Origin of the sequence: Erysipelothrix anatis (assembly GCF_009828745.1) — a bacterium.
GTDB classification, from domain to species: domain Bacteria; phylum Bacillota_I; class Bacilli_A; order Erysipelotrichales; family Erysipelotrichaceae; genus Erysipelothrix; species Erysipelothrix anatis.
The window spans coordinates 57,672-104,515 of sequence record NZ_WTSX01000008.1 but is presented as its reverse complement, the minus strand read 5'-3'; the positions used below and the strand labels follow the sequence as shown (position 1 = coordinate 104,515).

At 38.1% G+C, this 46,844-nt stretch carries 51 protein-coding genes and 1 rRNA gene (1 of these 52 only partly in view); 47 read left to right on the top strand and 5 right to left on the bottom strand.

The features are described 5' to 3' along the window. Positions 1-2: 2 nt before the first annotated feature. The 4 genes from rrf (at position 3) to rplA (ending at position 2,357) form a co-directional block, all read left to right on the top strand. Positions 3-116, top strand: a 5S ribosomal RNA gene (rrf, locus tag GVV19_RS07355). A gap of 75 nt (positions 117-191) precedes the next feature. Continuing rightward, positions 192-1,109, top strand: coding sequence for an aldo/keto reductase (locus tag GVV19_RS07350; protein ID WP_159639534.1), 918 nt, complete (start codon positions 192-194; stop codon positions 1,107-1,109). A gap of 136 nt (positions 1,110-1,245) precedes the next feature. Further along, the gene (rplK, locus tag GVV19_RS07345) at positions 1,246-1,668 is read left to right on the top strand and encodes a 50S ribosomal protein L11 (RefSeq protein WP_159639533.1); all 423 of its coding nucleotides are present in this window, start codon (positions 1,246-1,248) and stop codon (positions 1,666-1,668) included. Between the two features lie 5 nt (positions 1,669-1,673). Then, on the top strand, positions 1,674-2,357 hold the full coding sequence (rplA, locus tag GVV19_RS07340) for a 50S ribosomal protein L1 (RefSeq protein ID WP_159637785.1): 684 nt from the start codon (positions 1,674-1,676) through the stop codon (positions 2,355-2,357). Positions 2,358-2,587: 230 nt separating this feature from the next. Here the strand turns inward: rplA and GVV19_RS07335 are convergent, their stop codons facing one another. From GVV19_RS07335 to GVV19_RS07320, 4 genes are all read right to left on the bottom strand, one after another. Beyond that, positions 2,588-3,307, bottom strand: a complete 720-nt coding sequence (locus GVV19_RS07335; RefSeq protein ID WP_159639532.1) for a YaaA family protein — start codon at positions 3,305-3,307, stop codon at positions 2,588-2,590. Further along, complete coding sequence (locus tag GVV19_RS07330) at positions 3,304-3,663, bottom strand: arsenate reductase family protein (RefSeq protein WP_159646715.1); 360 nt, start codon at positions 3,661-3,663, stop codon at positions 3,304-3,306. The genes GVV19_RS07335 and GVV19_RS07330 overlap by 4 nt, the downstream gene beginning before the upstream one ends. A 24-nt stretch (positions 3,664-3,687) precedes the next feature. After that, entirely contained in the window at positions 3,688-4,206 is a 519-nt protein-coding gene (locus tag GVV19_RS07325; protein WP_159637779.1) for a hypothetical protein, read from the bottom strand. A 71-nt stretch (positions 4,207-4,277) separates the two neighbouring features. After that, positions 4,278-4,784 (bottom strand): transcription repressor NadR, encoded by a 507-nt coding sequence (locus tag GVV19_RS07320; protein ID WP_159639530.1) that lies wholly within the window; start codon positions 4,782-4,784, stop codon positions 4,278-4,280. Between the two features lie 139 nt (positions 4,785-4,923). Here GVV19_RS07320 and GVV19_RS07315 point away from each other — a divergent pair, with 139 nt between their 5' ends. The 15 genes from GVV19_RS07315 (at position 4,924) to GVV19_RS07245 (ending at position 19,025) form a co-directional block, all read left to right on the top strand. Then, positions 4,924-5,931: a glycosyltransferase family 4 protein gene (locus GVV19_RS07315; protein ID WP_159637775.1), complete on the top strand. Its 1,008-nt coding sequence runs from the start codon at positions 4,924-4,926 to the stop codon at positions 5,929-5,931. Next, complete coding sequence (locus GVV19_RS07310) at positions 5,931-6,323, top strand: arsenic metallochaperone ArsD family protein (protein WP_159646713.1); 393 nt, start codon at positions 5,931-5,933, stop codon at positions 6,321-6,323. Before GVV19_RS07315 ends, GVV19_RS07310 begins: the two co-directional genes overlap by 1 nt. Then, complete coding sequence (locus tag GVV19_RS07305; RefSeq protein ID WP_159646711.1) at positions 6,323-6,904, top strand: hypothetical protein; 582 nt, start codon at positions 6,323-6,325, stop codon at positions 6,902-6,904. Before GVV19_RS07310 ends, GVV19_RS07305 begins: the two co-directional genes overlap by 1 nt. A gap of 80 nt (positions 6,905-6,984) precedes the next feature. After that, positions 6,985-7,572 (top strand): 3'-5' exonuclease, encoded by a 588-nt coding sequence (locus GVV19_RS07300; protein ID WP_159639527.1) that lies wholly within the window; start codon positions 6,985-6,987, stop codon positions 7,570-7,572. Continuing rightward, positions 7,559-8,113 carry a haloacid dehalogenase-like hydrolase gene (locus tag GVV19_RS07295; RefSeq protein WP_159646709.1) on the top strand — a complete coding sequence of 185 codons (555 nt, stop codon included), beginning with the start codon at positions 7,559-7,561 and terminating at the stop codon, positions 8,111-8,113. The genes GVV19_RS07300 and GVV19_RS07295 overlap by 14 nt, the downstream gene beginning before the upstream one ends. Positions 8,114-8,255: 142 nt before the next feature. Next, a complete protein-coding gene (locus GVV19_RS07290) occupies positions 8,256-9,287 on the top strand; it encodes a helicase-related protein (protein WP_159646707.1) in 1,032 nt (343 codons plus the stop codon). A gap of 86 nt (positions 9,288-9,373) precedes the next feature. Continuing rightward, on the top strand, positions 9,374-9,838 hold the full coding sequence (locus GVV19_RS07285; protein WP_159646705.1) for a ComF family protein: 465 nt from the start codon (positions 9,374-9,376) through the stop codon (positions 9,836-9,838). A gap of 81 nt (positions 9,839-9,919) precedes the next feature. After that, positions 9,920-10,117 (top strand): cold-shock protein, encoded by a 198-nt coding sequence (locus tag GVV19_RS07280; protein WP_159637761.1) that lies wholly within the window; start codon positions 9,920-9,922, stop codon positions 10,115-10,117. 86 nt (positions 10,118-10,203) lie between these two features. Further along, a complete protein-coding gene (gene secA / locus GVV19_RS07275) occupies positions 10,204-12,546 on the top strand; it encodes a preprotein translocase subunit SecA (protein ID WP_159639523.1) in 2,343 nt (780 codons plus the stop codon). 29 nt (positions 12,547-12,575) lie between these two features. Then, positions 12,576-13,680, top strand: a protein-coding gene (prfB, locus tag GVV19_RS07270; RefSeq protein WP_201288200.1) for a peptide chain release factor 2 whose coding sequence is annotated in 2 segments (ribosomal slippage) — positions 12,576-12,647 and positions 12,649-13,680 — 1,104 coding nt in all. Because the reading frame shifts where the segments join, the coding sequence is not laid out codon by codon here. Next, positions 13,681-14,526, top strand: coding sequence for a YitT family protein (locus tag GVV19_RS07265; protein ID WP_159646703.1), 846 nt, complete (start codon positions 13,681-13,683; stop codon positions 14,524-14,526). Positions 14,527-14,588: 62 nt separating this feature from the next. Then, positions 14,589-15,278 (top strand): cell division ATP-binding protein FtsE, encoded by a 690-nt coding sequence (ftsE, locus tag GVV19_RS07260; protein ID WP_159639521.1) that lies wholly within the window; start codon positions 14,589-14,591, stop codon positions 15,276-15,278. Beyond that, on the top strand, positions 15,271-16,173 hold the full coding sequence (gene ftsX / locus GVV19_RS07255) for a permease-like cell division protein FtsX (RefSeq protein WP_159639520.1): 903 nt from the start codon (positions 15,271-15,273) through the stop codon (positions 16,171-16,173). The genes ftsE and ftsX overlap by 8 nt, the downstream gene beginning before the upstream one ends. Next, positions 16,170-17,639 carry a murein hydrolase activator EnvC family protein gene (locus tag GVV19_RS10855; RefSeq protein WP_159646700.1) on the top strand — a complete coding sequence of 490 codons (1,470 nt, stop codon included), beginning with the start codon at positions 16,170-16,172 and terminating at the stop codon, positions 17,637-17,639. Before ftsX ends, GVV19_RS10855 begins: the two co-directional genes overlap by 4 nt. An 18-nt stretch (positions 17,640-17,657) precedes the next feature. After that, positions 17,658-19,025 carry a murein hydrolase activator EnvC family protein gene (locus tag GVV19_RS07245; protein WP_159646698.1) on the top strand — a complete coding sequence of 456 codons (1,368 nt, stop codon included), beginning with the start codon at positions 17,658-17,660 and terminating at the stop codon, positions 19,023-19,025. Between the two features lie 24 nt (positions 19,026-19,049). Here GVV19_RS07245 and GVV19_RS07240 read toward each other — a convergent pair whose 3' ends face one another. After that, a complete protein-coding gene (locus GVV19_RS07240) occupies positions 19,050-19,598 on the bottom strand; it encodes an LOG family protein (protein WP_159637747.1) in 549 nt (182 codons plus the stop codon). 78 nt (positions 19,599-19,676) lie between these two features. On the opposite strand from GVV19_RS07240, the gene GVV19_RS07235 reads away from it, so the two are divergent. From GVV19_RS07235 to ung, 28 genes are all read left to right on the top strand, one after another. Further along, complete coding sequence (locus tag GVV19_RS07235; protein WP_159646696.1) at positions 19,677-20,243, top strand: NAD(P)H-dependent oxidoreductase; 567 nt, start codon at positions 19,677-19,679, stop codon at positions 20,241-20,243. A 60-nt stretch (positions 20,244-20,303) separates the two neighbouring features. After that, entirely contained in the window at positions 20,304-21,800 is a 1,497-nt protein-coding gene (locus tag GVV19_RS07230) for a S41 family peptidase (RefSeq protein ID WP_159646693.1), read from the top strand. Then, a complete protein-coding gene (gene uvrB / locus GVV19_RS07225) occupies positions 21,790-23,763 on the top strand; it encodes an excinuclease ABC subunit UvrB (RefSeq protein WP_159639516.1) in 1,974 nt (657 codons plus the stop codon). Before GVV19_RS07230 ends, uvrB begins: the two co-directional genes overlap by 11 nt. 121 nt (positions 23,764-23,884) lie before the next feature. Continuing rightward, on the top strand, positions 23,885-24,778 hold the full coding sequence (locus GVV19_RS07220; RefSeq protein ID WP_159646691.1) for an aminoglycoside 6-adenylyltransferase: 894 nt from the start codon (positions 23,885-23,887) through the stop codon (positions 24,776-24,778). Then, a complete protein-coding gene (gene uvrA, locus GVV19_RS07215; protein WP_159637736.1) occupies positions 24,775-27,600 on the top strand; it encodes an excinuclease ABC subunit UvrA in 2,826 nt (941 codons plus the stop codon). The genes GVV19_RS07220 and uvrA overlap by 4 nt, the downstream gene beginning before the upstream one ends. A gap of 2 nt (positions 27,601-27,602) precedes the next feature. Further along, positions 27,603-28,550 carry an HPr(Ser) kinase/phosphatase gene (gene hprK / locus GVV19_RS07210; protein WP_159637734.1) on the top strand — a complete coding sequence of 316 codons (948 nt, stop codon included), beginning with the start codon at positions 27,603-27,605 and terminating at the stop codon, positions 28,548-28,550. Continuing rightward, a complete protein-coding gene (gene lgt / locus GVV19_RS07205) occupies positions 28,550-30,007 on the top strand; it encodes a prolipoprotein diacylglyceryl transferase (RefSeq protein WP_159646689.1) in 1,458 nt (485 codons plus the stop codon). The genes hprK and lgt overlap by 1 nt, the downstream gene beginning before the upstream one ends. After that, positions 29,986-30,924: an NAD(P)/FAD-dependent oxidoreductase gene (locus GVV19_RS07200; protein WP_159639513.1), complete on the top strand. Its 939-nt coding sequence runs from the start codon at positions 29,986-29,988 to the stop codon at positions 30,922-30,924. The genes lgt and GVV19_RS07200 overlap by 22 nt, the downstream gene beginning before the upstream one ends. A gap of 39 nt (positions 30,925-30,963) precedes the next feature. Then, complete coding sequence (gene rapZ, locus GVV19_RS07195) at positions 30,964-31,836, top strand: RNase adapter RapZ (RefSeq protein ID WP_159637728.1); 873 nt, start codon at positions 30,964-30,966, stop codon at positions 31,834-31,836. Beyond that, positions 31,833-32,792 (top strand): gluconeogenesis factor YvcK family protein, encoded by a 960-nt coding sequence (locus GVV19_RS07190; protein ID WP_159639512.1) that lies wholly within the window; start codon positions 31,833-31,835, stop codon positions 32,790-32,792. The genes rapZ and GVV19_RS07190 overlap by 4 nt, the downstream gene beginning before the upstream one ends. Next, the gene (whiA, locus tag GVV19_RS07185) at positions 32,771-33,715 is read left to right on the top strand and encodes a DNA-binding protein WhiA (protein WP_159646687.1); all 945 of its coding nucleotides are present in this window, start codon (positions 32,771-32,773) and stop codon (positions 33,713-33,715) included. Before GVV19_RS07190 ends, whiA begins: the two co-directional genes overlap by 22 nt. 67 nt (positions 33,716-33,782) lie before the next feature. Continuing rightward, on the top strand, positions 33,783-34,298 hold the full coding sequence (locus GVV19_RS07180) for a GNAT family N-acetyltransferase (RefSeq protein ID WP_159637722.1): 516 nt from the start codon (positions 33,783-33,785) through the stop codon (positions 34,296-34,298). Between the two features lie 74 nt (positions 34,299-34,372). Beyond that, the gene (locus GVV19_RS07175) at positions 34,373-34,645 is read left to right on the top strand and encodes a DUF4834 family protein (RefSeq protein WP_159646685.1); all 273 of its coding nucleotides are present in this window, start codon (positions 34,373-34,375) and stop codon (positions 34,643-34,645) included. A gap of 18 nt (positions 34,646-34,663) precedes the next feature. Continuing rightward, entirely contained in the window at positions 34,664-35,542 is an 879-nt protein-coding gene (locus tag GVV19_RS07170) for a GNAT family N-acetyltransferase (RefSeq protein WP_159637718.1), read from the top strand. A 77-nt stretch (positions 35,543-35,619) separates the two neighbouring features. Next, complete coding sequence (gene gap, locus GVV19_RS07165; RefSeq protein WP_159637716.1) at positions 35,620-36,624, top strand: type I glyceraldehyde-3-phosphate dehydrogenase; 1,005 nt, start codon at positions 35,620-35,622, stop codon at positions 36,622-36,624. 158 nt (positions 36,625-36,782) lie between these two features. Further along, positions 36,783-38,120, top strand: coding sequence for a cysteine--tRNA ligase (cysS, locus tag GVV19_RS07160; RefSeq protein WP_159646683.1), 1,338 nt, complete (start codon positions 36,783-36,785; stop codon positions 38,118-38,120). After that, positions 38,120-38,497 (top strand): Mini-ribonuclease 3, encoded by a 378-nt coding sequence (locus tag GVV19_RS07155; RefSeq protein ID WP_159639510.1) that lies wholly within the window; start codon positions 38,120-38,122, stop codon positions 38,495-38,497. The genes cysS and GVV19_RS07155 overlap by 1 nt, the downstream gene beginning before the upstream one ends. Next, on the top strand, positions 38,497-39,216 hold the full coding sequence (gene rlmB / locus GVV19_RS07150) for a 23S rRNA (guanosine(2251)-2'-O)-methyltransferase RlmB (RefSeq protein WP_159637710.1): 720 nt from the start codon (positions 38,497-38,499) through the stop codon (positions 39,214-39,216). Before GVV19_RS07155 ends, rlmB begins: the two co-directional genes overlap by 1 nt. A gap of 14 nt (positions 39,217-39,230) precedes the next feature. After that, entirely contained in the window at positions 39,231-39,842 is a 612-nt protein-coding gene (locus GVV19_RS07145) for a sigma-70 family RNA polymerase sigma factor (RefSeq protein ID WP_159639509.1), read from the top strand. Positions 39,843-39,980: 138 nt separating this feature from the next. After that, positions 39,981-40,139: a 50S ribosomal protein L33 gene (gene rpmG, locus GVV19_RS07140; protein WP_159637706.1), complete on the top strand. Its 159-nt coding sequence runs from the start codon at positions 39,981-39,983 to the stop codon at positions 40,137-40,139. A gap of 12 nt (positions 40,140-40,151) precedes the next feature. Beyond that, the gene (gene secE, locus GVV19_RS07135; protein WP_159637704.1) at positions 40,152-40,334 is read left to right on the top strand and encodes a preprotein translocase subunit SecE; all 183 of its coding nucleotides are present in this window, start codon (positions 40,152-40,154) and stop codon (positions 40,332-40,334) included. Between the two features lie 6 nt (positions 40,335-40,340). Continuing rightward, a complete protein-coding gene (gene nusG, locus GVV19_RS07130; protein ID WP_159637702.1) occupies positions 40,341-40,877 on the top strand; it encodes a transcription termination/antitermination protein NusG in 537 nt (178 codons plus the stop codon). A 111-nt stretch (positions 40,878-40,988) separates the two neighbouring features. After that, complete coding sequence (gene mvk, locus GVV19_RS07125) at positions 40,989-41,927, top strand: mevalonate kinase (RefSeq protein ID WP_159639508.1); 939 nt, start codon at positions 40,989-40,991, stop codon at positions 41,925-41,927. A 1-nt stretch (position 41,928) separates the two neighbouring features. Beyond that, complete coding sequence (mvaD, locus tag GVV19_RS07120; protein WP_159646681.1) at positions 41,929-42,870, top strand: diphosphomevalonate decarboxylase; 942 nt, start codon at positions 41,929-41,931, stop codon at positions 42,868-42,870. Further along, complete coding sequence (locus GVV19_RS07115) at positions 42,867-43,883, top strand: phosphomevalonate kinase (RefSeq protein ID WP_268891706.1); 1,017 nt, start codon at positions 42,867-42,869, stop codon at positions 43,881-43,883. Before mvaD ends, GVV19_RS07115 begins: the two co-directional genes overlap by 4 nt. Continuing rightward, complete coding sequence (gene fni, locus GVV19_RS07110; RefSeq protein WP_207948894.1) at positions 43,876-44,895, top strand: type 2 isopentenyl-diphosphate Delta-isomerase; 1,020 nt, start codon at positions 43,876-43,878, stop codon at positions 44,893-44,895. The genes GVV19_RS07115 and fni overlap by 8 nt, the downstream gene beginning before the upstream one ends. Continuing rightward, entirely contained in the window at positions 44,882-46,456 is a 1,575-nt protein-coding gene (locus tag GVV19_RS07105; protein WP_159639505.1) for a type 2 periplasmic-binding domain-containing protein, read from the top strand. Before fni ends, GVV19_RS07105 begins: the two co-directional genes overlap by 14 nt. A 13-nt stretch (positions 46,457-46,469) precedes the next feature. Beyond that, positions 46,470-46,844: the 5' portion of a uracil-DNA glycosylase gene (gene ung, locus GVV19_RS07100; protein ID WP_328598621.1), read on the top strand. It continues 291 nt past the right edge of the window; 375 of the gene's 666 nt are visible here — the first part of the coding sequence; its start codon is at positions 46,470-46,472; the stop codon falls past the right edge of the window.

Below are 46,844 nucleotides of genomic sequence, written 5' to 3'. Positions count from 1 at the left end.
GATCTGGTGATTCTAGCAAAGTGGTCACACCTGTTCCCATCTCGAACACAGAAGTTAAGCACTTTAGCGGCGACAATATCTAGCCCAGCGTTAGTGAAGATAGCTCATTGCCAGGTAATTCGACATCTATTTGGATGTCTTTTTTTTATGTAATTTATGATATAGTTAGACTATAGAATTAGGAGGATACTATGAAGTATTTTAAACTTGGAAAAAGTAATCTTGAAGTATCAAATATTGGACTTGGATGTATGCGTATGGCTGGTAAATCATTGGATGAAGCAAAAGAAATCGTAAAAATGTCAATAGATTCTGGTATTAACTTTTTTGATCATGCTGATATCTATGGTAAAGGTGAATCGGAAGTAATTTTTGGCCAAGCAGTTAAGTCTTTAGATATAGATAGAGACTCAATTATAGTGCAATCAAAATGCGGTATTAGAGATGGTATGTTTGACTTCTCAAAGGAGCATATAATTAGTTCTGTTCATGAATCCTTAAAGCGTCTTCAGATGGATTACTTGGATGTATTAGTTCTTCATAGACCGGATACACTGTTTGATCCGCTTGAAGTTAATGAGGCTTTCAAACAATTGCATAGTGAGGGTATTGTTCGCAATTTTGGAGTTAGCAATCAAAATCCATATCAAATAGAATTGCTAAAGACCGAGTTGGAGTTTCCTATCTTAACTAACCAAGTACAGTTTTCGATTCGTCACACTCCGATGATAGACGCTGGTTTTAACGTTAACATGAAGACGGATGCTGCAGTAGGTTATGCAATGGGAATCCTTGAACATGCAAGAATGAATGGAATTACTTTACAAGCGTGGTCGCCATTTTATAGTGGACACTTTGAAGAGATTTTTTTAGATAATCCAAAATTCGAAGCACTGAATGAATTGCTAACCAATATTGGAGTTAAATATGGTGTTGCAAAAGATGCGATTGCAGTTAGTTGGATTTTAACACACCCAGCTCAAATGCAAGTTCTAATCGGAAGCATGACTCCTAGACGTATAGAGAGTATTGCAAAAGGTTCTGGAATAGTTCTGACAAGGTCAGAGTGGTATGAAATTTATAGAGCTGCAGGTAATATCTTACCTTAATTTTTAGGTACTATAATGTTGACTTAGTTGTATCAAAAGTATATAATAATTAAGCCTGTTTATAGGCATTTTCGTGTGGGAGAGTGTGCAACATTCGATAACCACACCACAGACAAAAATCAAGGAGGAATGTCGTGTGAGTAAAAAAATTGCAAAAATTGCCAAACTTCAATTCCCTGCTGGAGGAGCTAAACCAGGACCTGCATTAGCTGGTGTTGGAATTAACATGCCTCAATTCACAACTGCATTTAACGATGCAACACGTGATCGCGCAGGAGATATCGTACCTGTTGTTATTACAGTATTTGATGATAAATCATTTGATTTCGCTTTAAAAACAACACCTGCTTCAATCTTATTAAAACGTGCAGCTGGAATCAAAAGTGGTTCAGCAACACCAAGCAAAGCTATTGCTGGAACAATCACAGAAGCACAATTGCGTGAAATTGCAGAGTACAAATTACCTGACTTAAACGCAAATGACGTTGAAGGTGCTATGCGTATTGTTGCTGGTACAGCAAAAAATATGGGTATCGCAATTGAAGGAATGGAGGCATAATTCAAATGGCTAAAAAAACTAAAAACTACAAAAAAGTTGGAGAATTAGTCGATCGTTCAAAAGTTTATACAATCGAAGAAGCATTGAAAACTTTAAGAGAAGCTAACTTTGTTAAATTCGATCCAACAGTCGAAATTTCATATAACCTAAATGTTGATCCACGTCACGCTGATCAACAAATCCGTGGAGCAATGGTATTGCCACATGGTACAGGTCGTTCACAAAAAGTATTAGTTGTAACTCAAGGTGCTAAAGAGCAAGAAGCAAAAGATGCAGGAGCAGATTTTGTTGGTGGTAAAGAAATTCTTGAGGAAGTAAAAAATGGATGGTTTGACTTCGATGTTATCGTTGCTACACCAGACATGATGGGTGAATTAGGTAAACTAGGACGCGTTCTAGGACCTAAAGGATTAATGCCTAACCCTAAAACAGGAACTGTAACTATGGATGTTACAAAAGCTGTTGAAGAAATCAAAAAAGGTAAAATCGAATACCGTGTTGATAAAGAATCAAACATCAATACAATTATTGGTAAACTTTCATTTGATGATTCAGCAATCATTGAAAACTTTAAAGCACTTAACGACACAATCGTTAAAGCACGTCCTGCTGCTGTAAAAGGTACTTACATTAAGAACCTTGTAATTACTACAACAATGGGTCCTGGATTAAAAGTTGCAATTGACTAAAACTACTAAAGAAGCCTCGGCTTCTTTTTTTTATTTAATTTTGAGAAAATACATCATGTAAATATCAATAAATAGATGTAGTTATCGTCATTGAATGTCAATAGTTCCGTATATTTCCTGGACATCAATACAATTTTCATTCGCTAAGGTTGCTGCGTATGCATAAAAAAACCGTACCGTATTGGTGCGGTTTTACTATAAATTAATAGTTATACTGTCTAAATCTCTAGCTAGTTTGTTGAATGAATATATACAAACGTTGAATCATTTGAAAGATCGCGTTGAAATTTGTATCCGTTGACAGAGATTGATTTAAGAGCATTAACTGTGCTTACTTTATTCTTGACGATTTCTTGCACAAATGCACCTCTTGCAGATTTAACATAAGTTGATTTTGCTGTATATTTAACTCCATCAAATTCTCTAAACTCTATATTAATAACGGGACCATCGATTTTTGAAAAGTCTACGGAGTTTGAATACTCTTTTGAGGCTAAATTAACTACAGGCAATTGGAGTGAATTTATATACTCTGTCACATAATCTGTCCAATAGTTATATAAATCTATAGAAATAGCGCTTAGATAATCCAAACGATAAGGTGCAATAGTATCAAAAGGCTTATGTAAGCCAAAGAGTGAAGAAAGTATAATTAAGTGTGTATTAGCATATTCAAGATCAGTTTTTGACCATGAATCTACATTCATAGATTTAAATGAAGCACCTTTAAATGAAAATATTGCAGCACCACAAGGATGGTAGTTATTAATCATTTCTAGAGATTTATAGACAATTTTGTCGGAAGCCTTATAAACTTTTTTTGCTTGATTGAAATCAAGTTGATTGAGTTCATTAAATATCAAAAGAGATTCTTTGTTAAATATAGGTACTTGATGATAGTTCAATGGTGACTCAACCATCGTTTTCGTTGGGGAAATTAATGTAATCATTTTTCGAACAACTCTAAGTAATCACTTTCTTTAAATCCTACCAAGACTTTATTATCATGAATTAGAATTGGCCGCTTCACGAGTCGACCAGATGTTGCGAGTAAATCGATAGCTTCATCATCGGTTAAAGTTGGAAGTTTATCTTTCAAGTGTAGCTCTCGATACATAATACCTGACGTATTGAAAAAGGATTTTAGTGGAAGCCCACTTGTTTTTATCCATGAATGTAATTCTTCAGATGTTGGGTTTTCGTCCATTATTTCGCGTAGATCAAAGTCGACGTTAAGTAATCTGAGTAGCTTTTCTGCTTTCTTACAGGTTGAGCATTTCTTATAGCAAATAAATTGTGTTTTCATATCACTGCCTCCAAGCCAGTAACACTATCTTATCACAGTTTTTACTTTGCCGAAGACTGTTTGAGCAATGAAAAAATCAATTATACTGTGGATAAACCCGCCGATACCAACAAGAAGTATGATATTAACGATGTAACTACTATTCTGGGCTAGAGTTTTAGTGAAGTAAAATGGTGTGACTACCAGAACTTCTGAACTTGCGTGGATAATGGCAATGATAATATTGAAAATAAGTAACTGTTTTTTACTTTTGATAAGTGCAGGGTGCTTTTGCAAATATAGAGCACCGATCGTAGCGAAGATAACATGTGATAGAGCACGTGCAGCAATTTCCGGTGTAGTTGTCATAAGAAAGCCGAAGGCTGTCCCTAGAGCCACAGAAACCGCCGTTACGGGGGATATAAACATTGCAATGAAGATTGGCACGTGTGACGCTAGTGTATAGGATGCTGGGGGCAAAATGAACTTAGGCATAAAAGTGGGAATCGCAATTCCCATTGCAATTAAAATGGCACTCAAGGTAATATTCTTTGTTGTTTTCATAGTTTCTCCTAGGTGTCTTGACACCTAGGACTATAGTAAATAAATAAAAGCTAGGTGTCAAGACACCTAGCTTAGTTTGATTCATAAAGAAGATTATGTTTTCTCAGAAGTTTAAGAATACATTGATAGTGTGCATCATCATTGCATGCAATCGTGTGGATATGAATGCCATCTGTAAGTGAAGACAGTAGCGTTCCATTTTTATTAATGAATGCCTCAATATCTTCATGCGTATTGATATTGAGTTGACCAGTAATTTCACCATAAATCGGGTGTTCCACGGTCACATCAATCACAGAAACATCATTGTCGACCAGTAACGACAATTCTCTTCGTGTGTCTTCATTATGGTGTGCGACAGGAATAATATAGTGAGGGCGTTTATCGGTTTGATTGATAATATAGCCTCGCGGTGTTGCTTGGATTTTAACACCTTGCGCTCGCAAAAGTGCGATATCACCTACGATAATTTGTCGAGAAACCTTAAAGATACTGGCAATATACTGGGCACTAAGTGGGCTTTTTTGTTCTTGCATAAGTAATTCAACAATCGAAATCCTTCGTTTTTCTCCGGTCATTATACTCCCTCAATCTTTCTATATAGTTAATGAATTTATCTTCTAAATACAGTAGGATTTTTATCGCAGTTTGCGAATTGACAGTGAAAGTACATAGTGGTACTGTATTAGTAATAATGATACAGCAAAGGTGGTATTTATGAAAGTCTTATTATATCAACGAGGTGAAAAAGCCTTAAGTAAATCAGGAATTGGGAGAGCAATGAAGCATCAAGTCAGAGCATTGACAGAAGCGGGTGTTCCATTTACAACTGATGAAAATGATTCTTATGATATCGTACACATTAACACAGTCGATCTAGCGGCACGTGCTATGGCTAATAAAGCCCGTAAAGAGGGGAAAAAAGTCGTATACCATGCTCACTCAACAGAGGAAGATTTTAGAAATTCTTTCATATTCTCTAACCAACTATCACCACTTTTTAAAATGCATATTATTTCAAGTTATGAGTTAGGTGATTATATATTAACACCGACTCCATATGCTAAAGAAATTCTTGAATCGTATGGGATAGAGAAACCCATTCAAGCTGTTTCTAACGGTATAGACTTGGCTCGTTTTACACATGATGACTCGAAGGTAAAGGCATTTAGAGAATATTTCAACTTACCGGAAGATCGTAAAGTGATTATTTCAGTCGGATTATATTTTGAGCGTAAAGGACTCCCCGATTTTATGGAAGTCGCACGTGCATTGCCGGAGTACACATTTATTTGGTTTGGACACACGCCACTAGCAAGTGTCACATCTAAGGTTAGAGATGCAATTCGTGAGAAGCCGAATAATGTAATTTTGCCTGGATACATAAAGGGTGACATTATCGAAGGTGCTTATGCATCAGCAGATGTATTCTTTTTCCCATCGTATGAAGAAACTGAAGGAATCGTAGTCTTGGAGGCTTTAGCTTCCCGTTGTCAAACCATTGTTCGTGATATTGGTGTCTATGACCCATGGTTGGTTCATGAGGAAAGTTGTTATAAAGGAAATTCAATCCGTGACTTTGTCTACTTGATTCGAGCATATTTAAGGGATGAATTACCCTCGACAACTGAGGCTGCATATAAAGTTGCCGAAGAACGAAGTATAAAAGAAATTGGAATTCAATTGAAGGATGTTTATGAGCGAGTGTTAAAGGGGGAGTATTGATGGAATTAAAAATTTATGAATCGTCAGTAGATTTGGCAACCTCGTTATTAGGTATTAGTACAGATATTAGACGTGAAAATTTTGATAAATTAATTGATATGTTGCAAGATAGCGGAATTAATATTCAACGTATTGATGATAATCACGCATCAAACCAGTTTAATCTAATATTGCCTGTTCTTGTCTTGGATGGCGAGATTGTTCATTCGGGGGCATATCCTAAAGCTAAGGAATTGTCTGCCATTCTGAAGATAGATGAATCGATTTTTTCTGGAATTGTGGAAAAAAGTGAGTTATTTACTGCTGCAAATACTGGCAGAATCGGTTTGTGTTGTGGTGTAGGGACAGATGTCTATCTAGATCCGTATGACGACGACATGGAGGATTTTTAATGATAAAAAAAATTTCTATCGTTGGTGTTTTTTTAGTCTTATTGATAGGATGTGGCTCTAAAGACCCTGAAATAGTTAAGCCGGTAGAGCCGGAAATCGTTTTGGAAACGTCACTAAATTTGTCTCTAAAAGGCGTAAAGTACGTTCTACCGGCTCCGTATCAAGAGTTCGTTGCGAATGGGTGGGTTCCTGAACAGGATATTGATCAAGTAATGCCGCCAAAAACAAAAATGAGTAATATGTATTTAAGAAATAATGACAATATCATAAAAGTAACGTTTAGTAACGACAGTGACCAAGAAGTGATAATGTCAGATGCAAAAATTGCAGAGATATATGCTGAAAATAGAACTTTTGGCGGCGATGTATCCGTAGATATCGTAGTAAATGAGTTTTTGACATTTGAAACGCCTTTAAGTGATGTAGAAGCAAGGTTTGGCGTTTATGAGTTAAAGTCGAATGAGGTATTTGATGAATATACGTTTATACTGAGTCCTGTTGAAAAACTTGTAATAAGTTATCATAAGGATGGTAGTGACGGAAACCAAAGCCGTTGGATTGGTGTTGTGGATTACAAATAACCCTGCTGACAGGGTTATTTTTATGCTTAGTTTTAGTACAGGGATAGTTATGTTACAATATCTCTAGAACAGAGGTAGTTATGCGATATGTAGGCAAAAATTTGTTGCAATTTGTAACAAACTTTACAGTAATCGATTTAGAAACAACAGGTCGAAGTAATAAATTTCATGACATTACAGAGATTAGCGCAATTCGTTATCGAAATGGTGTTGTTGTGGATTCTTTTTCTACACTTGTTAAGGCAAGAAATAGTATCCTTCCTTTTGTGGTATCCTTAACGGGCATAACAGACGAGATGCTTGAGGACGCACCTTATATCGAAGAAGTGATAGAGGAAGTGGTTGCATTTATTGGTGATGATATTATTCTTGGTCATAATGTCCAATTTGATTACTTTTTGATTTATGACGCTTACAGTGTTTGTATGGATGGGATCATGCGTAATGACTATATTGATACACTCCGTATCTCGAGATTGTTAAATAAAGATATTAAAAACCACAAATTAGAAACTTTATGTGAGTATTTTGGCGTTGAACGAAAGATCGGTCATCGTGGATTTGATGACAGCCTTCAAACAGCGCAGGTTTTCCTTAAAATGAGAGAAAAATACTTAACGTTGCGTGAGCAAAAGCGTGAAAGAGAGGGTTATTATGAACGTATATGATTGGGATAAAACGATTTATGATGGAGATAGTTCAATTGACTTCTACAAGTTTAACTTGAGGAAAGATAAGAAGCTATCTAAGTTATGGTTGAAACAAACGAAAGCAGCTGCTGATTATAAACGCGGTAAAATCAGTAAAACTGAAATGAAAACTGTATTCTATGAGTATTTTAAAGAGATTGAGGATATTGATTTACGTGTTTTAGAGTTTTGGGCAGAGCATAAGCACAAAATTAAACAATGGTACTTTGATCAACGTCGTGAGGATGATTTGATTATCTCTGCTTCTCCTGAGTTTCTTTTGGAACCGATTGTTGTTGAAGAATTGGGATTAAGTTTAATTGCAAGTCGGGTGGATAAACGTACTGGTGCTCATGATGGTGAAAACTGTTATGCTGCTGAAAAAGTCCGTCGTATGCGAGAGTTGTATGATTTATCTGAAATGGAGTCATTTTATTCTGATTCTTATTCAGATGACCCATTAGCTCAGTATGCGAAAGAAAGCTATTTTGTTGTCGGAAATGATTTAAAACCATGGTAACAGTTTGAACTGTTACTTTTTTTTTAGGATTTCTATCATAGCTATCATATTTGATAGAGGTGATGTGATGAGAATGTGCTGGAAGTGTTTGGAGGATAACGAAAACTTGATTTCGGAGTCTTTTTGTAAGAGATGTTGCTTTATGCAATATTTTAATCTTGAAGATGAATCGAGTTTACCACATAAAAATGCAATAGAAAAGCGATCTTTAAAGCTTACAAATATACAGCAACGTGCGAGTAATCAGATTATCGATCGTATCTTGAAACAGTCAATCTTCGTTGATGCAGTTTGTGGAGCGGGTAAAACAGAAATCTGTATTCCTGTTTTACGATATCTCCTTGAAAAGGGATTAAATGTTGGGTGGGCAATTCCGAGACGAGAAGTCGTTATTGAACTAGCAGAACGAATTCAGTCGTATTTGGAAGACTATCATGTTACTGCAGTATTTGGTGGATGTGTTGATAAATTGGCGGGTGATTTGATTATTTGCACAACGCATCAACTTTTTCGTTATCCTCAGTATTTTGATGTCCTGATACTCGATGAGCCGGATGCATTTCCGTTTGTGAATGACGCCCTTCTTGTGCGTTTTGCAAAACTAGCTTGTCGAGGGACGTTTTTATATCTATCTGCCACATATGATATTGATCATGTACATCGTATTGTTGTTCCATTACGACCCAGCGGTAAACTTCTACCAGTTCCTACTGTCAAATGTCGATATTTTCCATTTATTACATTGCTTCAAGATCTTATAAATTTGAAAGGGGAAATGGTACTTATATTCGTTCCAACTATGAAAATAGGAAGGGGTATATCGCGACTCTTGCGGTGTGCGTTGATAACCTCGGAATGCGTTGACAAGGAAAGTATTTTATCAACATTCCGGGAAAAGCGAAATTGGATTGTTTGTACAACAATATTGGAGCGGGGGGTTACCTTCGAAAATTGTTATGTTTGTGTTTATGAAGCACATCACAGGGTTTTTAGTGAATCGTCACTTGTTCAAATTGCAGGGCGGGTAATGAGAGGAATGAAACCATTAAAAGGTACTGTTGTTTTCTACTGTCGCGAGTATTCAACTTCGTTACTATCGTGTGTCGATCGAATCAAAATTGCGAACGATGCTGCGCGGGGTGTTTTAAATCAGTCGATGCAGGAAAAGGCATAATTGACTATTTTTTTGATAATCCGCATTTGTGTGGATTGTGCCAGTTATCAACAAACGTATTGAAATTAAAAATTGGAGAATTTGAGGTGCTCAGTTTCTACAAATACGAAACTACGGTTCGGGTCTTGCTGTTGCGATATAAAGATGGCCGTGATCGTTCATTAGCGAAACCTATCATGTGGCGAGTTAAGAAAAAATTAAAGAAATACACACGTGATAAAATGGTTGTAGTTGTTCCGTCGCGTCGAGATTCTCAAATATCACGAAGTTTTCATCATGTCGAGTATCTTCTTGATTGTGCTGGAATTGTCTCGCACTCTATTTTTGAAAACAAAGCATTGCATGACCAAACTAACGTATCAGACCGAACCGACATTGCTAATAATATTATCCTAGTTGCGTACACAAAAATAAAAAACAAAGATGTAGTAGTTGTTGACGATATTATTAGTTCAGGATCGAGTTTAGAGGCTTGTATGAGACTTGTTAAGCCTTATGTTAAAAGTGTTAAGGGCATTTCAATTTCATATTCTAAGCGTTTCGAAAAATAAAAGTAAGCGATTTCACTTGTCTTTTAAGTGGCTCTGACGTATAATCAAACATGTCAGATGTAGAAAGGTATAGGATTTGAAATGCAAGGAAAAGTAAAAAAGTTCAATAAGAACAAAGGATTCGGATTTATCACAACAACAGAAGATAGTGATGTATTCTTTCACTATTCGCACCTTGTGATGGAGGGGTTCAAGACTATCGAAGAAGGAACTGATGTCGAGTTCGAATTAATGGATACCGAGCGAGGCTTACAGGCACATAACATCGTTAGAATCTAAAGAAAAGTTGGCATCTGCCAACTTTTTTAATGATTTCATATCAATAATGATTATGATACAATAAAAAATGAATGGAGGCATGAAATATGGCTGGATTTTTTAATAATTTATTTAGCGGAGACCGCAAAATTCTTAATGAAGTAGAAAAGACTGCTCATGCTATTGATGCGCTGAAAGATGAGATTCGCGCACTCTCAGACGAAGAGCTAAAAAACAAAACAGAAATCTTTAAACAACGCCTCAACAATGGTGAAACATTGGATGACTTATTGGTTGAATCCTTTGCAGTTGCACGTGAAGCCGCATACCGTGTAATTGGAGAATTTCCATATATTGTTCAATTAATGGGTGGAATCATTTTACATCGTGGCGATATCGCTGAAATGCGTACCGGTGAAGGGAAAACATTAACAGCAATATTACCAACATACTTAAACGCATTAGATGGCAAAGGGGTTCATGTCATTACAGTTAATGAATACCTTGCGTCCCGTGATGCGGAGTGGATGGGTGAGATTCACCGCTTCTTAGGACTGACTGTAGGTACAAACTTACGTCAATTATCTGCATCACAAAAACGTGAAGTATATGAAATGGATATTACGTATACGACGAACTCTGAAGTAGGATTTGATTATTTACGTGATAACATGGTCACTCGTATCGAGGATCGCGTATTACGTCCACTTAATTTTGCGTTAATCGATGAGGTTGACTCGATTCTTATTGATGAATCACGTACACCTTTAATTATTTCAGGTGGTGCTCGTGAAGGTGCTCGTTTGTATGAACAAGCAGATAAATTTGCTAAGAAACTTTCACAAGGTGCCGATTATGTAGTCGATGTTAAATCAAAAACTGTACAACTTACTGAGTCAGGTGTTGAAAAAGCAGAAAATACATTTAAAGTAAATAACCTTTATGATTTAGACAACACAGCATTACTTCACCATATCAACAATGCTTTGAAGGCAAACTACACAATGTTGAAAGATATTGAGTATGTTGTTCAGGACAACCAAATCGTAATCGTTGACCAATTTACAGGTCGTTTGATGGAGGGTCGTGAGTATTCGGATGGTTTACATCAAGCACTAAGTGCAAAAGAAAATGTCGCTATCAAGCAAGAAAGTGTCACACTTGCTACGATTACATACCAAAACTTCTTCCGTCTTTACAACAAATTATCTGGGATGACTGGTACAGCTAAAACTGAAGAAGAAGAATTCTTAGAAATCTATAATATGCGTGTCTTAGTCATTCCAACGAATCGACCAGTAGTACGTATGGATAAAGAAGACTTAATTTTTGGAACAAAGAAAGCTAAATTTGAAGCACTTATTCAACAAGTTAAAGAAATTCATGAGACAGGGCAACCTGTACTTGTGGGTACTGTTGCAGTTGAAACATCAGAGTATCTAAGTATGATGATGACACAACGCAAAATCAAACATGAAATTTTGAATGCTAAGAACCATGCTCGTGAAGCGCAAATTATTGAACGCGCAGGACGTAAAGGTTCAGTAACAATCGCTACCAACATGGCTGGTCGTGGAACTGATATCAAACTAGATGACGAATCACGTGCACTCGGTGGACTAGCGGTTATTGGTAGTGAACGTCACGAATCACGTCGTATTGATAACCAGCTACGTGGTCGTTCTGGACGTCAAGGAGATCCTGGAATGTCTCGTTTCTTCGTATCATTTGAAGACGATCTTATGATTCGTTATGGAAGTGAACGTTGGGAATCGGTCACATCGCGTCTTGGTGATGTTGCGGTTGAAAATAAAACTCTAACAAAACAAATTAGTGCAGCACAAAAGCGTGTTGAAGGAATAAACTTTGACATTCGTAAAACATTGCTTGATTACGATGATGTTTTACGTCAACAACGCGAAATTATGTATGAACAACGTAATTACATTCTTGAAAATGATGACGTTCATAGTATCATTTTAGAAATGTTCGAACGTGTTATCTCAAATACAATTGGCTCATTTAGAAATATGGAAAGTAAAGATCAGTCAGTCGATATCAATGGTTTAGTCGAAGCGCTTGAAAAACTGGGCCTTATTACTGATGCCGTTAACGAAGCATCTTTAAGTGCCATGAATGTGAATGAACTTCAAGCATTTATTGTTGGTGATGCATGGGGTCGCTACGAAGCAAAAATTGCGGAAGTATCTGACCAATTTACACGTGTCGAAAAAGATATGGCACTTCGTATGATTGACCGTTCTTGGATTGATCATATTGATGCAATGAGCAAGTTACGCGAAGGAATTCATTTACGTTCCTATGCTCAAGAAAAACCACTACAAGCATATGTAAACGAAGGTTTTGAAATGTTTGACGAGATGCTAGGTGCAATCGCTCAGGACATTGTAATGTTCTGCATCAATGTAAAAATTGAATACAGACAGTAGATTTAAAGAATAGATAAGGGTGATGAATTTTGGAATTATTTGAAATAGCTCAAATTTTGGAAGAATCATTAGATTCATTGAAAGCGCTCGGTGATTCACTTTGACTTGGCTCAAAAACAAAGCAAAGTCGAAGCATTAGAAGCAGAGATGGTGGTTGAAGGGTTTTGGGATGATCATAAAAGAAGTGCCCAACATATTCAGACACTAAACCAAATTAAAAAAATAGTTGAAACATATAATCAACTAATAAAAAGAATTGATGATGGCCTTGATACATTAGCATTGCTCAAGGAAGAATTCGATGAAGAGTTCAAAGTAATGCTTGAACTAGAAGTTAAAGATATTGAGAAGGAATTAGATTCGTTCTCAATAATGATTTTACTGAGCCATGATTATGATCAAAAAAATGCAATTGTAGAGATACATCCGGGTGCTGGTGGTACTGAAAGCCAGGACTTTGCGGAGATGTTGTATCGTATGTATACACGCTGGGCCCAAGACAAAAAATACAAAGTCTCGGTTCTTAACTATTTGGATGGTGATGAGGCAGGTCTAAAAGCAGTTTCTTTCTTAGTCAGTGGACCATTAGCTTATGGTTATTTAAAAGCTGAAAAAGGGGTACATCGTCTTGTACGAATAAGCCCGTTTGATTCATCGGGTAGACGCCATACATCGTTTGCATCGGTTGATGTCGCGCCAGAATTTGACAATAGTATAGAAATTGTCATCAATCCGGAAGACATTGACGTCGATACAATGCGCGCATCTGGAGCGGGTGGGCAGCACGTTAATAAAACCGATTCTGCAGTGCGTATTACGCATAAAGAATCGGGAATTGTCGTGACTTGTCAAACCGGTAGAAGTCAATTGCAAAACCGAGAAGAAGCGCTTATGATGCTTAAAAGTAAACTATACCAACGTGAAATTGAGCAACAACAAGCAAATCTAGCGGCAATTAAAGGGGAGCAAAAACTTATTGAGTGGGGATCACAGATTCGTTCATATGTTATGCACCCATATTCAATGGTAAAAGATCATCGTACAAAGCAGGAAACAAGTCAAGTTGACGATGTTTTAGACGGTGAAATTGATGACTTTATCGAAGCATTCTTGAAAATGAACGTAGGTGTATAGATGAAACAATACCAAGACAAAATAACAAATGCGCTCTTATTGGTGCTCGGAAATTTTGTGCTTGCGTGTGGTGTTACATTCTTTATTCTACCAAACAATATTTTATCGGGCGGTGTGGCAGGAGTTGCCGTCGCCCTTTATCCTATTCTAAGGGTGGAGCCAAGAATTATGATGAACATCATAATCGGGCTCGCTTTCTTAATGGGTCTAGTATTCTTGGGGAAAAAGTTTGCATTAAAAACACTAGCAAGTAGCATATTATATCCGCTTTTCGTTAATTTACTGAGTTTAATCCCGTTCAATGCAACACTTGATCCTCTAATCGCATCACTGTTCGGCGGTATTTTTATGGGGATTGGTCTCGGATTAACGTTTAAAACAGGTGCAAGTACAGGAGGGATGGACATACCACCTCTCATTTTATCGCGTTATACCGGAGTCCGTGTGTCGGTCTATATTTTTGCAGTAGATGCAGCAACGGTACTCTTGGGATTCCACAGCTACACATTGAATCAGGTTCTTATGGGATTCATATCCATTTATGCATCAACTAAAGCTATCGATAAAATATCTCTCATTGGTGGTATTGATGCGCGACAAGTTACGATTATTTCAGATGAGTATGAGTCGATTTTGGACTATCTTCATAACAATATTGATCGTGGTTCAACAATCATTACAGCACGTGGTGGTTATACACAAGATCGCAAAGAAATTGTCATGACCGTGATAAGTAAAAAACAATATAATGACCTTGAAAAGGCGGTTCTTTCGATAGACTCGGAAGCCTTCTTAGTTGTATCAAATGCAACGGAAGTCCATGGCAAGGGCTTCAGGACGGTCTAGTTTCACGCAAACTTCAAAAGGCGTATGCTATAATTTAAAATGAATAAAGGAGTGAGAGATAGATGCTAGTTCTAAAAGACGTATCAAAAAAATATAAAAATGGTGTCAATGCACTATATGACATCAATCTATCTGTAGACCAAGGTGAATTTGTCTACATAATTGGTCCTACTGGTAGTGGGAAATCCACACTAATTAAGCTCCTAGATGGTGAAGAAATTCCAACTTCAGGAAGTGTTAATGTAGGAGACTATAACGTTGGAAAGTTACGACATTCCAAAGTTCCTATTTATCGACGAAGAATTGGTGTCGTATTTCAAGATTTCAAACTCTTAGAACGTAAAACTGTTTTTGAGAATATTGCGTTTGCCCTCGAGGTAGTGAATACACCAAACGCCAAGATTCGATCACGTGTTCGTGAAGTCTTAAGATTGGTTGATCTGAGTGAAAAAGCGAATGCATTCCCTCAAGAGTTAAGTGGTGGACAACAACAAAGAGTTGCTATCGCAAGGGCAATTGCTAATAAACCTCAATTGCTTATTGCTGATGAACCAACAGGTAACTTAGACCCTGAAAAATCAAATGAGATTATTATGTTGTTAGAGCGTATAAATCGAGAAGAAGAAACAACTGTACTTATGGTTACGCATGATGTAGATATTGTAAATAATAACAAAAAACGTACGATTGCCTTAGATGCTGGACATATTGTTGCAGATTTAACATCTGGAGGATACATCAGTCATGAATAGAGTATTAAGACATATTAAAGAAGGATTCTTGGGAATGGTGCGTAACTTTGCGCTGTCATTGTCAAGTATTTCATCTGTTACTGTGACGCTATTAATTATGGCGCTTTTCTTATTGTTAAGTGCAAACCTAGGTGTAATCACGAAACAAATTGAAGAGAGTGTTCAAATCGCTGTTCACGTTAATAATAACTATGAGAGTCAAGAAAACATCGACCGAATCTCTAAAGCGATTGAGGTTATCCCCAATGTAAAATCTGTAGGTTTTTCATCGAAGGAAGAAGAGTTAGAGATGTTTATTAAAAACTCAGGTGAAGACGCAGAGTTACTCTTTGGATCATTCAGGGGTGAATCTAACCCAATGCCGCTTACATTTTTAGTTCAAGCTGAAAAGGGCGAGTATTTGAAACAAATTACCCAGGAAATACTAAAAATCGAAGGTATTGATGATGCGATTTATGGTGGCGATGCGACATCTACCTTTGTGCACGGTTTGGAACAAGTTCGTAATATTGGATTTGCAATTGTCATCGCATTGGGTGTAGTTGCAGTATTCTTAATTTCAAATACGATTCGTGTATCGATTCATTCACGTCGTCGTGAAATCGGTATTATGCGTACCGTAGGTGCTACTAACTGGTACATCAGATGGCCATTCATTATTGAAGGAATGTTGATTGGTTTGATTGGCTCATTTGTTCCAATTCTTATCACAATCTTCGGGTATCAATATTTATTTGAATCAGTCGGTGGATTCTTATTTTCGAAAATGTTTGTATTGGTATCACCAACACCGATGGTATACCAAATATCTATTGTATTGGCACTAATTGGTTCAACTGTTGGAGCAATTGGTAGTGTCTTTTCTGTCGGGAAGTTCTTAAGGTGGACGCGATGAAAAAAATATTTCGAAACACAATTCAAGTAGTGATAGTATTATCAATGATGATCTTAGTGTCAACATCTGTTTATGCTACGTCTGATGATGAATATGAAAATAACCTCACTTACTATCAAGAGCTGTGTCGCGGAATAGAAAGTGAAAGTGTTAAAGCAACTTGTGATGGTTACCGCTCATTTCTTGAACGTCGTGCTGGAAACAAAGAAGCAGAACGTGCTGAAATTGCAAACCGTCGTGAAAAAATAGATACAGATTTAAAGAGTAATTTATCGATTCTTGGTGAGTACGAAGGAAAGATAAAGGATCTTGAAACGCAAATTAAATCACTAGAGGCTCAAATTGTACAAAATGAGGCTCAAATTGCACTAATAGAAATTCAAATAGCGCAACGATTAGAAGACATTAAAGGTTTAGAGGAAGACATTAAAGCATACATGGTCAAGAGTCAATCAACCATGCGTGTAAATGGATACATCGAGTTCTTAATGGGAGCAACTGATTTCTCCGATATCATTCGACGCGTTGAGGGCTTGAATGCAATTAAAAGATCAAATGAGAAGATGATCGATGCTTTCAAAGAACAACAATTGAAACTGCAAGAAGATCGTGCATTAATCGAAAATGAGAAATTTGCGATTGAATTGAATAAAAAGGCAATTGAATCTGAACGTGAACTCGCAAAAGCATATGAAGCGGAAATTCAGTATGTCTATGCGAAATTATCTGAACAAAAAGACATTTTGGATGTAGCAGATGCCCAAGTTCAAAATGAAATTACAATAAGTAACGATCTAGCAAGTCAAATTGGTGATCTTGTCTTGGTTCCCAAACCAGAGCCTGAAAAACCAGATCCGGAGAAACCGGTTGATCCTGGAAACCCAGATCCTGAAAACCCTGACCCAGAGAACCCAGGTCCTGGAGAAGGATCTACTGATATATATCATCCTGTTCCGGGTACATCATTGACGGCTACTGTGTGGCAGTATCCGTGGGGTGGATGGCATCTCGGTAATGATTTAGGTGCAGATATAGGAACTCCATTAAGAGCAATTGGTAATGGTGTCATTGTGGTTGCGCAAGGTGGTTGTGGAAATAATGCTGACGGCTGTAACGGTGGACTCGGAAATCATATTTCAATGATTTTCCAAGATGGTGATCGTTCGTACGGCGCATTGTTCATGCACTTATCAAGCACCGCAGTGGGACAACTTGCTGTTGTTCCTGCTGGAACTGTGATTGGTTACACTGGAAACTCAGGAACATCGACAGGGCCACACGTCCATATTGAAATTTTCGATTTGGGGCCTGGTACTGTCGTTGATGGATTAAATCTATGGAATAATGGTCATCGAACTGCTCAATTTGGACTTGGTGGATCAAGTGGTGGAAATTCATCACTATGTGATTATCGTGGAAGTTATCCATGCCGAACAAATCCAGGTCGCTATGTATACAGCACATAATCAATAGATGAGGTGAACATGAAACGAATTTTAAAAAATACAATTATTATCTCAATTATTTTGATGATGCTACTTGGCGTACTTGCCCCGATATTCGCTAGTAATCGTGATGATTTCGAATCTAATCCAGGGAAGTATGACCAACTTTGTAGCTCATATTCCGAGTCGTCAGCGCAAGTTTGTCGTGAATACCGCGCTTACTTGTTAGAGCGTGCTCAAAACAATCAAGCAGCAAAAAATGAAATCTCAAATAAACTTAAAGATATTGAGACGAATTTGATGGAAAATCTTGGACTTATTCAAGAGTTTGAAAATCAAATTACTGCATTAGATGCGAATATAAAAACACTAGAACTTGAAATTGCGCAAAAGGAACAACATATTCAAGAACTTCAAGTTGAAATCCAAACTCGTGAAACTGAAATTGCAAAACTTGAGGAAGAAATTAAAACGTATATGGTTCAGAGTCAAATGAACATGCGTGTCAACGGATATATAGAATTCCTTATGGGCGCAACTGATTTCTCCGATATTATGCGTCGTGTTGTTGGAATGAACAGTATTCGTCGATATAATGAATCTCTGATTGATAACTTCAAGTCTCAAAAACAAGCGCTCGAAGAAACAAAAGCGGCGGTCGCAACTGAAATTGAGAATATCGAACTTAATAAAAGTTTAGTCGTTGTCGACAAAGAAAATATTGTATATCTTCAAGCCGGTGTACAAAAAATTTATGATGAATTAGTCATTCAAAAAGTTAACTTTGAAATGCAAGAAGCACAAGTTCAAGCAGCAATCGAACTTGACCAAGCAACTGCTGATGCAATCAATGCAATCCCTCCAACGAATGGCTTATCAAGTCCTGTACCAACTGGAAGAAAGACCGAATCAGTATGGGGATATAGCTGGGGTGGAACGCACCTTGGGGTAGACTTATCTGCTGGTTATTTTGAACCAATCTATGCTGTTGGTAATGGCGTAGTTGTGGTAACTCAAGGTGGATGTGATACGTATTCAAGTTTTGGTTGCAATAGTGGCCTTGGAAATCATCTCTCAATGATTTTCGAATCAAATGGCAAAGTCTATGGTGCGTTGATCATGCATATGGCAAATGGATCATTTAAAGTTGGTCCAGGTAGCGTTGTGAACCAAGGTCAACAAGTAGGCGGTGTCGGAAACTCAGGAAATTCTATCGGGTCACACGCCCATATCGAAATATTTGATTTAGGAGTCGGTTCGGTTTCAGAAGGGGTATCAATGTGGAATAGCACATGGCGTACTGCTCAATTTGGTTTGGGTGGTTCTGACCGTGGTCAAAGCAGTCGTTGTGAATATAAAGGATCAACACCGTGCCGTATTGACCCAGAAGTATTCTTAGGTGTTTAAAAAAAAGGTGTATCAATGAACAGTTTAGTTCAGAGATACACCTTTTACTATGGCGTCAACAATTGCTTCTGATGTTGCTTCAAATTGAATTGCTTCAAGATGTGATGGGTACATAAATGTGTTGGCCACGGATGTTTTTAAGAATTCATGAATTCCGTCATAATAACCATCAATGTTTGCAAAACCAACAGGTTTGTTGAAATATTCAATTTGATTTAATGTTATTACCTCAAAGATTTCATCCATTGTGCCGCAGCCTCCAGGAAATGCGACGAATGCGTCAGACATCTCATTCATCATCGTTTTACGAACACTCATGTCGTCAACAATTACAAGTTCTGTAAGTCCAGGATGCGCAATTTCTTTATCAACTAAAATCTTGGGCATGACCCCAATGACTTTACCATCCAAAGCGATCATCTCATCGGCGATGATCCCCATAATGCCTGAACGGGCCCCACCATACACCATCGTTATATCTTTAGATACCAATGTCTTTGCTAAAATCTTTGCTTCTTTCACAATGTTGTGGTTACTCGTATCGCGCGAACCACAGAAAACAGCTAACTTCATATAAACCCTCCGCTTTTAAGGTCATTATACCATGTGTGAATAAGCATGGTTGATAAAATAGACAATGGAGGATTTAAAATGAAAACAACAATCGTATATACACATCCATGGGATGGAAGTTTTAATCATCACGTTTTAGAAGTGACGAAAGCGCAATTGCTGTCGAAAGGTCACGAAGTGGATGTCATCGATCTCCATCAAGACGGGTTTGATCCAGCATTTCATGCTGAAGATTTGAAATTGTTTGGCAAAGGTGAGTACAATGATCCAAAAGCTGAAGATTACATGAAGCGCTTAAAAGCCAGTGATGAAGTCATCTTTGTATTTCCTGTTTGGTGGTATGGCGCACCGGCTATGCTCAAAGGTTTCTTTGACAAGGTATTCTTAAAAGGACATACTTACGACATGGATGAAAATCATAATTTAGTTGGAAAATTAGATATCAATAAAGCTGCAGTTTTTACAACTGGAAACATAAGTAAAGAAATTTTTGAACATATTGGCGATCCAATCAACAAAACAATGATCGAAGCGTTGTTTGGAACCGTGGGTATTAAGAATGTCACGTGGCTACATTGCAAGACAGTGCACATGGAAGAAACACGAAACCAGTTCCTGTTAGAAATTGAACAATACTTGAAATAAATCCCTTAACTGGGATTTTTATTATATGCTGTGATAAACTTAGTACATTGAGGTGGAATCGTGGATAAAGAAGAAAATAACAAACATCAAATTCGTCTAGAGCGTCATAAATGGCCTGACGAAATTAACCGAGAAAAAAAGAAAAAGAAAGTTATCATTGCGACTGCATCAGCGGTAGTTATTGCGTTCTTGCTAGGATGGCAAGGAAATAGGCTTCTTAATAGTATTATAGGTAACGGCAAGAACTCAGAAGCACTTGCTCTTTTTGAGCGTGTATATTCTGATGTTCGTTCAAGTTGGTTTTTTGTGAATGATATGGAAGATCCGGATAAGACGTTGGTTGAAAATGCCATTAAAGGCATGTTGCAGCGTAATGGTGACCAGCATACTGTGTATATGACGGATGAAGAAACAAAAAAATTGAATGATTCGATTAATATGTCTTTCGTTGGTATCGGGGTTACATATATGGAGGCGTCCGATACAAATATGGTAACAAACGTTATCAAAGGATCACCAGCTGAAGCGGGTGGAATCTTGGCGGGTGATGTTATTTCTAAAGTTGATGGTGTTTCTACTTTTTCAAGTGATATCCCAATAAAAGAAATGATTCAAGGGGAAGCTGGACAGCCAATTGAGATGGAAGTCTTAAGAACGGGCAAACCAGTTACTTTGGAGGTCATTCGTGGTCGTGTTGAGGCGTTAGCATTCGGCGAAGTTTTAGAACCAGGTGTTGGCTACATCGAAATGAAATCATTTGGTCGTGGTCTTGCCGATGTAACGGAGTCTATTTTAAAAGATTTTAAAGCCAAGGGTGTCAAGAATTTAGTTATCGATTTACGTGATAACGGTGGCGGATATTTAGATGCGATTCAGGATGTTGCGCGCCTATTCCTTGATGAAGGGGCAATCGTTTATCAAGAACATTTTACGAATGGTAAAACAGAAACTTATACGGTTAAAAATTCAGTCGCATCAAACTATAAGTTTGACGATATTACAATTTTGATTAATGAGGGGACTGCAAGTGCTTCAGAGGTCCTTACATTAGCCTTGACCGAAAATCTTGGAGCTAAAACAGTTGGTATGAAGAGTTATGGAAAAGGGACAGTCCAAACGCAACGAATCTATGGCGACAGTTCTAACTTGAAAATTACAATTGCGGAATGGCGCAGTCCCAGTGATATTAGTATCAATAATGTTGGTATTTTACCAGATCACGAAGTTAAGTTACCTGATGTATTCTACGCATCATATCCACTCATTGGGACTTCAGAATTTGCATATGATACAGTCAGTATCGCTGCATCCTATGCCCAACATGCACTCACTTATCTTGGATATCACAATGGTCGAACGGATGGTTACTATGATAGTGCCACACGTGACGCAATTTTAGCGTATGCAAATGCGGAAACAATAAATACTGATGGAACAATAAATCAAGCACTTCTACAACGGATGTATAGTTCTGTCTTATACAATTGGAATGGAAATCGTGCAGTTGATGACATTCAACTCATTAAAGCATTGGAGGTTGCGAAACATGGATCATAAATTTAAACTAGAATCTCGTTTTGAACCAAAAGGTGACCAAGTTAAAGCAATTAAGGAACTAACAGAAGGTATTCTTGCTGGTAAGAAGGATCAAGTACTGTTGGGAGCAACGGGTACTGGTAAAACGTTTACGATTTCACAGGTCATTCAGAAATTGAACCGTCCTACGCTTGTATTTGTTCATAATAAGACACTTGCGGGTCAGTTGTATTCTGAGTTTAAAGAGTTTTTCCCACATAATCGTGTTGAGTATTTTGTTTCGAACTTTGACTATTATCAACCAGAAGCATATTTACCTGGATCGGATACGTATATTGAGAAGAGTTCGATGATAAACCAAGAACTCGATATGCTGCGTCATGCAGCTCAAAACTCTGTCTTACAACGTCGCGATACAATCATTGTTGCTTCGGTTGCGAGTATTTATGCTACCGCTGATCCTGAGTACTATAAGGCAATGCTTTATGTAATGCGAGTTGGCCAGGAGATTTCGCGTGAAACACTATTGATGGACCTTGTTAAGCGACAATATGTTCGGAATGATATTGAACAATCACGGGGAACGTTTCGAGTTCGTGGTGATGTCGTAGAGATTGTGCGTGGGGATACGGATGATATCGTTGTTCGTGTCGAATTCTTTGGTGATGAAATTGATCGTATCGTTGAAGTGGATCGTATTACTGGTAATGTAAAGCAAGGATATAAGATTTATGATATATTTCCTGCAAACGAATATGCTCGCGATATGGATCAAATTAAAATTGCTGCAGATGCAATTGAAGAAGAGTTAAAAGAACGTCTGGAGTATTTTGAAAAGGAAAATAAACTTGTTGAGTATCAACGACTTGAGCAACGGACAAAGTATGATTTAGAGAATCTTCGTGAGTTTGGGATAACTTCGGGTATCGAAAACTACTCAATGCATATTGATGGGCGACCACCAGAGCAAAGACCGTACACGTTGTTTGATTATTTCCCAGATGATTATTTGTTTGTAGTGGATGAGTCGCACGTTTCCCTTCCACAGATTCGTGGGATGTATAATGGTGACCAATCAAGGAAACGAACATTGGTTGAATTTGGGTTCCGCTTGCCGAGCGCATTGAATAATAGACCGATGACTTTTGAAGAGTTTGAAACCGTCCAAAATCAAACAATTTATGTCTCTGCAACACCGGGTGACTATGAGATGGAAAAGGTTAATCATGAAATTGTCGAGCAAATTATTCGACCAACAGGATTGTTGGATCCGACTCTAGAAATTAAACCAAGTCGCGGTCAAGTTGATGATATTGTTGATCAAATTTTAGTGCGACGCGAGCGTAATGAACGTGTGTTGATTACGACACTTACTGTAAAAATGGCGGAAGATTTAACCAGTTACTTATTAGAAACTGGCATTAAAGTCGCATACATTCATCACGAGACTAAAACGTTAGAACGTATTGAAATCCTTCGTGATTTACGTTTGGGCAAATATGATGTCCTCGTTGGAATTAACTTACTTCGTGAAGGGCTTGACCTCCCTGAGGTAAGTTTAATCACAATTTTAGATGCAGATAAAGAAGGTTTCTTACGTTCATATCGATCGCTTGTCCAAATTGTAGGACGTGCAGCGCGTAATGCGAATGGTCATGTTATTATGTATGCTGATAAAATTACTGACTCAATGCAACGTACAATTGATGAGACGCAACGCCGTCGTGATATTCAAATTGCGTATAATGAGGAACACGGTATTACACCAACTACTATCATTAAACCAGTTCGTGATATTATTGCTGGAAAAGAAACTGCTGCTCTAACTGCCAAAGTCAGAAGTGGAAAACGTGATAAGAAAGCAATTGTTGAATTGATTGAACGTCTTGAGAAAGAAATGCGTGAAGCGGCAGCTATTCTCGATTTCGAGCGTGCAGCACAGCTTCGTGATGTTATCATGGAAATGAAATCAGAAAATCTATAGCAACCTTCGGGTTGCTTTTTTTGAGTGAAACATTCTTGAAACATGTAGTATTTATTGCAATTCGTTTTGCGAGCAACATGAATTGACCGTATAATGAAACAAATGGGAATGGAGAATCACTATGCACCAAAATGAACAATTGATGGATATCGTTAAAGATATTGCTGCACAAAGCCCGTACATCTATGTTGTAGCAATGAATGGCTCTCGCGTGAATACGAATGTAGGCGCTGATGCGTGGCAGGATTATGATGTGGTTTATATTGTTGAGGATGTTTCAATCTTTGTGAAAGATCGCAGTTGGTTGGATTTTTTTCCAAAACGTTTAATTATGCAAGTGCCAACGGACATGGGAAGTAATCAACCATGGCCTACTTTTTTGATGCAGTTTGAAAATGGTGATCGTGTTGATTTAATGTTCGTCCCAGTTACAGATTTAGCGACGTATTTGCAATCAGATTCGCTTGTGAAAATAATCATGGATAAAGAGGGTATGTTGGAGGGATATGACTTGCAGGAACCCGATGATTCTAAATACTGGATTCAAAAAGCAACACACTCAGACTATCAAGACAGTGTTAATGAATTCATGTGGCTCTCTCTCTATGTAACTAAAGGGTTGAAGCGGAAGGAACTTTTGTACGCCATTGATCACCTGTCAATCATGCGCGACGAGTTATTGAAGATGATGACATGGATGGTAGGCAATAAAACAAATCATAAAATCAGTCTTGGTAAGAATCATCGTTTGTTGAAAGTATTCATCGAAGAAGATATGTGGGCACGATTTATGACGACCTATAATTTATCAGATGCAGAATTGATTTGGGATGCGTTAGAAACGCTATTGTCACTCTATGAAATTGTTGCAGACCGCGTAGCGGATAACCAACATTTTACATACGATCGTGGCCAATATCACGCGATTCGAAATACAATTCTTGCGTTGCGCAAGGACACAAATCTCTACTCAATCCATGATATAATAAGAGATGCAAGTTTGGAGGTATTATGAACAACGATAAAATTGTAATTAAAGGTGCAAAAGAAAATAATTTAAAAAATGTAAGCTTGGAAATTCCACGTAATAAATTGGTAATCATGACAGGTCTATCCGGTTCCGGAAAGACCTCACTTGCTTTTGATACGATTTATGCCGAAGGGCAACGTCGCTATGTTGAATCACTTAGCTCATACGCACGTCAATTCCTGGGGAATATGGAAAAGCCTGATGTTGAGCTCATTGAAGGATTGTCGCCAGCAATTGCGATTGATCAAAAAACGACGAGTAATAACCCACGTTCAACAGTCGGAACTGTAACTGAAATCTATGACTACTTACGTCTTATGTATGCTCGTGTTGGTGTTCCATACTGCCCAATCCATGGGATTGAAATTACCTCGCAAACAATCAAACAAATGGTTGATCGCATTATGGATTTTGAAGATCAAGCACGCCTCGAAATCCTAGCACCAATTGTTAAGGATCAAAAGGGAGAGCATAAAGAGCTTCTTGAATCCATGCGCAAAGAGGGATTTGTCCGTGCATACATTAATGGTGAAATGGTTCAACTTGATGAACCTTATACAGTTGAAAAGAATAAGAAAAATTCAATCTCAATTGTTGTCGATCGTATTATTAAAAAAGAAGACAGTCGCTTCCGCTTGAGTGACTCGCTCGAAACAGCAATAAAAATTAGCGATGGAATCGTAAATGTTAAAGTCGGATCGGAAATTCATGTTTTTTCTAGTAAATTTGCATGTCCAGTCTGTGGCTTCAGTGTACCGTCGATTGAACCGCGCCTTTTCTCGTTTAACTCTCCGATGGGAGCGTGTCATACATGTAACGGATTAGGTATTACTCAATCTGTTGATGTTGATTATCTCATTCCTGATCCTACGTTAACGATTATGGAAGGTGGCATCCGCTACTACAAAAATATTGTTGGTAGTCAAAATATAGAGTGGCAAACATTCGAACAATTGATGAAATTTGCGAAGGTCAATGCGGACACACCAATCAATAAAATTCCGAAAGCAAAACTCGATATTTTACTGTATGGATCACAAGTTCCGGTGAAGTACATCATTGAATCCCGTTCGGGGAATGTGTTCCATAGAACAGAAGTAATTGAAGGTGTTGTGAATCTCATTGAACGTCGTTTCCAGGAAACAACCTCAACATCATCTCGTGAGTGGTATGGTTCATTCCATAGTGAATCAACATGTACAACGTGCCATGGTTCTCGTTTGAATGAAAGTGCACTGAGTGTCAAAGTTGATAACACAAATATTAGTGAATTTACCCATCAGTCCATTCGTGATGCACTTCATTTTATGGAGCATTTGGAACTTGAGCCGATGAAGGCAGAAATTGCAGAACTTGTAATTCAAGAAATCGTAGGGCGTTTGTCATTCCTAAAGGATGTTGGATTGGATTACTTAACATTAGACCGAATTGCAGGTAGCCTTTCAGGAGGTGAATCGCAGCGTATTCGACTTGCAACGCAAATTGGATCACGCCTTACAGGTGTTCTTTATGTTCTGGATGAGCCATCGATTGGACTTCATCAACGCGATAATGCCCGACTCATCGAAACCTTGAAAAATATGCGTGATCTAGGGAATACACTTTTAGTTGTTGAGCATGATGAAGAAACAATGGAAGAAAGTGACTGGATTGTTGATATTGGACCTGGTGCAGGAGCACTCGGTGGCGAAGTTATTGCGAATGGACCATTGTCAGAAATCATTGATAATGAAGCATCATTAACTGCTGCATATCTAAGTGGTCGTCGTAAAATCCCAACTCCGACGAAGCGTCGTAAAGGAAATAAACTTGCGATTGAAATTGTTGGAGCAAGTGAAAATAACTTAAAGAATCTAACGATAAAATTCCCGCTAGGTACACTCACAAGTGTGACTGGGGTCAGTGGAAGTGGTAAATCATCGCTAGTTAATGAAGTATTAAGCAAAGCAGTCTACCAATCATTAGGTCGTCAACGTATCAAACCCGGAAAACATAAACGTATTAAAGGACTTGAAAACATTGATAAGCTAATTACGATTGATCAAAACCCAATTGGTCGAACACCACGTTCGAATCCAGCAACGTATACAGGTGTCTTTGATGATATTCGTGATCTCTTTGCGAAGACTCAAGAAGCGAAGATGCGTGGTTATGATAAAGGCCGTTTCTCATTTAACGTAGCAGGGGGTCGTTGTGAAGTTTGTAAAGGTGATGGTGTCAAACGTATCTCTATGCACTTCCTACCAGATGTTTATGTTAAATGTACAGAATGTGATGGACGCCGTTATAACGAAGAAACTCTGCAAGTTCGATACAAAGATAAAACTATCTATGATGTCTTAGAAATGAGCATCGATGAAGGCGTTGTTTTCTTCGATGCAATTTCTAAAATTCGTAAAGGATTGCAAACGTTGAGTGATGTAGGGCTTGGCTATATTAAGTTAGGGCAATCAGCAACAACACTATCAGGTGGAGAAGCACAACGTGTAAAACTTGCAAGTGAGCTCCAACGTCCATCAACAGGAAAAACAATGTTTGTTCTTGATGAGCCAACAACAGGATTGCACAGTTATGATGTAGAAAAACTGATTGGTGTACTCCAACATATCGTTGATAATGGTGACACAGTCGTCGTTATTGAGCACAACCTTGATGTAATTAAGAATGCAGACTACGTTATTGATTTAGGACCTGAAGGTGGTGACGGCGGTGGAACACTTGTTGCCAAAGGAACACCAGAAGCTATTATTAAAGTGGCCGAAAGTCATACAGGACAGTATTTGAAAAAAGTATTAGATAAGGGGTAGTTATGGAAGAAAGAAAAACAACAACAGTACGTGTACTTGTTGAACATTTAAAGCTTACACAATTAACCGGAGATGATGCATCATTAAATCGTTTGGTCACAGTACCCAATACGAATCGTCCTGGACTTGAATTATCCGGATTCTTCGATTATGCGGAGAATAAACGGATCGTAATCATCGGTAAAAAGGAAACAGCATTTATTAAAGGTTTACCAGAATCTGAACAATTCAAACCATGGGATTTTCTGACATCTGAAGAAACACCGCTTATCTTAATTACAAGTAGTAATCCTTTACCGAAAGTCCTAGCTGAAATTGCGACTGAGAAAAATTTCCCAGTATTTCGTACGGAACGCGCAAGTTCAGATGTCATGGTCGATATGGTAACATTCTTAGATGAAGAACTTGCTCCGACAACAAATGTTCATGGAGGACTCATGAATGTCTACGGTCGTGGCGTACTTATTATTGGTGGCAGTGGAATGGGGAAATCGGAGCTAGCTCTTGAACTCATCAATCGAGGCCACTCATTGGTTGCTGATGATCGTGTTGATATTAGTCGTGTCAAAGATATGATTATTGGCTCAGCACCTGAACTTTTACGCGGAATGTTAGAGATTCGAGGAATTGGAATTATTGATATTACGAAAATGTTTGGGACTCATGCTTACCTCGAAGCGAAAGAAGTCGATTTCGTCGTCGAACTTGAAAAGTGGGACGATTCAAAAGAGTACCGACGCGTTGGCATTGAACAAGATGCTCATTATGATGCCTTTGGGTTACAAATTCCACACCTAGTGTTTCCCGTCCGAGAAGGTCGAAATATGGCCGTATTGGTAGAATCAGCAGTGCGTGATTTTATTTTGAAACAACGAGGCGTTGACACTGCTGCGGAATTTGATGCCCGCGTCATGAACTTTATTCAAAAACAAAATGAGGAGCATAAATAATGATTGAATTTTTTCCAAACACTAAAATATTTCTAGAAATAGGACCTGTATCCATTACGTGGTATGCAGTACTCATTATGACAGGAGCAATTATTGCTTTTGTTATTAGTAAACGAAATTTATTAAAAGTTGGTTATAAAGCGGACGATATCGATGATATCTTTATTGGATCGCTGTTAAGTGGATTTGCTGGAGCACGTATCTGGTATATCTTGTTCTTTGACTTTAAGCAATACCTCAAAGATCCAATGATGATTTTTAAAATTTGGGAAGGGGGACTCGCAATTCAAGGAGGCCTCATTGCCGGTGCAATTTTCTGCTATTTCTATATGAAACGTAAGCGTATTAATTTTGTTCAAGCCGCAGATCTAATTTTACCTAATGTTTTGATTGCACAAGCAATTGGTCGTTGGGGAAACTTCATGAACCAAGAAGCATTTGGTGGTGTCGTTTCAGAATCATTCTTTAATGGATTTCCAACATTTATCAAAGACATGATGTTTATCAATGGGAATTACCACCATCCAACATTCCTTTATGAAAGTGTTGCTAATATAGTTGGTTGGATTCTCATCGTGCTCGTTTTGAAACGCTTCAGTCGTATCAAACGTGGTGATCTAACATTTGCATACCTTATGTGGTATGGTGCGACACGATTCTTTATTGAGGGGCTTCGAACAGACAGTCTTTATTTCTTCAATATTCGTATCGCACAATTAATATCCGTCATATTCTTGCTTGTTGGCTTATTTGGATATCTTGGTGGATTCCAAAAAATTATTGGAAAGCCAAAGCCAATTATCCTTTGGGATTTTGATGGGACACTTGGAAACACACAAGAACTTATTATTAAAACATTTAAAAAAGTATTTGAAATTCATAAACCAGACTATAACTTAAGTGATGAAGAAGTTCGTTCATTCTTAGGGCCTACGTTAGAAGATACGTTTAAGAAGCATTTTGATGCTGATCGCGTGGATGCCATTATTGATGAATACCGTGAAATAAATATTGCGATGCATGCGGATTACGTTACCGAAATGGAACACGCAACAGAAGTCTTAACAGCTCTAAAAAATGATGGTTACCGTATGGGAATAGTATCAAATAAACAAACTGCATCCCTTATGGTCGGTGTTGAACTTCTTGAAATGCAAGATTTCTTCGAAGTTGTACTGGGAAGTGATCTATTCAGTCCAGAGAAACCTGATCCTGCTGGAATTGATCTTGCCTTAGAACAAATGAATGTCGATAAGGGTGGTGTTATCTATATTGGAGATACCCCAAGTGATATCATCGCTGGACAGCGGGCAGGTTCATTTACAATTGGTTACGTATTTGATAAAATGCGTGAGAAAGAACTTCGTGAGACCAATCCAAATCGTGTGATTGATGACTTACGCGAAGTTCAAGAAATTTTGAAGGAGGATCATGAATGGACAATAACTATGATGTAATTATCATTGGAGCAGGACCTGCGGGATTAACTGCTGCAGTCTACGCTGGGCGTGCTGGTTTGAAAACAGCAATGTTAGAATATGAAGCACCTGGTGGAAAAATGATCAAAACAGATATCGTATGTAATTATCCTGGAGTCGATAATGTTTCAGGTGTAGACTTATCCATGAAAATGTTTGAACATTCCACAGCTTACGGAGCTGAATACATCTATGGTGAAGTATCAGAAATCATCGATGAAGGGGAATGGAAAATCGTTAAAGCGAGTGGCACTGAGTACAAGACACATGCTGTAATTATTGCAACCGGAACCAATGAACGCACATTAGGTTTTGCTGATGATGAACGTCTCTTAGGAAAAGGGTTGTCATACTGTGCAGTTTGTGATGGCGCATTCTTTAAAAACAAAGATGTCGTCGTTATCGGTGGTGGTAACTCAGCACTTGAGGAATCGGTATACTTAACACAATTTGCGAATAAAGTTGACCTTGTAATCCGTCGCGACGTATTCCGTGGTGATGAAGCAAATCAACGTCAAGTACTCAATAACCCAAAAATTAATGTAATCCGTAAACACGTTCCCGTAGACTACATTGTTACAGACGAAGGAAAAGTTGGCGGTATCAAATTTAAAGATGTTGAAACCGGTGTAGAATTAGATGTTGCATCGGAAGGAGTCTTCCCATATATTGGTGCGATTCCAGCAACGGGATTCCTAGCTAATCATGAAGGTATGGTTGATGAAGAAGGGTATTTAATTGTAAATGAGCAATTGGAGACTGTCATTCCTGGAATCTTTGGTGCAGGTGATGTTATTCAAAAGCATCTACGTCAAATCGTCACTGCAACAAGTGATGGTGCGATTACAGCACAAAACGCATTCCACCATATACAAAATCTAAAATCTAAGGTATAACCTTAGATTTTTGCTATAATAGAGGTAAGAGGTGTTAATATGAATCATCTAAATAAACCAAAAATTGTATTAGTAACCGGACTTTCAGGCGCAGGAAAAACCAGTGCAATGGCTGTCTTAGAAGACATGGGCTATCATTGCATAGACCGCTTCCCTGCTGCTTTGATTGATAATCTTATCGATGAAATTATTGCAAAGAAAACGCCTGGATATGAAAATGTTGCATTATCAGTAACTGCAAAAGATTTTTTTAAATTCTATAAACGTTTAAAAGGTATTGATGCCGAACTTACGGTGCTCTTCCTGGATGCCTCAAAAGAACAGCTGCTTTTACGATACAAATACAACCGTCGTAACCATCCGCTTGTGGTGGCAGGACTTGCAAATAGCCTGGAAGAAGGACTTGATGCGGAGATAACAGAGTTTTCAGAAATAAAATCATTCGCAAGTATTATCATAGATACGACATTCTTAACAGCGCAAAATTTAACACAAAGAATTCAACGCTTCTTTAGTGTTGAAGGTAAACAAACGCTAAATATTAGTTTCATCTCATTTGGGTATCGTAAAGGTTTACCGCGAGATGCAGACCTTGTTTTCGATGTACGTTTCTTAAACAATCCATATTGGGAAGAATCACTTCGTGAAAAAACTGGAAACGATGTCGCAGTTTACAACTACGTATTGGATGATCCAAAAACTCAAGAGTATTTAGAATATTTGAAACCGTTTTTGGATTATTCCTTTGATAAATACGTGGAAGAATCCAAACATTTATTAACCGTTGCAATTGGCTGTACAGGGGGGCAACACCGTTCTGTGTCAATTGTCAATTGGCTCTATGATCAATACCGTAAAGACTACACATCGTTCAAAAACCATCGTGATGTGAAGGACGAAAAAGCAGTATGAATGTTGTAGTTGTCGGTGGTGGAAAAGGGCAATCTGCACTGCTTCGCGGACTTAAGAACGTTGAAGGAATTAATTTAAAAGCAATCGTAACTGTCGCTGATGATGGTGGAAGTACAGGGCGTTTGCGCGAAGAATTTAATTTACCCGCAATGGGTGATATTCGAAACGTTATGCTTTCGCTTGCCGAGTCAGAAACGTTACTCTCAGTTATTATGAACTATCGCTTTGATGAAGGAACACGCTCGTCACTGGCGGGGCATAATTTGGGCAACTTAATTTTCACCGCGCTTGCAACAGCATCTGGAAACTTTATGGAAGTCATCACGCAGTTGTCACAAGTTCTCAATGTCAAAGGGGAAGTTATCCCAGCATCAATGGATTTTATTACCCTATGTGCGCGTATGGAAGATGGCACCATTGTACGTGGAGAATCCAATATTCCTAAGTATAGTAACACCATTGATCATGTCTACTATGATGTCGATGTGAAAGCAACAGAGAATGCTGTTGCAGCAATTATGGAAGCGGACGTAATAGTGATGGGTGTGGGGTCTGTATATACATCGATTTTACCAAATCTCATCATTCCCGAAATTAAAGAAGCCATTCGCCAAACGAAAGCAAAAAAAGTATATTACTGTAACGCAATGAGCCAACCTGGAGAAACTGATGGCTATACTGCTGAAGATCATGTTAATGCGATTCTCAAACACATTGATGCATCACTTGATCTAGTCGTAGCAGCTTCAGATCCAATTTCAAAAGAAGTCTTGGAACATTACGAAGAAGAAAATAGTTACCCAGTTCTCTTTAGAACACAAAATCATACCTATCCTGTTCTACAACAAGATTTATTGCATTTTGATAATAATCGAATCCGTCATGATCATGATAAAGTAGAAAAAGGATTCAAAGAAGTTTTGGAGGCATTAGGATGTCCTTTAGCAGTGAAGTAAAACATGAAATAACTACCGTCCCGTTCAAGCCATGTTGCGAACGTGCTTTATTGTCTGCATTTTTGCATATAAACTCAAATTTGCTGATCGTTAATAAGCAGATGCAATTACAAATTGAAACAGAAAATGCAGCGATTGCAAAACGAATGTATCAAATAATTAAGAATCGGTACGAAGTTCAAATCGAATTAACAGTGGTACGAAAACAAAGACTCAACAAGAGTAACGTTTACGTCTTGCGAGTTTTAGAAAAGGGCATTGAGATTTTAGAAGATGTGGGAATCTATTCATCCAAAGGGATGCGAGAAACACCGTCTAAAATCATAACGCTCAAAGAGTGTTGTGCAAAAGCTTATCTAGCAGGAGCTTTCTTAGCGAGTGGTAGCATTAATGCTCCTACAACCGCTAACTATCATCTAGAAGTCTCAACGGCTGAAGAATCGCTATCTCGCTATATCATGCGTTTAATGAAAATGTTTGATATCGGTGCGAAGGTTACCGAACGTCGTGGACGCTACATTGTTTATGTCAAAGCAGCAGACCAAATAGCAGACTTCTTAAAAATAACAGGAGCACATTCAAAAACACTTGAATTTGAAGATGTTCGTATTCAACGAGATTTTAGAAATTCTCTAACTCGCCTTGATAACTGCGAAGTTGCGAATGAAGTAAAAACAATAAAAGCGGGGAATGCACAAATTGATGCCATTCAAAAGTTAATCGAACATAATCGATACAGTCATATTGAAGAACGCCTCATTCAGGTTGGAGATTTGCGTATGGAAAACCCTGAGACAAGCCTCAATGAGCTTATCGACCTCTATCATGAAAAGTATAATGAACCCATTAGTAAATCAGGACTACAACATCGCTTTAAAAAGCTGATTGAGTTAGCTGGTAAAATCGAAGAATCAGAACAATAGGTAGTGAAGTCTTAAGCAATGCTTAAGACTTCTTTAGAATTACGTGACAAGGAGACATCATTACGAAATGATTTTTACATTACGAGAAGCAAAGCCTTCCGATGCCCAACGTCTTTTTGAGGTATCCTGTGACGAGGATGTCATGGAATATTACGGAACGGAAGCATATACAAGTATTGAACAAGCGCATCATGAACTTGATTGGTTTCATGAACTGTCGGCAACAAAAACTGGCTTTAGATGGGTTATTGCTGATGAACATGATATGTACATTGGAAACATTGGTGTTTTTGGATTTGACCCTAAAAATAACCGAGTTGAAATGGGATATCAATTAGATAAAGCATATTGGGGAAAAGGAATCATGACTGATGCAATTCAGACGGTACTTTATCACTGCTTTAATCAATATTACTACAATCGTGTTCAAGCGGTAATTGATCCTTTAAACATTGGTTCGCGTCGGGTCCTCGAAAAAAATGGATTTGTGCGTGAGGGACTATTACGTGATTATGAGTTTGAACGAGGACATTATGTCGATATTGAGATGTATGCAATCCTCGCTAAAGACTACATTATGTGATGGTTGCGTGAATGTTGCGATAAACACTCTGGCATCTGTTTTTTCATGATATAATGTGCGAAAGGTGGTATATTATGAGTTATTTATTTTTATTACTAATTATGGTGGTTTTTGTGATGTTATTGCCGCAGTTAGTGGGAATATTTCTAGTCATTTGGTTAGTCTACACAATTCTGAGAGTTTTTGGCGTAATCCGTCGAGAAAAACAACCACAACAAAATCAACAATATACGCAGTATACAAACAACCAAAGCAATTCACAGTATCAAAATCAATCAACGCAACGACCTAAAGGTGATGTCATTGATGTTGAATTTACCGAACATGAAGTAGACGATAAAAACTAATCGATTTGGAGGTATTCTATGTTGCGCCATGCAAACCCAACAGATCTTGCTGATCTAAAAGCTAAGTTTGAACGAGAGGTCCATGAAAATGTGGATTCGATAGCAATCGGATCCTTTTTGACGCATGACAATACGTTTGTGTTTCAAAATGAATCCAGTAAAATGGGTCATGCAGTCATTATGCCTAAAGTACTCGAACTTCATGGTAAACGGTTGAAAGCTTCATATATCATCGATATAGAAGATGAAGATGAAACAATCTTGGAAGAACTTGTTGCGGCATCATCGCATGAAGAGTTGGTGACCTTGCTCCAATCGAGCGACGCACGAAAATATGAAGCTATCGGATTTGAGCCTGTAGTAGAAATAATGGAGTACAACATTCAAGCATCATCGCTTCCTGAGTTAGGTGTTGAGGGAATTGTTTTGGATCCCGTGAATCAAGATTTAGTGAGTGTTTATAATCGTTTTATGAAGCATTTTACTGGATACTTTATTCGTGATGCATCAAGTTTCGAAGCCATGAAGAAAGAATTAGATTCGATTCGTGGTGGGATTATTGGATTTAGCGAGAATGGGATTCTTGTTGGCTATGCAATCTATGAGAACAAAGGTAGTTTCATGAAAATACGAGAATGTATCTATGAAAAGAGTGGACACTTGTTAAGAATGCTGTCATTTCTATCAAGAGGGAAATCGCGGATTATTCTTCAAACATCTGTTTCTGAACATATTAATCGACTCATTCCAGATGCGAAAAGAGTTAAGAAACACTTTCTTTTAGCCCGTATAAATGATAAACAATTATTTGAACGCCTGTTTCACATAAAAATTATTAGTTCATACTCTGGCTTCAATGCGTTCGGAAAGCCACTATGGAATAGGGATTTTTACTAGATTGATAGCAGTATCACAATTGACAATAGATACCAATGGTATATAATATAAAGGTCAATAAGGAGGATTTATAGACTATGGCAGTAAAAGTAGCAATTAACGGTTTTGGCCGTATTGGACGTTTGGCAACACGCTTAATGATCGGTTCAGAAGATATGGAAATCGTAGCAATCAACGATTTAACAGATGCAGCAACATTAGCTCACTTGTTAAAATATGATTCAGCACAAGGACGTTTCGATAAAGAAATCGAAGTTAAAGACGGTGCATTCGTAATCGACGGAAAAGAAATCAAAGTTCTTAGCGAACGTGATCCTAAAAACTTACCTTGGAAAGAATTAGGAATCGACGTAGTTATCGAAAGTACAGGAATCTTCACAACTGAAGAAAAAGCTGGACTTCACCTTGAAGCAGGAGCACGTAAAGTTATCATTTCAGCTCCAGCAACAGGAAACATCAAAACAGTTGTTTACAACACAAACCACGACATCTTAGACGGTTCAGAAACAATCATCTCAGGTGCTTCATGTACAACAAACTGCTTAGCTCCAATGGCTAAAGTATTACAAGACCAATTTGGTATCGTAAGTGGAACAATGACAACAATTCATGCTTACACAAACGACCAAAACACATTAGACGGTCCTCATCCAAAAGGTGATTTACGTCGTGCTCGTGCAGCAGCAGAAAACATCATTCCTAACTCAACAGGAGCAGCTAAAGCAATCGGTTTAGTAATCCCTGAGTTACAAGGTAAATTAGATGGTGGAGCACACCGTGTTCCAGTTATCACAGGTTCAATCACAGAACTTGTTGCTGTTGTTGAAAAAGACGTAACAGTAGAATCAATTAACGCAGCTATGAAAGCAGCAGTTAACGAATCATACGGATATACTGAAGATCCAATCGTATCATCAGACGTAATCGGTATGGCTTACGGTTCACTATTTGACGCAACACAAACTAAAGTTACAACACTTGGTGGTGTAAACTTGGTTAAAGTTGCTGCATGGTATGACAACGAAATGTCATATACAAACCAATTAGTACGTACAGCACACCACGTTGCTTCAAAATTCTAACTGATAGACAATTAACCTTTAAAGATACAGCGTCTGCTGTATCTTTTTTTTGCCTATAAATCCAAAAGAAGAATACAATCAAAGTAGGAAAGATAGACTGCAATGGTGTATACTTAACACTATAGAAATGTATAACGATACATATTACTGGAGGTCCCATGAAACTATACAATTCAAAACATAATAAAATAGAAACATTTAGCCCGATTGAACCTGGCAAAGTGATGATGTATGTCTGTGGACCAACAGTGTACAATCACCCCCATATTGGAAATGCAAGACCGATTGTTGTTTTCGATTTGCTACGACGCATTCTTGATGCAATTGGCTACGACGTGAAGATGGTGTCGAACTTTACGGATGTTGACGATAACATTATTAAAAAAGCACAACATGAAGGTGTTGATGAAACGGTTATTACGCAACGTTACATTGATGCCTATAATAAAGTTCGTACTGAATTACATGCAGAAGGAATCGATGCAACACCTAAAGTAACTGAAACAATGGATCGAATCATTGAGTTTATCGCAGAGCTTGTCGATAAAGGATTTGCTTATGAAGCCAATGGCGACGTTTATTTCCGAGTAACGAAAGTTAAAGATTATGGAGAAATCTCCTCGCAACGTATTGAAGATTTAATGGTTGGTGCGAGAATCGAAGAAAATACTAATAAAGAAAACCCCCTTGATTTTGCCTTATGGAAGTTTACGAATGATGACGGTATCAAATGGGATTCACCCTGGGGAAAAGGACGTCCTGGGTGGCATACTGAGTGTGTCGTTATGATAAATGATGAATTTAAGCAAGAGCGTATTGATATTCACGGTGGTGGTCAGGATTTGAAATTCCCACACCATGAAAACGAATCAGCACAATCTAAAGCAATTCATAATCATGATTTAGCGAACTATTGGGTTCATAATGCAATGTTGAATCTTGATGGGGCTAAAATGAGCAAATCTTTGGGGAATGTTCAATGGGCTCAAGAGTATATTGATACATTGGGTTCTAATCTTACACGTTGGGTACTCTTATCAACACACTATCGACTCGTCCTCAATATAACTGATGCGCTTGTGGAACAATCGCGTAAAGAACTTCAAAAAATTGAACAAGGTCTCAACAAAGCGTATATCGCCTTGGAACTTGCTAATGCTGAAATTATGGAAGGTTATGATGTTGCTTTATATGATGCGTTTTTAGATGCATTAAAAGATGACATGAATGTGGCGAATGCGACAATGGTTCTCTTTGATGCAGTGAAAGTTCTCAATCAAGCCTTACGAACGAAGGAAATTGATGCGCAAGTGGTAAGTGATTATGTACAAACGGTAGAAAAAATGATAAATATCCTGGGGATAAAAATTCCAAGAATCACCCTTACAGAATCGGATAAAGGACTTTTTGCGGAATGGAATGAGGCCAAACAATCAAAGGATTTTGAAGCCGCAGATAATGCACGCGCAGCACTCATAGAACGGGGTTTAATCTAATGTCACAGCTCTCTGGAAACGTTTTAGCATTTATTGGAGATGCTGTCCTTTCGCTTCAAGTGCGCCAACATTTAGTTGCGCAAGGAATCACGAAAACAAAACAATTGCAAGAATTATCAACCCGATTTGTTAGTGCAAAATCGCAAGCACTGTTCATGAAGAACCTTTTAGAAAACGATGCATTAACTGAAGAAGAAATGGTAATGTATAAGCGTGGACGAAATGCCAAAAGTACATCGATAGCCAAAAATGCAGATGTGACAACCTATCGCATTGCAACAGGATTCGAAGCACTTTGGGGATATCTCTATGAAACACAACAAACTGAACGTCTGGACCAATTGTGGAACGCGTTCATAGAAACGGTAGAACTATAATGTCAGAATATATCTTTGGAAAAAATACAGTAACAGCATACTTAAAGAGTGGTCAAAAACCCAAGAACGTCTATTTGTTCAATAAAGGGAGTTATCCCGAAATTGTAGCGATTGCAAAAGAAAAGAACATCAATATCCAATTTGTGGATAAATTTCGTTTGGACAAAATGGTAAAAGGCGTCCATCAAGGAGCTGTCATTGAAATCCAAGACTATCGTTACGCTGACATTGAAACGATTGTTAAGAATGCAAAACACAAGTTAATTGTTGTTTGCGATCAATTGGAAGACCCACACAATCTTGGAGCCATTTTGCGAAGCTCAGATGCTGCAGGTGTGGATGGTGTTGTTATTGGTAAACATCGAAGTGTTAGTTTAACTGCTACTGTTGCGAAGGTATCAACAGGTGCGATTAATACAGTCCCGGTTGCGCAGGTTACTAACCTAGTTCAAACGGTTCAGTACCTCAAACAACAAGGATATTGGGTTGTTGCTGCTGAAAATGCAGTGGATGCCGTATCGTATGATCAGTTCAATGTTGACATGCCAATCGCATTAGTCGTAGGTTCAGAAGGTAAGGGAATATCCCGACTCATGAAAAAAGAATGTGATATTCTCACTACAATTCCAATGTTTGGTACAGTTAACTCTTTAAATGTCTCTGTTGCAACAGGCATCCTTCTCTTTGAAATCGTCAGACGTCGAAACTTGCTAAAATAAGATAGGAGTTATTAATGCCTGGAGATTATGAATATCTTTACATGATTCGACAGAATCATACAGAAGCACTAACTACATTAATGAATAATTACAAAGGTCTAATTTGGAAACGAACGCACGTTTTTTGGCGAATGTACTCACCACAAGGTATTGGTATCGATGATGTGTTTCAGAATGCGTCATTAGGCTTCATCGAAGCGATTTATATGTATAAAGAGAGTATGGATGTAGGCCTTGCGCATTTTATAGCCATCTGTATCGATTCACACATTCAAAGTAGTCTTCGTAAGTGTCGTGGAAAGTCATACACACTTTTAGATTCAAAGCGCTCCTTAGATATGACAATAAATGAAGATGCGTCACTTTTTCTTAGTGATATCCTCATTGAAAAAGATGTTCGAAAAGATCCGCAATTTATGTCACACTACTATGAGGCACTGAGCGACCTCAATAAAATATTAGATGGACTGAGTGAAGTCGAACGAACCGTTTATAACCTTCGTGAGGCTGGTTATAGTTATGTCGAAATTTCTGAGCTGCTTAATATTAGTAAAAAGCAGATAGATAATACTTTGCAGAAAGTGCGTCGGCTGGTCCATAAGTCATCGGAATACAGTAAAAAATAAAGATGGTGATAAAGGGATAACCTTTATCATCATTTTAAATTATAAAATAAAGAATGATCGTATCAAGATAACGTATCAAATTGACACTCAGTTTCGATTATGATAAAGTTATAGAGCACGAAAGTGGGTTTTTTTATAATGTCAAACAAAAGAGAAAAAGTGATTCTAATTTGTACAGAGTGTCTCTCAAGAAACTACTCAACAAGTCGAAATCATACAAACGCAAGTGAGCGTTTAGAGATTAAAAAGTTTTGCAAACGATGCGGAAAACATACATTGCATCGCGATTCTAAATAGGAGGTTTTAGTTATGAGTTGGTTTACAATTGCAGGAATTAAAGAAGAAATTCGTAAAATCCATTGGCCAAGCCGAAAAGAACTTTCAAGCAATACGGTTATTGCGATTTCGTTTATTCTTTTCTTTGTAGTCTATTTCCTATTCACAGAAATTGTGTCAATCGAAGCATTAAAATTACTTGGAATTGGTGGATAATAAACTATGGAAGATAAACAATGGTATGTCGTTAATACTTATGCTGGTCATGAAAACCGTGTTAAGGAAAATTTAGAACGACGTGTTGAGTCAATGGGAATTGAGGATTCATTATTCCGCATTCTTGTTGCTGAAGAAAAAGAAATTGAATATAAAAATGGTAAAAAAGTAGAGAAGATGCGTAATCTTTTCCCAGGATACCTTTTCGTTGAAATGATTATGACTGATGAAGCATGGTATGTTGTTCGTAATACACCAGGTGTCACAGGATTTATCGGATCATCAGGTGGTGGAGCGAAGCCGTTCCCAGTTTCACCAGAAGAAATTGAATCAATCTTACAACGTATGGGTATGAGTGATCAAAAACTTATCGTAGATTTCGAAATTGGAGATACAGTTCGAATTTTATCCGGACCGTTTGCCGGAATCGAAGGTACAGTTGACAGTATGAATGATGATTCACAGTCAGCGATGGTTCTAACAATTCTCTTTGGACGTGAAACACCTACAGAAATTTCATACACAGATATTGAACGTATCTAATACTAACTCTCTAACCATCTGGCTAGAGAGTTTTCTTTATGTAATTTCATGAATTTATGTGAAGCGATTATTTGTAAATAAAATGATGTATAATAGATACGGATGGTAAATATGAATCAAATTGGAATCGGAATCGCAACAGGAAAAATAATCTTGATTGGTGAGCATGCTGTCGTTTATGGTAAACCAGCAATTGCCTTACCTTTTTATGCTGCGAAAATTGAAACAACAGTAACAATAACACAATCAGAATCAACCATAGATTGTGTCTTTTATACAGGGAAATTAAATACAGCACCGGAATCGATAGAAGGAATAACAGCCTTGATTCATGCTGTTTTAAAATATTTAAATAAAGAAAACGTTAATATTGATATCAACATCAACTCAATGCTTCCAGCGTCACGAGGACTCGGGTCCAGTGCGGCTGTATCTGTATCGATTGTCCGTGCATTGTTTGATGCTTTTGAGATTAAAATTACAGAAGATATTATGAAAGAACTTGTCTTAGTGGCGGAGTCAATTCACCATCTTAATCCAAGTGGTTTGGATGCAAACACAATTACACGTGGTGTGCCAACGTTATTTGAACGGGATAAACTGATGGACTCAATTGCCATGAACATGGATGGTTACTTGGTTGTTGCAGATACAGGTGTACTAGGGAATACAAAAGAAGCAGTTGCTACTTTTGGGACCCAACTGGAATGTGAGCCTGAAAAGATGAAACCTTATTTGGATGAGTTTACACAACTCGCAATGAAAACAGTTCGCGGTCTTGAACTGAATGACATTGCGAGTGTAGGTGAAGCAATGAACCGTGCGCATGAGCTATTGCGCCTCTTTGGTGTGTCAGAAACGACTTTGGATACTTTAGTTAATGCAGCACGTCGTGCAGGTGCAGTTGGTGCTAAATTGACGGGTAGTGGTCAAGGTGGATGTATGATTGCGCTTGCGCCTAATTTAACAGTTGCCTCAGAAATTTCAGCAGTCTTAAAAGGTCATGGAGCAGTTCAAACATGGCAGTATCACTTAAAGGAAATGGTGTAATATGAAAACAGTTCGTGCACATACAAACATTGCGCTGATTAAGTATTGGGGCAAAAAAGACAATGCGTTAAAAATTCCGCATAATTCGAGTTTATCATTGACACTCGATCAATTCTATACTGAAACACGGGTTGAATACGATGCTTCATTAACACAAGACCAATTTATGTTGGATGGAGCATGGGTTGATGATAAAACCAGCCAACGAGTTTATTGGTTTATGGACCGAATTCGTGAGCGATACGGTATTCAAGAGTATGCCCGCATTATATCGGAAAATCATGTACCGAAAGAAGCAGGACTCGCATCAAGTGCGTCAGCTTTCGCTGCGCTCGCTAAAGCTGCGACTTTAGACTTAAATCTTGATGACAGGGAAATATCAAGACTTGCTCGTTTGGGCTCTGGAAGTGCGTCACGATCGGTCTACGGGGATTTCGTACGATGGAATCGTGGTACTTCTGATGAAGACAGTTTTGCTGAACCAATTACCATGGAGCCCTGGTCTGATTTTAGAATGATTGTTTGTATCTTAAATGATCAGATAAAACCTTTTTCGAGTACGGATGCAATGAACACAACTGTGGCAGACTCACCATATTATGATTCATGGGTTGCATCAACAGAAGCAGATCTCATACAACTGGAAGAAGCTGTCAAAAATCATGATATCGAACGTGTCGGTGAAATTGCACAAACCAATGCATTGAAAATGCATGCCTCTTTAATGGCGGTGAATATGTGGTATTTTGAACCTATGACGGTAGAAATCATGAATCGGGTCCGTCAACTGCAAAAATCAATTCCAGCATACTTTACAATGGACGCTGGGCCAAATGTCAAAATTATGACAACTGCGGCTCATGTTGAAACCATTTTAGAAGCACTGCCATCATCAGTTACAACAGTTGTTTGTAAGTCAGGACCAGGGCTTATCGTTTTATGAGATTCCCTGGGAAATTGTTTTTAATGGGTGAATATGCAGTGATGGAACCAGGGTTTCCATCAGTTGTAATGGCTGTTGATAAAACAATTAATACGAAAATTTGCGCGACAGATGCATTTACAATCGTGAGTCAGTATGGTCAGTTATCCGGTAAGACGCTTTTAACTGATACTGAAGGTATGCGTTATGTATCGGCGGCATTGCGAACTGTCAACCGTTTTTATCCACTTCAAGAACCGTTTCACCTCACCATTGAAAGCGAGTTAGAATCGGTCAATCATCAGAAGTATGGATTGGGTTCGTCAGGCGTTGTAATTGTTGCGGTAATTGCATCGGTCCTTGATTTTTACCAAGTTTCAATATCAAAAACAGAATTATTTAAGATGGCGGTACTGGCACAACTTGAGATGAATGAATTGAGTTCTGGTGGTGATTTGGCTGCAGCGGTCTTTGGTGGCATTATTATCTATGAACGTTATGATGTCCAATGGTTGAAAACTCATCAGTCTTCACCGGATATTCTCCATCTAGAATGGCCCCTCCTTAAGATTGAACCTTTGCAAGATGATATATTTAAAATTCATGTTGGCTGGACGCAGTCCGTCAATAGAACGGTCTCGTATCTTAAAACGTACTATCGACGTGCAGATGAGGATCCTTTGACGTACAGAGCATTATTGTTGGGCTCTAAATCGTGTGTCGATTCATTTATCAACGCTTGGCAAGATAGTAATTATGAAGGAGTTCGTTCATCAATGCATCATTACCGTAAATGGATGCAAGCAGTTGCATCATGGACGCAACTCGATATTGAAACGGTTGCACTAACAGCTCTTATCGAAAAATCAGAAGTTTTAAATTTAGGTGCGAAAATCTCTGGCTCTGGTGGTGGTGACTGCGGAATTGCAATTTACGAGCCCCATAATTATGAAAAAATTATCAAATTAGACATGGAATGGAAAAAAAATGATATTGTATCATTAGATGTAGAGGTATTTAGACATTATGAGTAGTATACGATCCCAACGAAAAGACGATCACGTCGCACATGCATTGGAACAAAACGGTTTCAAAAACGATTTTGAGTTAGTGCGTTTTATCCACAATAGTTTACCGAATATGAATTTTTCGGATGTTGACTTAAGTAGCCATTATTTTGGTCATGCTTTTGAGTATCCGGTTTATATTAATGCGATGACGGGTGGTAGTGATAAAACACGTGAAATCAATCAAAAACTTGCAATGATTGCGAAGCATTTTGGTCTTGCAATGGCCGTGGGTTCGCAGCATGTTGCCTTAGATGATGCATCACAAATTCCAAGTTTTTCAATTGTTCGTGAAACAAACCCAGATGGATTTATAATTGGTAATATTAATGCGAATGCATCAGTCGACGATGCTATCCGTGCGATTCAAATGATTAAAGCAGATGCCTTGGGTATCCACATTAATATTGCGCAAGAAATTACAATGGATGAAGGTGACCGTGACTTTGCACACTGGTTAGATCATATTGAAGCCATTATTCGTAGTGTTGATGTTCCTGTAATCGTTAAAGAAGTAGGCTTTGGCATGAGTGATGAAACAGTCCGTCAATTGCTTGATCGCGGCGTACGCTATGTTGACGTGAGTGGTCGCGGTGGTACCAATTTCATCATGATTGAAAATGCTCGCTCTGAACGAAAACGTTATGATTATCTTGCGGATTGGGGTTTAACACCAGTTGAATCCTTACTCATGACACAGCCCTATCACCATCAAGCACAGATGTTAGCCTCAGGTGGAGTAACGAATCCCTTGGATGTCATGAAACTGCTCCGATTGGGAGCGCATGGTGTTGGTATTTCAGGATACTTCCTCAAAGCAGCACACTTAGAAACAGATGCAATGTTTGATGAAGTCGAACTTTTCCTTGAGGATTTAAAGAAACTCATGGTGCTGATCGGTGCTTCAGACTTAACAGCATTGCGTAAACGTAAAATTCAACTATTAGAGAGATTGGTGATGTACGATGAAACAAAATAAACCCACAATAATAGGGATTGTCCTTGTTTTAGTTGTGGCTTTATTTGCAACATCGTACTTTGTGATTGCGAACCGATGTACTTTAGATGGACAATCGGTATGTTATGACAAAGAAACAGAACGCTTCTTGATCGAAGAGAATGCAACATTAAAGATTCAAGTCGAAAGTGAAGCATTGGGTGAATATGTCGTTGCGACATGGAATGAGGCACATCCTAATCATATTGATGCCATCACCTACGAAGTTGCAGCCCCACTAACTGCAAAGCAATTGAATGAACCCTTTCAAACAGATATCTTGGTAACAAAGCAGAATGATGCAGCGTACTTCCTGGATAAATTCCATGATATGGGTGGGAAACTCGACTCGATCGTTGGATCGAAGATCCCTGTACAAATACAGGATACCATTAATTTAACGGGCTATTATTTTATTCAAAATAGTATCTCGGGTCCAACTTTTGCATACAATGAGACCTTAATGAAATCACTCGGCTATAATATCGAAGACAGTGATACCTCAGGGCTTCCGGATGTTTTTGATTCATGGACAAAAATCATGAACCAAAGTAAAACATTGAATGAACAAGTAGATGTTATTTTTCCTTTGACTTTCACCGATCAACAAAGTTTTTATCCAATGTTAACAGCGGGTCGTTGGACATTGAATTTTACCAAAAAAGGATCCAATCCTGGATTTAATACACGTGAGTTCCGAGAGGGATTAGAACTTATTGATGCGATGGGAGATATCGTCTGGGATCGAACAGTTGCTAAAGATTTCCCAGATCCCAATGCGCCAATTCCAACAGAAACAAAACAAGATGATCATGCAAATGCAAAAGATAGCGAATCGGATGCTCAAAAACCAAGCACTACTCCAGACAAACCAAGTGATTCTGAAAACACGACTGAAACGAACACAGACCAAGCCACGACAGCAGATGGTGATTCTGATGTGAAAGCACCAGTAGTTCCAACAGTTAAACGAAATGTTGCTGAAGAGTTAACATGGCAATATGAAAAAGCATTCTATGAAAACCGAGCTCTTTTCACAATTATTAACGACTTTGATATGGCCGCACAATATGAGGAAAGCACAGGACAAAAATATGTCTATGCACCATTCCCATCCTATCAAGATCACCGTTTATCACCGATGGCAGAGACTGATGGTTATGTAGTTTCAAAAGATGTACAGTATCCTTCAGCTGCAGCAGAAGTCATTCGAATTCTGCGTTCGCCAGAAGCTGTCTCAATTCACAATACATCCACAGGAAAAATCCCAGTATATCATAAAACATATATCGATGAATTGAAGATTGAAGACAGACATACGAAAGAACGTATTTTTGCTTACAATACAAGCGATACTCCGCCTGTCATGGCATTAGATAACAATCCTAATGTGCTCGCGCGTACATTGTACTCAGAGGTTGATATCATGCAACCCTTGCGTGACCTTTATAATGGAAAAATAGATGTCAAAAAAGCGCAAGAAGAAATTCAAAAGCTTGCTGACGAATGGATTGCGAAAAATGATATACTAAAAGAAGCGTAAGCTTCTTTTTTTAATGGAGGTATCTATGAGTACATGGCAAGAACTACTTCAAGAAGAATTTGAAAAACCTTACTTTATTTCATTGACGCAATTTGTTCGTGAACGCCGCCTGGAAGTTCCAGTTTATCCGCCCGAACAAGATGTTTTTGCTGCATTTGATGATACCCCGCTTGATACCGTGAAGGTCGTGATTTTGGGACAAGACCCTTACCATCAACCTGGGCAGGCGATGGGTCTTAGTTTTTCCGTACATAAAGATATTCCACTTCCGAAAAGTCTCATCAATATGTATAAAGAATTAGAACGAGATTTAGGAATTGTTAACACACACGGTGATTTGTCCTCGTGGGCAAAACAAGGTGTCTTCATGCTTAATACAATTTTGACG

Bases quoted from the DNA above. Each gene is read 5' to 3' on its own strand.
- GVV19_RS07175 (WP_159646685.1), top strand. From the start codon at position 34,373: ATGAGTTATTTATTTTTATTACTAATTATGGTGGTTTTTGTGATGTTA.
- GVV19_RS07180 (WP_159637722.1), top strand. From the start codon at position 33,783: ATGATTTTTACATTACGAGAAGCAAAGCCTTCCGATGCCCAACGTCTT.
- GVV19_RS10855 (WP_159646700.1), top strand. From the start codon at position 16,170: ATGAAAAAAATATTTCGAAACACAATTCAAGTAGTGATAGTATTATCA.
- GVV19_RS07335 (WP_159639532.1), bottom strand. From the start codon at position 3,307: ATGATTACATTAATTTCCCCAACGAAAACGATGGTTGAGTCACCATTG.
- secE (WP_159637704.1), top strand. From the start codon at position 40,152: ATGAGTTGGTTTACAATTGCAGGAATTAAAGAAGAAATTCGTAAAATC.
- fni (WP_207948894.1), top strand. From the start codon at position 43,876: ATGAGTAGTATACGATCCCAACGAAAAGACGATCACGTCGCACATGCA.
- hprK (WP_159637734.1), top strand. From the start codon at position 27,603: ATGGAAGAAAGAAAAACAACAACAGTACGTGTACTTGTTGAACATTTA.
- GVV19_RS07220 (WP_159646691.1), top strand. From the start codon at position 23,885: ATGCACCAAAATGAACAATTGATGGATATCGTTAAAGATATTGCTGCA.
- GVV19_RS07280 (WP_159637761.1), top strand. From the start codon at position 9,920: ATGCAAGGAAAAGTAAAAAAGTTCAATAAGAACAAAGGATTCGGATTT.
- GVV19_RS07295 (WP_159646709.1), top strand. From the start codon at position 7,559: ATGAACGTATATGATTGGGATAAAACGATTTATGATGGAGATAGTTCA.
- lgt (WP_159646689.1), top strand. From the start codon at position 28,550: ATGATTGAATTTTTTCCAAACACTAAAATATTTCTAGAAATAGGACCT.
- whiA (WP_159646687.1), top strand. From the start codon at position 32,771: ATGTCCTTTAGCAGTGAAGTAAAACATGAAATAACTACCGTCCCGTTC.
- GVV19_RS07330 (WP_159646715.1), bottom strand. From the start codon at position 3,663: ATGAAAACACAATTTATTTGCTATAAGAAATGCTCAACCTGTAAGAAA.
- GVV19_RS07115 (WP_268891706.1), top strand. From the start codon at position 42,867: ATGAGATTCCCTGGGAAATTGTTTTTAATGGGTGAATATGCAGTGATG.
- rpmG (WP_159637706.1), top strand. From the start codon at position 39,981: ATGTCAAACAAAAGAGAAAAAGTGATTCTAATTTGTACAGAGTGTCTC.
- GVV19_RS07190 (WP_159639512.1), top strand. From the start codon at position 31,833: ATGAATGTTGTAGTTGTCGGTGGTGGAAAAGGGCAATCTGCACTGCTT.
- GVV19_RS07155 (WP_159639510.1), top strand. From the start codon at position 38,120: ATGTCACAGCTCTCTGGAAACGTTTTAGCATTTATTGGAGATGCTGTC.
- GVV19_RS07245 (WP_159646698.1), top strand. From the start codon at position 17,658: ATGAAACGAATTTTAAAAAATACAATTATTATCTCAATTATTTTGATG.
- GVV19_RS07105 (WP_159639505.1), top strand. From the start codon at position 44,882: ATGAAACAAAATAAACCCACAATAATAGGGATTGTCCTTGTTTTAGTT.
- GVV19_RS07290 (WP_159646707.1), top strand. From the start codon at position 8,256: ATGCAATATTTTAATCTTGAAGATGAATCGAGTTTACCACATAAAAAT.
- mvk (WP_159639508.1), top strand. From the start codon at position 40,989: ATGAATCAAATTGGAATCGGAATCGCAACAGGAAAAATAATCTTGATT.
- GVV19_RS07320 (WP_159639530.1), bottom strand. From the start codon at position 4,784: ATGACCGGAGAAAAACGAAGGATTTCGATTGTTGAATTACTTATGCAA.
- GVV19_RS07235 (WP_159646696.1), top strand. From the start codon at position 19,677: ATGAAAACAACAATCGTATATACACATCCATGGGATGGAAGTTTTAAT.
- GVV19_RS07315 (WP_159637775.1), top strand. From the start codon at position 4,924: ATGAAAGTCTTATTATATCAACGAGGTGAAAAAGCCTTAAGTAAATCA.
- GVV19_RS07325 (WP_159637779.1), bottom strand. From the start codon at position 4,206: ATGAAAACAACAAAGAATATTACCTTGAGTGCCATTTTAATTGCAATG.
- rplA (WP_159637785.1), top strand. From the start codon at position 1,674: ATGGCTAAAAAAACTAAAAACTACAAAAAAGTTGGAGAATTAGTCGAT.
- rlmB (WP_159637710.1), top strand. From the start codon at position 38,497: ATGTCAGAATATATCTTTGGAAAAAATACAGTAACAGCATACTTAAAG.
- GVV19_RS07305 (WP_159646711.1), top strand. From the start codon at position 6,323: ATGATAAAAAAAATTTCTATCGTTGGTGTTTTTTTAGTCTTATTGATA.
- secA (WP_159639523.1), top strand. From the start codon at position 10,204: ATGGCTGGATTTTTTAATAATTTATTTAGCGGAGACCGCAAAATTCTT.
- GVV19_RS07310 (WP_159646713.1), top strand. From the start codon at position 5,931: ATGGAATTAAAAATTTATGAATCGTCAGTAGATTTGGCAACCTCGTTA.
- GVV19_RS07350 (WP_159639534.1), top strand. From the start codon at position 192: ATGAAGTATTTTAAACTTGGAAAAAGTAATCTTGAAGTATCAAATATT.
- rapZ (WP_159637728.1), top strand. From the start codon at position 30,964: ATGAATCATCTAAATAAACCAAAAATTGTATTAGTAACCGGACTTTCA.
- mvaD (WP_159646681.1), top strand. From the start codon at position 41,929: ATGAAAACAGTTCGTGCACATACAAACATTGCGCTGATTAAGTATTGG.
- GVV19_RS07265 (WP_159646703.1), top strand. From the start codon at position 13,681: ATGAAACAATACCAAGACAAAATAACAAATGCGCTCTTATTGGTGCTC.
- gap (WP_159637716.1), top strand. From the start codon at position 35,620: ATGGCAGTAAAAGTAGCAATTAACGGTTTTGGCCGTATTGGACGTTTG.
- GVV19_RS07145 (WP_159639509.1), top strand. From the start codon at position 39,231: ATGCCTGGAGATTATGAATATCTTTACATGATTCGACAGAATCATACA.
- nusG (WP_159637702.1), top strand. From the start codon at position 40,341: ATGGAAGATAAACAATGGTATGTCGTTAATACTTATGCTGGTCATGAA.
- cysS (WP_159646683.1), top strand. From the start codon at position 36,783: ATGAAACTATACAATTCAAAACATAATAAAATAGAAACATTTAGCCCG.
- GVV19_RS07200 (WP_159639513.1), top strand. From the start codon at position 29,986: ATGGACAATAACTATGATGTAATTATCATTGGAGCAGGACCTGCGGGA.
- uvrA (WP_159637736.1), top strand. From the start codon at position 24,775: ATGAACAACGATAAAATTGTAATTAAAGGTGCAAAAGAAAATAATTTA.
- GVV19_RS07240 (WP_159637747.1), bottom strand. From the start codon at position 19,598: ATGAAGTTAGCTGTTTTCTGTGGTTCGCGCGATACGAGTAACCACAAC.
- GVV19_RS07170 (WP_159637718.1), top strand. From the start codon at position 34,664: ATGTTGCGCCATGCAAACCCAACAGATCTTGCTGATCTAAAAGCTAAG.
- ftsE (WP_159639521.1), top strand. From the start codon at position 14,589: ATGCTAGTTCTAAAAGACGTATCAAAAAAATATAAAAATGGTGTCAAT.
- ftsX (WP_159639520.1), top strand. From the start codon at position 15,271: ATGAATAGAGTATTAAGACATATTAAAGAAGGATTCTTGGGAATGGTG.
- GVV19_RS07300 (WP_159639527.1), top strand. From the start codon at position 6,985: ATGCGATATGTAGGCAAAAATTTGTTGCAATTTGTAACAAACTTTACA.
- uvrB (WP_159639516.1), top strand. From the start codon at position 21,790: ATGGATCATAAATTTAAACTAGAATCTCGTTTTGAACCAAAAGGTGAC.